This is a genomic window from Microcoleus sp. N9_A2, from assembly GCF_036701775.1.
In the GTDB taxonomy this organism is placed as follows: Bacteria; Cyanobacteriota; Cyanobacteriia; order Cyanobacteriales; family Microcoleaceae; genus Microcoleus.
Window position 1 is genome coordinate 1 of sequence record NZ_JAUBRH010000030.1, and the last position, 57671, is coordinate 57671.

Annotated in this window: 43 protein-coding genes (1 of these 43 running past the window's edge); 27 read left to right on the forward strand and 16 right to left on the reverse strand. The window is 44.9% G+C overall.

Annotation, left to right across the window (positions count from 1 at the left end; translation table 11 throughout):
- Positions 1-62 precede the first annotated feature (62 nt).
- Positions 63-806 (reverse strand): hypothetical protein, encoded by a 744-nt coding sequence (locus QUA44_RS17670; protein WP_333252867.1) that lies wholly within the window; start codon positions 804-806, stop codon positions 63-65.
- 235 nt (positions 807-1041) lie between these two features.
- Between QUA44_RS17670 and QUA44_RS17675 the strand changes: the two genes are divergently transcribed.
- From QUA44_RS17675 to QUA44_RS17690, 4 genes are all read left to right on the forward strand, one after another.
- Complete coding sequence (locus QUA44_RS17675) at positions 1042-1179, forward strand: hypothetical protein (protein ID WP_333252865.1); 138 nt, start codon at positions 1042-1044, stop codon at positions 1177-1179.
- Positions 1180-1209: 30 nt separating this feature from the next.
- Positions 1210-4170, forward strand: a complete 2961-nt coding sequence (gene uvrA, locus QUA44_RS17680) for an excinuclease ABC subunit UvrA (RefSeq protein WP_333252863.1) — start codon at positions 1210-1212, stop codon at positions 4168-4170.
- Between the two features lie 722 nt (positions 4171-4892).
- Entirely contained in the window at positions 4893-5018 is a 126-nt protein-coding gene (locus QUA44_RS17685; RefSeq protein WP_333252861.1) for a hypothetical protein, read from the forward strand.
- The gene (locus QUA44_RS17690) at positions 5006-5326 is read left to right on the forward strand and encodes a XisI protein (protein ID WP_333252859.1); all 321 of its coding nucleotides are present in this window, start codon (positions 5006-5008) and stop codon (positions 5324-5326) included. The genes QUA44_RS17685 and QUA44_RS17690 overlap by 13 nt, the downstream gene beginning before the upstream one ends.
- Before the next feature lie 206 nt (positions 5327-5532).
- Here the strand turns inward: QUA44_RS17690 and QUA44_RS17695 are convergent, their stop codons facing one another.
- The gene (locus QUA44_RS17695) at positions 5533-6027 is read right to left on the reverse strand and encodes a GAF domain-containing protein (protein WP_333252856.1); all 495 of its coding nucleotides are present in this window, start codon (positions 6025-6027) and stop codon (positions 5533-5535) included.
- Positions 6028-6359: 332 nt separating this feature from the next.
- Between QUA44_RS17695 and QUA44_RS17700 the strand changes: the two genes are divergently transcribed.
- A complete protein-coding gene (locus tag QUA44_RS17700; RefSeq protein ID WP_333252854.1) occupies positions 6360-7232 on the forward strand; it encodes an alpha/beta hydrolase in 873 nt (290 codons plus the stop codon).
- A gap of 95 nt (positions 7233-7327) precedes the next feature.
- On the opposite strand, the gene QUA44_RS17705 is transcribed toward QUA44_RS17700, so the two are convergent.
- On the reverse strand, positions 7328-7777 hold the full coding sequence (locus QUA44_RS17705) for a pyridoxamine 5'-phosphate oxidase family protein (protein ID WP_333252852.1): 450 nt from the start codon (positions 7775-7777) through the stop codon (positions 7328-7330).
- A 776-nt stretch (positions 7778-8553) separates the two neighbouring features.
- Here QUA44_RS17705 and QUA44_RS17710 point away from each other — a divergent pair.
- The 6 genes from QUA44_RS17710 to QUA44_RS17735 all read left to right on the forward strand — a co-directional run bounded on the left by QUA44_RS17710 (position 8554) and on the right by QUA44_RS17735 (position 18813).
- On the forward strand, positions 8554-9690 hold the full coding sequence (locus QUA44_RS17710; RefSeq protein WP_333252850.1) for a glycosyltransferase family 39 protein: 1137 nt from the start codon (positions 8554-8556) through the stop codon (positions 9688-9690).
- Positions 9691-9846: a hypothetical protein gene (locus QUA44_RS17715; protein ID WP_333252848.1), complete on the forward strand. Its 156-nt coding sequence runs from the start codon at positions 9691-9693 to the stop codon at positions 9844-9846.
- A 101-nt stretch (positions 9847-9947) separates the two neighbouring features.
- Positions 9948-10892 carry a hypothetical protein gene (locus QUA44_RS17720; protein ID WP_333252846.1) on the forward strand — a complete coding sequence of 315 codons (945 nt, stop codon included), beginning with the start codon at positions 9948-9950 and terminating at the stop codon, positions 10890-10892.
- Positions 10893-10945: 53 nt separating this feature from the next.
- Entirely contained in the window at positions 10946-11410 is a 465-nt protein-coding gene (locus QUA44_RS17725) for a hypothetical protein (protein ID WP_333309819.1), read from the forward strand.
- 567 nt (positions 11411-11977) lie between these two features.
- A complete protein-coding gene (locus tag QUA44_RS17730) occupies positions 11978-13321 on the forward strand; it encodes an RNA-guided endonuclease TnpB family protein (protein ID WP_333252842.1) in 1344 nt (447 codons plus the stop codon).
- Positions 13321-18813, forward strand: a complete 5493-nt coding sequence (locus QUA44_RS17735) for a response regulator (protein ID WP_333252840.1) — start codon at positions 13321-13323, stop codon at positions 18811-18813. The genes QUA44_RS17730 and QUA44_RS17735 overlap by 1 nt, the downstream gene beginning before the upstream one ends.
- A 190-nt stretch (positions 18814-19003) precedes the next feature.
- Here QUA44_RS17735 and QUA44_RS17740 read toward each other — a convergent pair whose 3' ends face one another.
- Positions 19004-19711 (reverse strand): ABC transporter ATP-binding protein, encoded by a 708-nt coding sequence (locus QUA44_RS17740; RefSeq protein ID WP_333252838.1) that lies wholly within the window; start codon positions 19709-19711, stop codon positions 19004-19006.
- Positions 19712-20113: 402 nt separating this feature from the next.
- Between QUA44_RS17740 and QUA44_RS17745 the strand changes: the two genes are divergently transcribed.
- Both QUA44_RS17745 and QUA44_RS17750 read left to right on the forward strand, forming a co-directional pair.
- Entirely contained in the window at positions 20114-20425 is a 312-nt protein-coding gene (locus tag QUA44_RS17745) for a hypothetical protein (RefSeq protein WP_333252836.1), read from the forward strand.
- Positions 20426-20930: 505 nt separating this feature from the next.
- Positions 20931-21497: a hypothetical protein gene (locus tag QUA44_RS17750; protein ID WP_333252834.1), complete on the forward strand. Its 567-nt coding sequence runs from the start codon at positions 20931-20933 to the stop codon at positions 21495-21497.
- 476 nt (positions 21498-21973) lie between these two features.
- Here the strand turns inward: QUA44_RS17750 and QUA44_RS17755 are convergent, their stop codons facing one another.
- Complete coding sequence (locus QUA44_RS17755; RefSeq protein WP_333252832.1) at positions 21974-23401, reverse strand: tyrosine-type recombinase/integrase; 1428 nt, start codon at positions 23399-23401, stop codon at positions 21974-21976.
- A 484-nt stretch (positions 23402-23885) separates the two neighbouring features.
- Here QUA44_RS17755 and QUA44_RS17760 point away from each other — a divergent pair, with 484 nt between their 5' ends.
- On the forward strand, positions 23886-24749 hold the full coding sequence (locus tag QUA44_RS17760) for a PEP-CTERM sorting domain-containing protein (RefSeq protein ID WP_333252830.1): 864 nt from the start codon (positions 23886-23888) through the stop codon (positions 24747-24749).
- Between the two features lie 199 nt (positions 24750-24948).
- Here the strand turns inward: QUA44_RS17760 and QUA44_RS17765 are convergent, their stop codons facing one another.
- The gene (locus tag QUA44_RS17765; RefSeq protein WP_333252828.1) at positions 24949-25728 is read right to left on the reverse strand and encodes an ABC transporter ATP-binding protein; all 780 of its coding nucleotides are present in this window, start codon (positions 25726-25728) and stop codon (positions 24949-24951) included.
- 293 nt (positions 25729-26021) lie between these two features.
- Here QUA44_RS17765 and dpdE point away from each other — a divergent pair, with 293 nt between their 5' ends.
- From dpdE to QUA44_RS17790, 5 genes are read left to right on the forward strand one after another with little or no spacing between them, the layout of a single operon-like run.
- Positions 26022-29390, forward strand: coding sequence for a protein DpdE (gene dpdE / locus QUA44_RS17770; protein WP_333252826.1), 3369 nt, complete (start codon positions 26022-26024; stop codon positions 29388-29390).
- Positions 29390-31936 (forward strand): protein DpdF, encoded by a 2547-nt coding sequence (gene dpdF, locus QUA44_RS17775; RefSeq protein WP_333252823.1) that lies wholly within the window; start codon positions 29390-29392, stop codon positions 31934-31936. The genes dpdE and dpdF overlap by 1 nt, the downstream gene beginning before the upstream one ends.
- Entirely contained in the window at positions 31933-32817 is an 885-nt protein-coding gene (gene dpdG / locus QUA44_RS17780) for a protein DpdG (protein ID WP_333252821.1), read from the forward strand. Before dpdF ends, dpdG begins: the two co-directional genes overlap by 4 nt.
- On the forward strand, positions 32817-35918 hold the full coding sequence (gene dpdH, locus QUA44_RS17785) for a protein DpdH (RefSeq protein ID WP_333252818.1): 3102 nt from the start codon (positions 32817-32819) through the stop codon (positions 35916-35918). The genes dpdG and dpdH overlap by 1 nt, the downstream gene beginning before the upstream one ends.
- Positions 35919-35923: 5 nt before the next feature.
- Entirely contained in the window at positions 35924-36634 is a 711-nt protein-coding gene (locus QUA44_RS17790) for a hypothetical protein (protein ID WP_333252816.1), read from the forward strand.
- Between the two features lie 122 nt (positions 36635-36756).
- Here QUA44_RS17790 and QUA44_RS17795 read toward each other — a convergent pair whose 3' ends face one another.
- From QUA44_RS17795 to QUA44_RS17810, 4 genes are all read right to left on the reverse strand, one after another.
- A complete protein-coding gene (locus QUA44_RS17795; RefSeq protein WP_333252814.1) occupies positions 36757-37593 on the reverse strand; it encodes a class I SAM-dependent methyltransferase in 837 nt (278 codons plus the stop codon).
- 19 nt (positions 37594-37612) lie between these two features.
- On the reverse strand, positions 37613-39178 hold the full coding sequence (locus QUA44_RS17800) for an ABC transporter permease subunit (RefSeq protein ID WP_333252813.1): 1566 nt from the start codon (positions 39176-39178) through the stop codon (positions 37613-37615).
- Positions 39179-39250: 72 nt separating this feature from the next.
- Entirely contained in the window at positions 39251-40327 is a 1077-nt protein-coding gene (locus QUA44_RS17805) for a branched-chain amino acid ABC transporter permease (protein ID WP_333252811.1), read from the reverse strand.
- 215 nt (positions 40328-40542) lie between these two features.
- Positions 40543-41892, reverse strand: a complete 1350-nt coding sequence (locus tag QUA44_RS17810) for a branched-chain amino acid ABC transporter substrate-binding protein (RefSeq protein WP_333252810.1) — start codon at positions 41890-41892, stop codon at positions 40543-40545.
- A 375-nt stretch (positions 41893-42267) separates the two neighbouring features.
- Here QUA44_RS17810 and QUA44_RS17815 point away from each other — a divergent pair, with 375 nt between their 5' ends.
- The 4 genes from QUA44_RS17815 to QUA44_RS17830 all read left to right on the forward strand — a co-directional run bounded on the left by QUA44_RS17815 (position 42268) and on the right by QUA44_RS17830 (position 44280).
- Entirely contained in the window at positions 42268-42702 is a 435-nt protein-coding gene (locus QUA44_RS17815) for a GMC oxidoreductase (protein ID WP_333252808.1), read from the forward strand.
- 119 nt (positions 42703-42821) lie between these two features.
- Complete coding sequence (locus QUA44_RS17820) at positions 42822-43304, forward strand: transposase (RefSeq protein ID WP_333252806.1); 483 nt, start codon at positions 42822-42824, stop codon at positions 43302-43304.
- A 227-nt stretch (positions 43305-43531) separates the two neighbouring features.
- Entirely contained in the window at positions 43532-43825 is a 294-nt protein-coding gene (locus QUA44_RS17825) for a nucleotidyltransferase domain-containing protein (RefSeq protein WP_333252804.1), read from the forward strand.
- Positions 43826-43887: 62 nt separating this feature from the next.
- Positions 43888-44280 carry a hypothetical protein gene (locus QUA44_RS17830; protein ID WP_333252802.1) on the forward strand — a complete coding sequence of 131 codons (393 nt, stop codon included), beginning with the start codon at positions 43888-43890 and terminating at the stop codon, positions 44278-44280.
- Positions 44281-44440: 160 nt separating this feature from the next.
- Here the strand turns inward: QUA44_RS17830 and QUA44_RS17835 are convergent, their stop codons facing one another.
- The 4 genes from QUA44_RS17835 to QUA44_RS17850 all read right to left on the reverse strand — a co-directional run bounded on the left by QUA44_RS17835 (position 44441) and on the right by QUA44_RS17850 (position 48750).
- Positions 44441-45451, reverse strand: coding sequence for an AAA family ATPase (locus QUA44_RS17835; protein WP_333252800.1), 1011 nt, complete (start codon positions 45449-45451; stop codon positions 44441-44443).
- Positions 45448-46119 carry a nicotinamide riboside transporter PnuC gene (gene pnuC / locus QUA44_RS17840; RefSeq protein WP_333252798.1) on the reverse strand — a complete coding sequence of 224 codons (672 nt, stop codon included), beginning with the start codon at positions 46117-46119 and terminating at the stop codon, positions 45448-45450. The genes QUA44_RS17835 and pnuC overlap by 4 nt, the downstream gene beginning before the upstream one ends.
- 21 nt (positions 46120-46140) lie before the next feature.
- A complete protein-coding gene (locus tag QUA44_RS17845; protein ID WP_333252795.1) occupies positions 46141-47592 on the reverse strand; it encodes an NAD(P)/FAD-dependent oxidoreductase in 1452 nt (483 codons plus the stop codon).
- Between the two features lie 87 nt (positions 47593-47679).
- Entirely contained in the window at positions 47680-48750 is a 1071-nt protein-coding gene (locus tag QUA44_RS17850; RefSeq protein ID WP_333252869.1) for a glycosyltransferase family A protein, read from the reverse strand.
- Between the two features lie 606 nt (positions 48751-49356).
- Here QUA44_RS17850 and QUA44_RS17855 point away from each other — a divergent pair.
- A complete protein-coding gene (locus tag QUA44_RS17855; RefSeq protein ID WP_333252793.1) occupies positions 49357-50463 on the forward strand; it encodes a glycosyltransferase family 2 protein in 1107 nt (368 codons plus the stop codon).
- Between the two features lie 122 nt (positions 50464-50585).
- On the opposite strand, the gene QUA44_RS17860 is transcribed toward QUA44_RS17855, so the two are convergent.
- Positions 50586-51125, reverse strand: a complete 540-nt coding sequence (locus QUA44_RS17860; protein ID WP_333252791.1) for a Dps family protein — start codon at positions 51123-51125, stop codon at positions 50586-50588.
- Positions 51126-51904: 779 nt separating this feature from the next.
- A complete protein-coding gene (locus tag QUA44_RS17865) occupies positions 51905-53158 on the reverse strand; it encodes a transposase (protein ID WP_333309822.1) in 1254 nt (417 codons plus the stop codon).
- An 804-nt stretch (positions 53159-53962) separates the two neighbouring features.
- Here QUA44_RS17865 and hetZ point away from each other — a divergent pair.
- The 3 genes from hetZ to QUA44_RS17880 all read left to right on the forward strand — a co-directional run.
- Complete coding sequence (gene hetZ / locus QUA44_RS17870) at positions 53963-55144, forward strand: heterocyst differentiation protein HetZ (protein WP_333252784.1); 1182 nt, start codon at positions 53963-53965, stop codon at positions 55142-55144.
- The gene (locus QUA44_RS17875) at positions 55137-56195 is read left to right on the forward strand and encodes a hypothetical protein (protein ID WP_333252781.1); all 1059 of its coding nucleotides are present in this window, start codon (positions 55137-55139) and stop codon (positions 56193-56195) included. Before hetZ ends, QUA44_RS17875 begins: the two co-directional genes overlap by 8 nt.
- A gap of 216 nt (positions 56196-56411) precedes the next feature.
- Positions 56412-57671, forward strand: the 5' portion of a protein-coding gene (locus QUA44_RS17880; RefSeq protein WP_333252778.1) for a transglutaminaseTgpA domain-containing protein. It continues 1104 nt past the right edge of the window; 1260 of the gene's 2364 nt are visible here — the first part of the coding sequence; it begins with the start codon at positions 56412-56414; its stop codon lies off the right edge, out of view.

Genomic DNA, 57671 nt, shown 5'->3' on the forward strand with positions numbered 1-57671 from the left:
CGAAAAATCTTCTCTTCATCCCTTGGGTTTGTCTTGGCAATTAGAATAACTCCTTCCCCTACTTATTGAGCCGATACGGTGATTTCATAACTTTCAAAACCATATTCTTCTACGTCATCCCAATCATCAACGCAGCCTGCGGTAATGGCTTCTAAAATTACTAAAGCGTTTTTGCCATCTCCTTGTTCGCTGAATTCCTGGGCTTGCTGAATCAATTCTAAAATTTCTTCTGTAATCGGGTCTTCTTCATCATAACCATATTCATACTCGGAATAATTCTCAGCTTGTCGGAAAATGTCTCGTACTTGTCGCCGAAAAGGAGCAGGATCGATCGCACTTTGGCGATGTATTTTCGTCAGTTGGCTTGTCGGAGCAGACACAGCGTTAGAATTAACGTATAGTTTGATCGCACTTATCAGCGACGGTTCGTTGTCCACTAAATGCTCTACTAACTCATAGATTTGGGCGTCGTTGAGGCGAGAAAGCAAGTCTTCCAGCCTCTCGCCCTGTTCAATTTTTTCGGGTTCTCGCAGACACAAAAACAGCGTAGCGATAATGTGTTTGCACCATCCATCGCCATCGTAAGGACAAGTGCATAATACTCCAGATGTTAATCCCGCAGGATTGAACGGCAGGCTAACGCTGTAGGCTTGAGATTGAGAACCGTATACTGTTGCTTGCACCATATTGCCACGGAGAACTGCGTTAGTAACATTTCCACCTAAATAGTAATCTTCGGCTCGGTTGAGCGATCGCTCAGAACTCTTATTCTTGATGATCGTTTCACTAAGTTTGGGAATAGGCATCACACCAGACCTCAGCAATTAAAGGATTAGACTCGATTTTACCCGAAAAATGTCGATTTGTAATGAGGACTAAACTCCTCGGATTTAATTAGGACTAAAGTCCGAACGATCAAATTATGCTGGGAATTGAAGTGGATTTGAAGCCTCAAAGTTTGAATGTTTTGCGCGACGGGCCGACGGAAACCTATCTTTACTATTCTTTAAGGTTAATCTTAATTGAGGAGAAGTAAACATTATGCAATCTACTGTGCAAACAGCAGCGGGCATTAAAACCGAACCCTCAACTGTCAACTGTCAACTGTCAACTGTCAACTGTTTAAGATTCTTTGATATTCTTGAGTTTGGATGCCAGCAATTCGATCGGCAGCGCTAAGATGGTTAAGCACTGTTTTGCACTACTCTCATGTCCCAACGCGCCGAAACCTCAAACAGCCAGCCAAGTGCATCCCGCAACGGGCATAATGTGACGAATTCTCACTCTAACAACCAAAATACGATTCGGGTTCGCGGTGCGAGACAGCACAACCTGAAAAATATCGATCTGGAACTGCCGCGCGATCGCCTGATCGTGTTTACTGGTGTCTCCGGTTCCGGTAAGTCTTCCCTGGCTTTCGATACAATTTTTGCGGAGGGACAGCGCCGCTACGTTGAGTCTCTCAGCGCCTACGCGCGCCAGTTTTTGGGACAGTTGGACAAACCGGATGTGGACGCGATCGAGGGGTTGAGTCCGGCTATTTCGATCGACCAAAAGTCAACTTCTCACAATCCGCGATCGACTGTTGGCACTGTTACAGAAATTTACGATTATCTCAGATTGCTCTACGGCAGAGCTGGCGAACCGCACTGTCCGATTTGCGATCGCTGCATTGCGCCCCAGACAATTGATGAAATGTGCGATCGAGTCATGGCCCTTCCCGACGGCACTCGCTTTCACCTTCTGGCGCCCGTGGTGCGCGGAAAAAAAGGCACTCACCGCAAATTACTGTCTAGTTTAGCTTCCGAAGGATTTATTCGAGTCAAAGTTAACGGAGAAATTTTAGAACTGTCAGAAAATATCGAATTAGATAAAAATCATACGCACAACATCGAGATAGTTGTTGACAGGCTAATTAAAAAACCCGGTTTAGAAGAACGTTTAGTTGATTCTCTGGCTACTTGTTTGCGCCATTCTGAGGGAATTGCGATCGTTGAAGAGTTACCGACTGATGAAAATTCCGAACCACAGGGGCCGATCGTATTTTCCGAAAACTTTGCTTGTCCCGAACACGGCGCGGTAATGGAGGAACTTTCACCCCGGTTATTTTCGTTTAATTCGCCCTACGGCGCGTGCCAAAACTGCCACGGTTTGGGGAGTTTGCGGACTTTTGCGCCGGAGTTGGTAATTCCCGACGCGAAAGCGCCTCTTTATTGTGCGATCGCGCCTTGGTCAGACAAAGACAATTCCTATTATCTCTCTTTGCTTTGCAGTATTGCTGATACTTGTGGGTTTGATATCGACACTCCTTGGTATCGATTAAGGCCCGAACACCAGCGGGTTATTTTGTACGGCAATGAGCAAAAGCGCACCGCAGAAAGTAAAAAGCGCGACGGCACCACCGATTTGAGGAGAGATTTTAATGGCGTAATTTCCATGTTGCAGCGCCAGTACGACGATACTGGTTCCGATCTGATCAAGCAGAAGTTGGAACAGTATCGGGTCGATCGCTCTTGCGAGGTTTGTCACGGCAAACGCTTGAAACCCGAGGCGCTTTCGGTGCGGTTGGGACAGTACGGAATTGTGGATTTAACCAGTATTTCGATTCGCGAATGCCGCGAACGAGTAAATAATTTGGGATTGAGCGATCGGCAATTCCAAATATCCGATTTAGCCCTGAGAGAAATCAAAGCAAGGCTACAATTTTTGCTCGATGTCGGGTTAGATTACCTGACTTTAGACCGCGCAGCAATGACGCTTTCTGGCGGAGAAGCCCAGCGAATTCGGCTGGCGACTCAAATCGGTTCTGGTTTGACGGGTGTTCTCTACGTTTTGGACGAACCGAGCATCGGACTGCACCAAAGAGACAATTTTCGCCTGCTGCAAACCTTAACAAAATTGCGCGATTTAGGCAATACTTTGATTGTCGTAGAACACGATGAAGAAACCATGCGAGCAGCCGACCATATTGTGGATATCGGACCCGGTGCTGGCGTGCACGGCGGCAAAATTATCTCTGAAGGAAGTTTAGAAAATTTGCTGGCCGCTGAGGGATCTTTGACTGGTGCTTATTTGTCGGGAAAGCGAGTAATTGAAACGCCTAATGAAAGGAGAAAAGGCAACGGCAAAGCTCTCTCCATCATAAATGCGACGCGCAACAATTTAAAAAATATCGATGTAGAAATTCCCCTGGGAAAACTCGTCTGCGTGACGGGCGTTTCCGGTTCGGGAAAATCAACTTTAATCAATGAATTGCTGTACCCGTCGCTGCAACATTATATCACCAAAAAAGTGCCTTTACCGCCAGATATGGACGCCCTCAAAACTAAAGGCGAACGCTCTCTAGAGGATGTGGTGGATAAGGTAATTGTCATCGATCAATCTCCCATCGGCCGCACTCCGCGTTCTAATCCCGCTACTTACACGGGAGTCTTTGACGTGATTCGGGATTTGTTTTCCGAAAGCATTGAAGCGAAGGCCAGAGGTTACAAAGCAGGGCAGTTTTCTTTTAACGTCAAAGGGGGAAGGTGCGAAGCTTGCGGCGGCCAAGGGGTGAACGTGATTTCGATGAATTTTCTGCCGGATGTTTACGTGCAGTGTGAGGTTTGCAAGGGTGCACGGTACAACCGGGAAACGCTGCAAGTGAAGTACAAAGGCAAATCGATTTCTGATGTTTTGAACATGACTGTAGAGGAATCTTTGGAGATGTTTAAAAATATTCCTAGGGCGGGCGCCAGACTGCAAACTTTGGTTGATGTTGGTTTGGGTTACATTCAGTTGGGACAGCCGGCGCCGACGCTTTCTGGGGGGGAAGCGCAGCGGGTAAAATTGGCAACGGAACTGTCGCGCCGCGCTACTGGGAAAACGCTTTATTTGATTGATGAACCGACGACTGGTTTGTCGTTTTATGATGTTCACCATTTGTTAAATGTGCTGCAAAGATTGGTGGATAAGGGTAATTCAATTTTGGTAATCGAACACAATTTAGATGTGATTCGGTGCTGCGATTGGGCGATCGATTTGGGCCCGGAAGGAGGAGATAAGGGCGGCGAGATTATTGTGGCGGGAACGCCGGAGGATGTGGCAGAAAATCCGAGGTCTTATACTGGAAAGTATTTGCAAGCTGTTTTGCAGCAGCATCCTTTGGGGAGTGCTGTAGCTGTTAGTTAACTAGCAGGAATTACGCAATTCTCATAATTAGTAAGGTGCGTCAGATATTTAAACCTTCAATAATCGTTTAAGAAACTCATCTGACGCACCCTACAATTAAAATACTATTACAAGTTAGTCTGCTTAGTCGTCAGAGAGTTCTGCTCTGCAATCCGATCGGCTTTGGGACAGAGGTATACTGGTACAAATTAGCCAAACTTCATCAAGGAAAACAATGGGTCAACTATATAACTTTGTATGTCCTGGTTGTGGGTACATAGCAAAAATGGTTTCTGGTGGTCTGGGCTTTGGAATGATCACTGTTGTTAGAACAATGACCTGTGAAGATTGTAAAGCAGTAGTTGACGTTGTGATTGATCGCGATGGCAAAGATGGCCCGACTGGCGATCCTAACTATCATTATCCGAGTATTTGTCGTCAATGTCGGGGATCGCGGTTCTATCCCTGGCCTAGTACACATCCTTGCCCAAAGTGTGATGCCAAGATGATTAAGAATGAAAGACCGACGCTGTGCTGGGATTAGTATTTTGTAGGGTGCGCAATGCGCACCGGCTAATCTTGTAGGGTGCGTCAAAAAGTATTAAAAAGCAAACCAGTACGTATTTCAATGGGTATCAAAGTCAACCGGTGCGCAGTGCACACCCTACAAACTACGATATTTCAAGCATTTTCGGCACTAAAAACCAAACTCAGCACACACGCCAGACAGGGCTAATCTGGCAGTGCCCACCGATACCTATCAAATGTTTCTCAGATTTGAACCCGCAAAAACTGTCATCGAACGTTATGAAATTCGACTAATTATTTACAATCCAACTCGTGAGGCGATCGACCAATGGATAGACTAAACGAATACCGCAAAATTGTTTGTGACTTTCTCGAAGACTTTTCTAAGAATGACGCAAATGCTCAGTTGATCTTCGATTTCGCCCGCGATCGATACCTCGTCATGCACAACGAATGGCGCGACGAATATCGCATCTATGGGTGTGCCATGCAGCTCGATATCATCGAAAATAAAATCTGGATTCAACACAACAGTACGGAAATCTACATCGATCGAGAACTGATTCAACGTGGCGTGTCTCCTCAAGATATCATTCTTGGGTTTCGCTCCCCCAACATCCGAAAACTCCTTGCCACCAACTATTCCTAGAGATAAAGGTTGGGAACAGTTAGATAGATATTTGGCTAGATTGGGACAAGATTCCGGTTGGTTGGTCATTTTCGATCGCCTAGAGAATGCACCCGAACTCGAAGAAGGGTTGAACACTGAGAGTCATACTACTCCAAGGGGGCGATCAATTACACTAATTAGAGGGTGAAATCCTGGTATATTATGTACTAATAGTAGATGCGATATTAACTATCTTGAATTGTGGGAGACATTGCCATATTTTGCGCTTGTTTCTGCATAAATTCAATATCGGACAGCAACCAAGTGCGGGGCCCGCTGCATTGATGAGCAATTAACAGCCCCCACAGTCCTTTGTTTGTTAAAATTGGCACAACTAAATTGGCACGAACTTTCAGGCTACGCAGAAAATCTCGGTGGCATTGGTGAATTTCTTCTACTTCAATATCTGCAATTGCTTTAACTCTGCCCGCTTCGTACAAAGCAGCGTATTCGCCGTTAAAACACTCGTCTGGCCCCGTTGAACCCAAGATTGAGAGTTCGATCGCACTTAACGTCTCGCAAGTCACTTGACCCTGCCACTTTCTGTAAAAATAATAGAGCACCGCGCGATCGCTCTGCAAAACTTCTCGAATGTCGTACAGGCATTTTTCAACTAATACGTCGCGCTTTAGACTATCTGTCAAGCGGTTAACAATGTTTTGCAGGCGATCGCCAGACATGGTATGAACTCCTTCAATTTCTAGTGTACTCGCAAACTATGAATTATTTAACTTGCATCTTCAAAAATTGTCAACTCTTTGAGGTTCTGGATTCTCGCCCGCTCGAAAATAAGTTATTTTGGGCTTGACAGTTCTCGAAACGGAAGTAACATTATACTAATATTTTGACTGAACTCGCAATCCTTTCGGGAAACTGGCCGGACACCTGTTCCACACAGGAATCACCAAATCGCGAAGGGCGATCGGTCATTTTGAAGTCTTCAATTCTTTAATCTGAAATCTCAACTTATTTAACTGCTAAAATCTATCTCTAGCTAGAGGAACTCTCAAATATGCCTGTGCTGAAAGAACCTTGGAAACACGAATTTATTGCGACAAATAACATCAAGCTTCATTATGTCACTCAAGGTTCCGGGCCGCTGATGCTGATGCTGCACGGATTTCCCGAATTTTGGTATTCTTGGCGCCATCAAATCCCGGAATTTGCGTCAGATTATCAAGTTGTCGCTGTGGATCTTAGAGGTTACAACGACAGCGACAAACCGAAGGATAAATCTGCCTACGTGATGGCAGAGTTTGTGCAAGATGTCAAGGGAATTATTCAGGGTTTGGGATACGAAAGTTGCGTTTTAGTCGGTCACGACTGGGGAGGGGCGATCGCCTGGAATTTTGCTTATGTTTATCCCGAAATGGTGGATAAATTAATTGTGATGAATCTACCGCATCCGGCAAAGTTTGCGGAAGGTTTACGCACTCCCCAACAATTGTTGAAAAGTTGGTATATCTTGTTGTTTCAGTTGCCTGTTTTGCCGGAGTTGTTAATTCAGTTAGGCGACTATCAGGCAATTTCTGCTGCTTTGGAAGGTATGGCAGTTGACAAAAGCACCTTTACCCCCTCAGATATCGAAGCTTACAAAGATGCGGCTGCCAAACGCGGCGCTCTGACTGCTACTATCAATTATTACCGCAATATTGCTGGCGGATTTCTCGATCGCCAGAATTGGAGGGTTCTGGAAGTTCCGACGCTGATGATTTGGGGAGAAAATGATGCTGCCCTCGGCAAAGAGTTAACCTATGGAACTGAAGATTACGTGCGGGATTTTCAGATTCAGTACATTCCAAATTGCAGCCACTGGGTGAACCAGGAACAGCCGCAGTTAGTGAATCGCTACATGAGAGATTTTTTGGGAAGTAAGTTCATTTAATCTCATATCCAGTTTGATCGGAATGCTACTGAGCCTGCGAGTAGGACGATCGCGATCTACTCGGAAAATTATTATTCCCATAGCAGCAGAGACATTCACCGACTGCTGATGCCCTCCGTAGTGCGCCCGCTCATTTCGCTGGGGTGAATGCGGTAGATTGCAATTACCTCCGCACGTCCCCAAGAGTCAATCCAAGTGCGATTGATGGCGGGTGAAAGTGTGGGGTTGTGTTCTTTGACCAATTGCATCACGCGATCGATGTCTGACTGTTCCGTGAGGCGTTCTGCTCGCCCGTTGACGACAACGCTGCGCCAGTGTTGGAAATCCCGGACTTCTTCCACTTGCAAGCAGACTTCTGGATTGCTGTCTATATACTTCGTTTTCATCCCGACAGTTGTGAAAATGTATATGTCCGAATCTTGGAGATAATAGTGCATTGGCACAACGTAGGGATGCCCTTCAAATACACAGCCGAGGTGTCCGTGTCCTACTTGCTGTAAAAGTTCTTGTATTTCTTTTGAACTCATTTCATCAATATCTAACATTCTTATGCTCCTTTAAAACTTACTCTAGATAAATCAATCGAGGTTTTAGGTTGCTTCACGAGTGGCGCTTTGGCTCTAATTATTGCGTTTTTGATGCGCCTGTTTTGTGGCTATCAAACAAGTATATAATTACCTTAAACATAACCTGGGTTAGTCACAAATATCATCTACCTTTAGACCGAGATATTTTTTGTTGGAAAATTTGTATGATTTTGGAAATAAACCCTCGGCAATTGCTGAGGGCTTAATGTTTTTATTAAATGGCGATCGTCTAATTAATTAATAAAAGCGTTTTTTCCTAACGCGACTTAAACAAATTTTCAGCCCAGATAAAACCCAAACTCGCTTGATCAGCAGCTTGGGCGTCCATGTTTTCTTGTTACCCGCGAACAAGATGCGATCGTCCCCTGGAATTCTCTGACACTAGATATAATCGGTGCTAAAAAAACATCGCCGCATAACCGCAGCGCCAAATTTAGGGATGGTTCACGCTGCGGTTATGCGGCAAATTCGAGCGTGATGACCCGCCCTGTCTGGCGTGACTGCCAAGCCTGGTCTATAACTCCCTCAAACGCTTGAAATCTCGTAGTTTGTGAGTGCACACTGCCCTCATAGCGTATTGGTGCGATCGTCCGCCTGCATACTCTCACATTATATAATCCCTGAGAAAAAACATCTATGCTCGAAAAAGATGGAAGCTGAAACGATATAATTTTTGACATTGCCAACCTAAGAAAATTCGCAGCGAGCCAATCAAATCTTAGCAGTCAGTTTTTATGACACCAGACATCTCCGCAACGCAGCAGCAAAGAAATCACTGCATAATTGTCTTGGCCCTAATTGGTCTGACGCTGCTGGGACTGGCATTCCGCCTTTATTTGGCGTGGCGCACCAACCAAACTCTCCCCGATACCCTCGCCCGTCTCAGAGGCGACGAACCGGGCTATGAGCGTTTCGCATACGAGTTGCTGAAGGGTCATTTTTTTGAGAGGCCAGGCCGGACACCAGTTTATCCCTTTTTTGTGGCTGGATGCTATGCAATTTTTGGTCGTTCTCCCGCATCTGTAGTCTACGTACAAGCTTTTTTGGGGGCGACAATCATACCGCTAACTTTTATCCTGGCACGGCGTTTTACTGGCGCTCCAAGTTCCTTAGTCGCCGCTGGATTAATTGCGCTGCATCCCTCCCTAATTCTTCATGTCAGGCTGCTGCAAACAGAGGTTTTATATACGCCTTTAATACTTTTAACAGTGCTGGGCTTGCTACGGGCATTAGAACAGCCGCAGTGGCAAAAGTTTTCATTAGCAGGTGCGCTGTTGGCAATTACGAATCTTTGTCGGCCGACAGCGATGTTGTTTCCATTAATTGTGCCACTATTGATGCCGCGTCAATGGTCTTTAAAGCGCAAGATTTCTTGTTTTGTTGCTTATTTGGGCGCAATTATTATCATTACTACACCTTGGACTTACCACAATTATCGAACTCACAAGACTTTTTTGATTTACAGCGTTTCTACGGCGCTGCTGTGGCAAGGAAGTCCAGAGTTTTATCATTTGGCCTACGAACAACTGCCAAAACGCCATATCGTTCAGATTTGGGAGGAAGAACTTAATCCGGATCGGAATGGGGGACACAATGCTTTTACAATTGAGGGCGATCGCTATTTTACCAAACGGGCGATCGCTTCAATCCTCCGCGAGCCTGCTGTCTATCTCTGGTATTGTTTGCAAAAGGCAGTTTTTTTCTGGTTGGGAAACCCTATAAGTGACTGGCCTTATCACGCTATGTTTAATGTGAAGGCAATGCGGCCATTCTTTTCGCCGCAACAGATTGTCGGCATTTTAGCGTCGCGAAATTTTCCTGTATTTGCTGCTTTGGGCATGATAGTTTTGCGGCATCGCTGGCGGGAGTAGTTGCCACTGTTGGCAGTCTGTGGCTATTTTACTTTGATCCATGCCCTCACTTTTACAGAAGTTCGCCACAGCGAGCCACTGCAACCGATTTTGGCGATCGTAATTGCTACGGCCGCTGGGGAACTTCAGCGTCGGTTGAAGTTAATTAGTCAGTAGGTATTAGGCAGTTTGTCATGAGTTAAGCTGTTAGTCATTTAAATTTCTTGCCTGAACCCCTTACAGTAGGGGGTATAGACCACAAATAATGCAGTTTAAATGTGGAACAGCTTATTAACCCAGTGTTCTCAAAAACAATTATTCGGAATTTTACGATCGCCTTTTTAATCGCCCTCATCCTTGAGTTGTTCAGCGGAACGACAATTTTTGCTCAAAACATCGAAACAATTAAATTCTCCGGCACTGCTGCGGGTGTCAGCAGTCGCTACATCGGTGCAGTCGAGGGCAACATCAACTTTGACCTCAAAGATTTGCAAGATTTGGGAATTAATACCTACCGGATTTACGGCGGGATGTCCCGGTGGGAACCGGAAGACGACGATGGTAAATACGGCTGGCCGGAAATCTCCCAAATTAAGACAAATCCAAATATCATTAATTGGGCGCATTGGGATAAAATTATGACCGATCCGCCCAAGGGTAGCAATTATTGGTGGTCGGGAGAACGTGACACAATTTGGCAAGGCAATGCCAGGACTATTTTCAATAGTCTCAAACAAGCAAATATTCGCCCGGTTGTCAGCATTCGCAATCTTGATAATAGCTGGCGGCCGAGTTGGGCGCTGCAACTGAACCCGCCGCGCACAGGAGAAGATTGGAACGAGTGGTGGAAACAGGTTTTTGCTACGGTTTATTGGCTGAATGTTCGCAATGATTACCGCGTTGATGATTGTGAAATTCACAACGAACCGGACAATCGGGATCAGGGTTGGGGCGGGACTAGGGCTGACTATTTTGAATTGGTTAAGGTGGCAAAAGATGCGATCGAATTTGTTTATAAAACTTATTTGCCTTCGCACACTTACCGCATCCACGGCCCGAAAACCGTAGGAGGCAGCAATTGGCCGGCTAGTGCTTTGCAGGAAATACCGAATTATTTCGATACAGTCAATGTCCACAACTACGATGCAGATATTTCTAACTACACCCGCAAAGTGCGCGGCTGGATAACGGTACTGTCCGCGCTAACTCGCAGCTTTGGGTAGGAGAATGGGGAACTTACGAAATTAGCTATGACGATTTATCTTTAGCTTTAAATTTGATTAAGAATTTGATTCGAGGTTCCCAACCGGGGGATAATTGTATTGACGGCGGTCACATATTCTGTTTGTACGACTGGGGAAAGCTGGGACTGGCGGAAGGGTTGCTAGGGGATGGGGGAAAACGGCGCGCAGGCTACTATGCTTTGCGGATGGAAATTCGGGCTTTGCAGGGCGGGAAAGCTACCTTTTTTCCTATCACTAACAGTTCGGATTTAAGGGCAGTTGCAACTCTTGATGCTAGCAAGAATGTTTACTTGCTGGTTGTCAATGACCGAGCAACATCTTACACTGTTAATGCTGATATTTCCGAGCTGATAAATACTGGTAATGGCACGGTGCGGGAGTTCAGTTCTAAAAGAATGGATGAGGTTGTTGGTAGCTTAAGACTCAAGGGCGGAAATGCGAGTTTTGCACTGGCGGGGAACAGCGCTATTCTCATCAAGTTCGATCGCCAGAATTGAAGCTCAAATCCTCTGGGCCATAATTGGGATAAGATAGAATTAGTTATGCTCAGAATTATTTATTTTCTGCCTGTTTGGCCCTGGAACCCTGGAACCATGGAACCCTCGAACCCCTTTGCACAGTTGCCATACCTAAGTCGTCCTGTTGTGATTCCCCTCCTGTCGCTGGTAAATTGGTAGCGTGCAGGTATCTTGCCTCAAACAGAATGCGAGCGAGAGTTCCGTTGAGGGGCAGAAAGTAGGGTGCAGTCTAGACAATCGCAGAAATTCTTGCTCGTAAACCCGCAGTTAGGCTAGGGGAGGAATTGCCGGCCAGCCTTCATGTCCGCCCTCTGGACCGATCACATTGGTTCTGAAAGTCAGAACCCGTCAATTGTCAGGATTGGGCACGGAATTAAGTTTAAATGCCAAGATGCAGGAAGTAGGGGTTGACAAATGCAAGCTAATATGTATACACCTCTATACATCCTTTGTCGTTTTGTATAGAGTCTCTCTTCTGCCAAGTTTCCTCAAAAAGCAGAAAAAGCTAGGGTTAATCACACAGCACAACATTGAGAGGTCGAATCAATGATTTTAAGTTTCAAAACCAGGCTAGAGCCGACTAAAAAACAAACTACCCATTTTCGGAAAGCTTGCGGGGTAGCCCGCCATGCTTACAACTGGGGGAACGAAATTGTATTAAAAGCCTTACAAGATCGAAAAACCGATCCTTCGGTCAAGGTTCCCTCAGCGATAGACTTGCACAAAAAGCTTGTGGCTATTGTCAAGCCAGAGTGTCGGTGGTACTACGAAACGAATAAAAACGTTCCTCAGCAGGCTTTAGCCGAACTGAAAAAAGCTTGGGACAGGTGCTTTAAAAAAGTATCAAAGCAGCCTAGATTTAAGAAAAAAGGGCATCGCGATTCGTTTTACTTGGAGTCGGGTACTCAAGCCAAACCGATGATTAGAAACGACAGCAAGCGGGTTAGACTGCCTTCAATTGGCTGGGTAAGATTGTCTGAAGCTTTGCCCGTAGAAGCCGTTCATAACTGCGTAATTAGCCGTCAAGCCGACGAATGGTTTATCGCTATCAAGGTGGAAGTCCAAAAGCCAGATGTCGCTGACTACCGCCCTTCTGTGGGAGTGGATATCGGCATTAAAGAGCTTGCCGTCACCAGTGATGGTAAGACGTTTGCTAACCCGCAAGCTTACCGCCGTATGAGCGGTAAAATGAAGCGGTTACAGCGTTCTCTGGGTCGAAAAGTTAAAGGCTCTGCCAATCGGACTAAGGCAGTCGGGAAGCTCGCGAAACTTCATCAGAGAATCAGCAATATTCGGAAAGACGCAATCCACAAGTTAACAACTCACTTGGCTAAGAACCACGGCACAGTAAAGATTGAAGACTTGAATATTAAAGCGTTCCTCAAGAATCACAAATTAGCGGGCGCGATCGCTGATTGCGGGATGTATGAGTTTAAGCGGCAACTGGAATACAAAACTGAGAAGTTTTCATCCCAGTTGGTGCTAGTCGAGAGGATGTTCCCAAGCTCCCAGATTTGCTCAAATTGTGGCAACCATCGGCACAAAATGCCTTTAAAGAACCGCGTTTATCAGTGCCCAGAATGCGGTTACACCGGAGACAGGGATTTAAACGCGGCTCGAAATCTTGAACGTTGGTTTGAAGGAATATATATTCCAGAGTGTTCGGATTTGGCGGTGAGTTCCACCGTCTCAGCTTGTGGAGTAGACAAACCCTCCCGTCGTCAGACCGGGGCTACTGTGAAGCAGGAAGTAAGCAGCGATCCTACTTTGGTCGAGCTTTGCTTAGACTTGAGTAGGTTTGTGCAGGTATTACGGAACGGCAAAGCCTCTCAATCAACTTGCTGCCCGCTTTTCGGATTTTTCCAACAAATATCCTCTTATGTCCCCTGATGTTTATTCCCTCCCTCAGTCAGGTCATCAACCGCAATCCCCTCACTGTCAGCCCTGAGACGCCCGTAGAAAAGGCGATCGAGCTGATGAGCAGCACAGGAGCCAGTTACGTCCTCGTGGTAGAACCACGCGGGAATTCTCTATTCGGAAATCCCACCAACGGGACTTCCCCACAATCGCGGGAACAGTCGGGTTTCTACAACGGCATACCGCCTGCGGTACACGCAGGAGGCAACGGGCTGCGTTTCAACGGCTCAAAGGCTCCCTATCCGAGCAGCCAGACAGTGTTGGGGATTTTTACAGCGCGAGATATCGTACAGCTAAATTCGATCGGCGCTGCTTTGAGGGGATTTGCGATCGAGCAAATCATGATCCGAACCGTAACTGTAGCCCGAGAATCGGAAATTCCCGACTTTTTTGCGTTAGCAAATCTGCTGGAGAAAAATCAGATCAGCCATTTGCCCGTCGTCAGCGACACTGAAGAACTTGTCGGTTTAATTAGCTCTCAAAGCTTGGTGCAAATGTTGCAAGGAATTGGGGAATCGACACCAAAAGCAATTAGCAGCGCTTCGCCACCTGCGACTTTCGCGTTCCCTCCGCCGCTGCCAATTCTGCATCAGAAATTAGAGCTACCCGCAAGTTTAATTAAACTTTATCAAATCCCTCAAATAGCAGGTTCGCGAATAATTCATGCTCCTTCTAATTCTTCGGTTCGCTATTTGGCGCAACTGATGTTTAGACACAATGTTAGCTATGTATTAATTACTGAAACCCCGGAACAAAACTCGACTGGTGCGGCTCACAATTCCAAATTTACAAATCCCAACATTCACAAACTGGTTGGGGTGGTAAGTTCGCGGGATATTGTGCAGTTGCAGGCGCTGGGAAGAGACTCTAACAAAATTAAAGCGGGAGCAATTTGCAGCAGTTCGCCGCCGCTGGTGCGATCGCACTCTACCCTCGAAGCAGCCGTCGCGCTGCTGCAAAAACACTACTGCCAGTTGCCTTTATTAGTCATCAACGAAACAAATCACCCGATCGGGATTATCAATCCTAAAACTATCCTTTTACAAGCGCTGGATTCAAAATCTCTGCATTCTGGCTTAATCGCTTTGCAGCGCCAGCTAGAATCTAGCAACGCTCAATACAAAAAACTCTCAGCAGAAATACAGCGGACAGCAGCAAATAGCCACGAGGTGGCTGAAATTTCTCACCACAGTTTCGTAGAGCGGCCAAATCTCCCCCCTGCAGTCAACAATCAGGGGATTTGGGACTGGAATCTCGAAACAGATGAGTTTTTTTATTCGGCGCGGTGGCAAGAAATGCTGGGCTACCAAGAAGGGGAAATCTCGAATCGCCGATCGGAATGGTGGAGTCGCATCCACCGAGATGATATTGACTCGGTAAAGGCAGCTTTAGAAGAACACTTCGCCCAAAAGACACCGGATTTTGCAGCAGAATATCGGATGTACTGTAAAGACGGCAGCACTGTCTGGGTGCTGAACCGAGGTCAAGTTTTACGCAGCGCTACCGGCAAACCGCTGCGGGTAGTAGGAACTCATACAGATATTACTCCAAACAAGCATTTTGCACTCAAAAACCGCGAGCATGATCGAGAACAATTCCATCTATTTGACTCTTTGAAAGCAACAGTAATTTTCCACATAGATGCGGCGGGGATTTGGAAATTTCTCAACCGTGCTTGGACGGAAATTACGAATTTTGAGGTTGCGGAAAGTTTGGAAACTAATTTTTTAGAGTGGGTGCATCCAGATGAGCGCGAGCAATGTGCAAATTTATTGGAGTCTTTGCTGTCGGGGAAGTCGGAATTTGAACGGCGAGAACTGCGATTTAAGTCCAAGTCGGTTTCGGGGAAAAACTCCTTGGGAATTCACAGTAATTCCGGCTTTGTTTCCGTGGAACTATTTGCCCAAGTCCGGCGGAATTCCCAAGGCGAAATAGCGGGAATTTTCGGGACTTTGCACGATGTCTGCAACCGCCTCGATGGAGTTGAGGAACTGCGGGAAAGCGAGCGGGCAATTCGATCGCTCTACGAGGTAATGGTGAGCTCGGAAGGCTCTTTTGACGATCGAACAATCCGGTTGCTGGCAATGGGTTGCAGTCAGTTTGGGATGGATATCGGGCTGTTGGGCAGGGTTTTGGGCGATCGCTACGAAGTGATTGCGGCTTATGTACCGGAAGATTTTCCCTTCGGATTTGCTAAAGGAGACGGTTTTGCTTTGAGCAGAACCTTTGAGCGAGAGGTTTTGCGATCGAGCGAACCTATTTCTGTCGAATCAGCCGGCACTACTCAGTGGCGCAACCACCCCGCTTACAGCGTCCGCAAGTTGGAGGCTTTTGTGGGGACGAGGGTAATGGTCCAAGGGCGAATTTTTGGCACTTTGAGCTTTACTTCTCGCACCACTAAATCTCCTTTTAAACCGCTGAATTTTGAAATTTTAAAGTTGATGGGCAATTACATCGGCGCAGAAATTGCCCGCGAAGAGCGAGAGCGAACTTTGCAACGTCAGTACCAGCGCGTTTTACTACTCAAACAAATTACTCAAAAAGTGCGATCGACCTTAGACACTCAAGAAATTTTTCAAACTACCGCCACCCAAATCGGCCGCGTATTTGGTGTCAATCGCTGTACAATTCACACCTATCTTTCCGAACCTTATCCCCACCTTCCTTGCGTCGCAGAATACTTAGAACCCGGTCACGAATCGGCTTTAGATTTAGAACTTTCTGTCACTTATAACCCCTACACAGAAAAACTCCTCGCTGAGGATATAGCCCTGGCATCTCCCGATGTGTTTGCCGATCCTTTGCTCGAATCTTCGGGGCCGATGTGCCGCCGCATCGGATTAAAATCTATGTTGGCTGTTCGCACTTCCTATCAAGGAAAACCGAATGGAATTATTACTTTGCACCAGTGCGATGCAACTCGCCAGTGGACTCCAGACGAAATTGAACTGTTAGAAGATGTGGCCGCTCAAGTCGGAATTACGTTAGCTCAAGCACAACTTTTAGAAAAGGAAGTTGAGCGACAGCGACAGTTAGCCGAGCAAAATGAAGCTTTGGATCAAGCACGACAAGCGGCGGAAGTTGCTAATAGAGCTAAGAGCGAATTTTTAGCGACTATGAGTCACGAAATCCGCACTCCGATGAATGCGGTCATCGGGATGACGGGCTTGCTGCTGGATATGGAACTAACTCCTGAACAGCGGGATTTTGTGGAGACAATTCGTACCAGCGGCGATGCTTTGCTGACTATTATTAACGATATTCTGGACTTTTCCAAGATTGAATCTGGAAAATTGGATTTGGAACGCAGCCCCTTCGAGCTGCAAAACTGTATAGAAGAATCTCTGGAATTACTGGCTCCAAGAGCCTCAGAAAAAGGTTTAGAGCTGGCTTACTTTATTGATGATTCTGTTCCGAAAAACATTTTAGGAGATGTCACGAGGCTGCGCCAAATTTTGGTAAATCTGCTGGGCAATGCAGTTAAGTTTACAGAATCTGGAGAAATTGTGGTGTGCTGTACGGCTAGGCAAATTGAACAGGTAGCTGCTAACAGTTCGCCGGAAAAAATTAATATTCTAGAGCCACAACCGCTAGCAATTAACCAGGGAGAGGTGGCACGTAGCAGACAATACGAGATTCAATTTGCTGTCCAAGATACGGGAATTGGCATTCCGCCAGACCGGATGGATCGCCTGTTTAAAGCTTTTTCGCAGGTGGATGCTTCGACAACACGACATTACGGCGGGACGGGTTTGGGACTGGCTATCAGCCAGCGTTTGAGCGATATGATGGGCGGTACAATGTGGGTTGTCAGCCAGGTTACTCCGGGAAGTTCTAAGTCTCAACCGGGAGTTTCTGCCGGACAAAGTATCGCTGGAAGGTCGCCAGAAGAATTTACTCCGCCCTTGATATCGGGTTCGGGTTCGATTTTTTATTTCACGGTGACTGCTGAAGCGAATGACATCCGGGCTGAGGAAAAAAGACCCGAATTTGCCGCTGGTAAGCGCTTGTTAATTGTTGAGCATCATGCCATTAACCGGCAAGTTTTGATCCGGCAGGCAGAGTCTTGGGGAATGATACCCGTGGCTGTAACTTCGGGTGCTGAGGCTTTGGAAATCATTAAAGGAAACTCGCCGCTCGATTTAGCTATTTTGGCGATGAATCTACCAGATATGGACGGTGTGGCTTTGGCTGTGGAGATTCGGAAATTTGAGCTGAGCAATTTGTCGGGCGACGACGGTCTAAATCCGAATGTCATCGTTAAAAACACTCGCAAAATAGCACTACCTTTGGTGCTGTTTACTTATTTAAGTAAGGCGGAAGTTTGGAAAAAACTTGAAACTACAGAAGTACATTTTTCTGCTTTTTTAACTAAGCCTTTAAAACAGTCGCAGTTTTATAATGTGTTGCTGCAAGTTTTTGGATATGTTACTGGCAGAAGCGGCAGGGGAGAAGTCTCAAATGTGGTGACTTTGACTTCGGGATTGAAGTATTTTGAAAATTCTCAAGAACAGCACCGCGTGCAGCGGACGCCTGCTGTTTTGAGGCAGGCTGCGGCGAATTCTGGCGGACAGGATGCAGCTAATTCTAGTCAGATTCGGATTTTGCTGGCTGAGGACAATGTGGTGAATCAAAAAGTCGCTACGCATTTACTCGACAGGATAGGATATCGGGCTGATATTGCGGCTAATGGGTTGGAGGTTTTGGAGGCGCTGAAGCGGCAATCTTACGATGTTGTGCTGATGGATGTGCAGATGCCGAACATGGATGGGTTGGAAGCGACGCGCCGCATTTGTCAGGAATGGCCTGCTAACAAGAAGCCGAGAATTATTGCGATGACTGCTAATGCGATGCAGGGCGATCGCGAAAAGTGTCTGGAAGCAGGTATGGACGATTATATTACTAAACCGGTGCGCCGGGAAGAGTTGGCGATCGCCTTGAGCAAGTGCTCACCTCTGATTCGGGATGAATTGGATGCGGTTACTGAGCAAAACAATCAAGATATTTCTGATAAAGTTGACAGTGATGCTGCGGCATCTTCGATCGTTCAACCGGGAGCAAATTCGCCGATCGATTTTCATGTTTTGCAAAGTCTCCGCGAGTTAGACGATGAGGAAGACCCGGATTTTTTGGGGGAGTTGATTCAGATATATTTGTTAGACGCACCGCAGCATTTAGAAACAATTAAAGAGGCTATTTTTCTCGGCGATGCTGATAGTTTGAAGCTGGCTTCTCACACGCTGAAGTCGAGCAGCGCTAATTTAGGAGCGGTGTCTTTTTCGGAAGTTTGCAAGGAGTTGGAGTATATGGGCCGCTTGGCGGTTGAGTCTGGAGGAGAACAGGTTTTTGATGCGAGGACGGCGCGCGATCGGCTGTTGGAAGCCGAAACGGAGTGGGAAAAGGTACGGATGGCGTTTGAGACCGAATTGAAAACGGGGAAGTTGCGATCGCAAATGGGGAATTAGTCATTGGTCATTGGTCATTAGTCATTAGTCATTAGTCATTGGTGATTAGTCCTTAACCAGGATGTTTAATGAATCGCGCTCAATTAGTAATTGAAAATTACCAATTACCAATTACCAATTACCCATTATTCCTAACTAATGACTAATGACAACTGACTAATGACTCTTTACCCAATTCCAAAATAGCTATTTAACTTTCACCTAAATACGCTTTCCGAACAGTTTCATTAGACTGCAAATCGCTAGCACTACCAGCGACTACAACCTCACCAGTTTGGATGACATAGCCACGGTGGGCTACACTTAAAGCCATGCGGGCGTTTTGTTCCACCAGTAAAATAGTAGTTCCGCCCGCATTAATATCGCGGACGATCGCAAAAATTTGACTGACTAACATCGGCGCCAATCCCATACTCGGCTCATCCAATAATAACAAACGGGGGCGCGACATCAAAGCGCGGGCGATCGCCAGCATTTGCTGTTCACCGCCGCTAAGAGTGCCCCCTTTTTGACTAATTCTTTCTCGCAAACGGGGAAATAAATTTAAAGCTTTTTCCATATCCGACTTGATACCCAGAGTATCATTGCGGAGATAAGCACCCATTTCCAGGTTTTCTTGCACCGTCATGCGCCCAAAAATCAGCCGCCCTTCCGGGCTTTGAGAAATACCCAAACGGACGATCGCCTCTGTAGACAGCGATTCCAAAGGCTTACCCTCAAATAATATAGTGCCGCTGCGCGGGCGCAGCAGCCCTTGAATCGTGCGGAGAGTTGTAGTTTTCCCCGCCCCATTACTGCCGATTAATGTCACAACTTCTCCCTGCGACACTGTTAGCGATATTCCTTTGAGAGCGTGGATATTTCCGTAGTAGGTGTGAATGTCTTTAATTTCTAGCATTGCATGAATAACCAATACTTTTAGCCGTTACAACCTTATTTTCTAGACATTTTCTAGCCGAACTAACGTATTTGCGTCATTTCAGACGTTGAGTTAGCTTACTTTTTCGATTGACAAAATCTAGATACTTTCTAGCCTAACTTTACCTGTACCATACCGTCCGCTATACCTAGCTCTCACCCCAACGTTTTGAAGGGTTTTGGGAGTAACTGAAAGTAGTAAATCCCTGTGTCACGGGGTTGAAAGTCTTAAACTGCTACTGTTATAGGAGTCGAAACGCCTGACACAGGCGATAAACCTTACTTAGTTATTACTATGCCTAACCCAATTGGACACATCGACTCAATTAAGAAAACTCAGTTTTCCTCACCTTGGCACTCGGGTGCTACCCGGACTATCCGAGTGCCGATCGTTTTAGCTGATGCAACTCTCGAATTTGCCCGTCAACTCGATAAAGGTATTGAACCGCCTGACACAGCGGAACAAAGTAATGGTTTAGTTGATAGTCAGATTGATACAGTATCGCTTGAAGCGCGTGACACAAATACATTGAAAGCTGAGATAGAACAGCTGAAACAGCAGCTAGCTGAATCACTGGAAGAGAATGAAGCACTGAAGGCTGGCATCACTGACAAGGCTATAGCCATCAAAAATCTATTCCCTATGACTAAAAAAGTCACTGTGAGGCAAGTAGAGGCAATATTGAAGGGGTAAGGCCCCAGTAAGGGGAAATTAGGAAGCTATGGCCCCTTAAAAGGGGACTTTACTTCGGTTCATAGTAAAACAGAGTATTTGAGAGCATTTTGAAGCGTAGCCGCCTAAGTTGGGCGGCTAGAGTGGGAAATAGACCAAATATGACTAAATTTGCGGGTTGACACCGACCGACTTCGGCTGCGATCGTCTAGTGATGAGGAAGATTTCCGCGCAGCCAGCAAGGTTTCTCACACCGAGCTAACTGCGACTTCCCCAAACGTTCTATTACAACGCTTGAGGGCAAATTTATTATGACTGTCAGAACGCCTGCGGCAACGTACAGCCACAATTCTTAACGCGCGTATCGCTTTTTACTTCACAGTGGGCGCGTATCCATACATTTGACGGCATCACCGACGATAAGGCACTTGAGATACTTTACGACGCAACGGTAGCCCGTCAAATCGAAGAGTCCCGCGAACCAATACCCAGACACCTGTGGGGCAAATATTTCGAGCTATCCGTAATGTCGGTAAATGATGTGGCGGGTTATTACGGCTTAAAAGCAAAAAAAATCAAAACTGTAATTAATGGAGTCCCCAGCTACCTAAAGGAATTATTCGAGAGCGGGTTGCTGGTATTGCGCGACAAGGCAATAGATGATGCTTGCAAGCAACTAGGTACGCCATTGACTGCGAACGAACTCATTTTGCTACCACCGCAAGCGGTTTTAAAAATGTGCCTGCTCCTACCTGCTACTCCTACCGTAGTGGCAACCGTTGATGCACTGTGGAATTATGCGGTGAGTGAAGAGTTGAGTGAAACCACATATGCTGACTGGGAGAAAACCTGCTATCGTTACCGCGCGATTCACTGCGATCGGATAAGCGATCGAGAATTAGTTGAGTGCTTGGTAAAAGCAAAAGAACTCAATTTGTATCCCTATATCCAACATTTTGGACAGCAAGACTGCCTCGAAACTTGGTCGAGCCTGTTTGCTTATGATGGGGAGTTTCCACCACCGCGAGGTAATTTTTACATAAAAAAGCACACTTGGGCTGACAGAATATCCGACGTTTGTTTACGCGAGTAATTTACGCTAGCAAGTCCTGTAAGTAATAGAAGACCTAGGTTTAGTTGCCTAGGTTTTTTTATTTGAGTATTTTTACTTTGACATCGAAATACTTTAGGTTTACACTTGCTCTCTCTAGTCTATTTTTAAGTCAAGCCGGCTACTGTAGGCGGCTACGCCAGAAAATACACACTAAAACACTTATTTATTAGGCAATTACAACATTATACTTTCGTATATTTACTTCGCGAAACCCGTAGGGTTTAGGTATATTTTCTCTTATACAAAAACGAACAAATACTACTTAGGTTATTTACCTGCATTTTTAAGTCAAGCCGCCTACGTTAGGCGGCTACAGTTGAAAATACAGGCAAAGACTAGGAGAGAACCAACATCTCTATTCACATCGTGCAGATAGTGTGAATGTAGCGATCGTCCTACCGACCCAATAGTAAGCCAATAAAAAACCGCCCTTTTTAGGGCGCGGTCGGTGGGGGTTAGACTTCTGCTATCTGAGTATTCTCGGCAGCACCCAGATAATGCCTGAGTATCACGTCAACACTGTTACCGCAAGCTGTTGCTATATAAAGTAGTGCGTTGTTGTCGTGTTTGTTGGCATTAGCCGTAAGGGTGATGTAAGTGTGACGGGTGTGATAAGGACTAAGGTAACAGCCTACTTTTCCTGACTCAACTAATTGAGTAACAACACCAGGGTAGTAGTAGGTACACTCTGTTCCATCGACTAAAGTCTTAGCTAGGATGTAACCTAGCCATATTTTGCCGATGCTCGCTTGACTATGATACTTACCGCTTTTACTAGGAAAAACTAAATTGCTTGAAGTTTCACTTTTCAACTTTACTAACATCTCTTTCAGTCGAGAATTTTCACTAAAGTAAAACAATCTTGCTTCCCCTGTTTTGGTTTCTTTAACTTTTTTGGTACAGGAACCTAGCGACTTGTTAAAGCGAATTAGGTTTCGCTCAAAGTCGATATCCTTCCAAGTAAGAGGTAGTGCCTCAGATGTACGACAACCTGTTAAAAAGTAAAACTCAATCAAAGGTGCGTAAAAAGCTTTAGATGATGACCCTTCATAAAAAGCTTTGATAATGATATCTCGCTCCTCCTTAGTGAAAGCGCGCCTGTCATTTTCAAGGTCTTTCTCATCTAGCGCTTCATACCATTCTTTCTCTTCCCCGTTCACTATTTTAGGCGCGTACTTTTGTTGAGTTGTTACAGCAGGTACGCTGAACTTGTCTGTAACAAAAGGGTTCTCAGTAGTTGGATTGACCAACATCCCTTTTGTTTTACAAAACTCGAAAGCCTGATTTAGTTCAGTGAAAAAGTACGATTTAGCGCTCAAACTTATGTTTGACAAACAAAGCTCCAATTCTTTTTCGTTACTTAAAGGAAGTCTAGATAAAGGGCTGACTTGTTGTACATAGGTTTTGGTTTTTTTACTCCAAACTTTACCGTGTATTGCATTAGTGAAGCAACCGAAAGCTTTTTTAAACGTAGTTTCTTCAACAACAGTTTTTTTCCACTCTAGATACGCTTCCCACATCTCCCCTACAGTTATTTCAGGTTCAGGCTGTTTAGCCCCTGGTAATTGGAGTACGTCGGCTAACTTGGCATATTTGCCCCCCCCTAAACCGTACTTGGCAAGGGTAGGGTCAAACAACTTTTCCCATTCAGGGTGGTCGAGGTCGGCTTCTAGTGCGATCGCTAATTGTGTTGCCCGTTTCCAGTCATCTGGGTTGTCCCTGTAACCGTACTTGCCTATTCCCAAGCACTTGGGCTTAACGAGCGATTTACCGTCCAACTGTTCCCACAGCGGATTGTGGCGCTTAGGAAAGCGCAAGGCAAGGGAACCCTTGTCAGAGTACACAGTTACATCACAAGGTTGGGGACGCTTGTCGGCTCTCATGGTTGTTTTGCTCCAAAGTATTGATTTGTCAAGGTTCAGGGTTTTCTAGACAGTTTCTAGATTATCGCTCTAGTGAGCTTTTCTTGGCGTAGCCGCCTTCTGTAGCCGCCTACGTTTGAAAATACTATGACACGGTTTACGTGAATGTTTTTAATTTCTAACATAATTACTCTTTCTGCTTTGTCCTTTGTTATATTATCCCGACTCATTATAAATTTTTATTGCATTTATTTAAAATCAACCTTTTGTAGAGTAAGTAGTATTTTTACTTAAATCAACACCCAACGAGCGATCGAATACCATGTATTTTGAAAAGTTGTGGAGACCAACTTTACAGAACTTTTAATTAAAAAAATGATTTCTTGACTGTAACTTTACAAAAATGTCTAAGTAAATAGATAGTATGAATACGTAAGGGAAACTAGCCACTACAAATCACAAAAAGAACCACACTTAAAATTCTGCAAATTTAAGGAGATTCACCATGAAATTAAATCACAGTACCAGAGCTATCCTCTTCGAGGGCTTCGCTAACGCATTTTTATTAGCAACTCCTGTAGTCACCAGCTTGACTGTAGGTATAGCGCCCAGCAGTGCTGCCACAATAGCAGCTTCTGCGGCAGAAGTAAGCATTAACAACTTCAGTCACAGACCCACAGACACAGGTAGATCTACTAATACTAATACTTCTGCGACAGCTAACAGCGGTTTCGTGATTAGCGAAGCAAATGCTGAAGCAGTTTTTATATCTAACTGTCACGAATTGCTAGCAGCAAATCTCTCAACAAGTCAAGTCATAGGTAGCCGCAGCAGCTATTATGGTTTAGCCCAAAGTCAAGCAACAGTTATCGGCGACTTCGACATTGACGCTAAAGAAACTTTTTCCTTCAATTTCCAGACAGTTTTAAATCTTTTAACATCAGTTGACAACAGCCAATCCCAACGCGCCCAAGCGAGTGGAAATATATTTTTTGGGTTGATCAACACTGTTACTAATATTCTGTTAGACTCTTTTGAAGTTGTCGGCATTTTAGACTCTTTTGGGGGAAGTTATTTCAATTTGTCCGCCAGCCAAAGCTTTCATCCCACAGCAATTAATTTTAACTTTATGGCTGAAGGAAGTGCAGCAGAAAGCCTCCTGTATACTTCTGGGGTGTATTCGCGGACATTCGACAGCGCCACTAACTTAAGATTAGTAGAAATTAAAAACAATATCGCAGAAGCAGAAGCAGAACCACAAGCAGTTCCCGAACCGAGCACTGTCTTAGGTACTGCAATATTTTTAGGTTTGTTTGCCAGAGCACGAAAACTCAAGAATCAATTGTCGGAAATCAAATCAAAAATTTAGGAAAAAGCGCCAATATCAATCCGTAGGGGGCGCAGTGCACACCTGACTTATCTGTCGGCGCACAATAAGAGACAAGATTGCCAAAGTCTTTTTAATCAAATTTTCGGAGATGCTCAGAGCAACGTCCCACAATAAAAAAAAATTGTGGGATGTTGCTCTGAGCATCGTCCAAATTATTTTTGCAATTCAGATCTAACCATTACCCATTTGCATCTTCTTCTTTTCCCAAATATGCCTCAATGACGCGAGGATTTGCGCGAACTTCTGCCGGAGTTCCCTCAGCAATTTTAGTACCGTACTCCATCACACTAACGCGATCGCTAATTCCCATCACCACTTTCATATCATGTTCAATCAGCAAAATGCTCAAATCTAACTCATCGCGAATCCGGTAAATAAAGCGAGTTAAATCAGCCGTTTCATTCGGGTTCATCCCCGCAGTCGGTTCGTCCAAAAGTAACACCTTCGGATCGGAAGCCAAAGCCCTCGCAATTTCCAATCTGCGCTGATCGCCGTAGGAAAGGTTTTTTGCCAACTCCGGCGCTTTCTTCACGCCCAAACCGACAAAATCCAGCATAGCTAGCGCTTTTATTTTAGCTTCCCGTTCCTCGATAATCGCAGTCGGAGGGCGGAGGATTGCGCCCAACAAACCTGTTTTCATTCTGCTGTGCCTGCCTACCAAAACATTATCCAGCACAGTCATATTGTTAAACAAGCGGATATTTTGAAAAGTTCTAGCAATCCCGAAACTTGTCAGGCGATCGGGTGGTAAACCGGTGATATTCTTATTTTCCAGCAGCAAGTTACCGCCACTCGGTTTGTAGATACCCGTCAGCATATTAAAAAACGTGGTTTTCCCCGCACCGTTGGGGCCGATCAAACTGGCGATCGAGCCTTTTTCCAAGGTTAAACTAACCTGGTTGACCGCCGTCAAACCGCCGAATCGCATTGTAAGTTGCTGTGCTTCTAATAATGACATTTTGGTATTTTTTCCTAATATTAGTTAAGTTGTTATAGCTCGGATTCTATATAATACCAAATCCGCTCGGTTAAAGTGCGTCAGCTTGGCTGTGGTGGGATGCTGGTTACCACACCGAAAGATTTGGGCATCGGAATGCGTTACAGAAAGTCTTGGGCTAAGCTTCATGACTGCGTTTCGGTTTAAGGTTTCCCCTTGAGTTTAAGGATAAAAAGGGTGGAAAATTAAATTACACGGGTAGTTTTTCAGGAGGATCGGCTACTCTAGTAAGGGGTAGTGTAGAGGCCGAAACTATGATGAAGCTTGGTTTGCTGGTGCGATCGCGAAGCGTCTCCGCAGAAAAATCACCAAACAACGACTTAGGAATCGGAAAAGTTACCGAGCTATCCTACTCTACAGCAACGGTTGAATACTTCTGCTCAATTGGGCAACGCCTGGAAAAAACCTTACCCTTAACTTCGCTTTATAGAGTTCAACTCCCGCCTCAGACACGATGCTACATCCAGCCAGAAAGCCAGGATACATGGATAATTGGCCGAATTTTTGACTGGGATCAAGACAAAGGTCAGTATCGGATCGATCTACCCGATAAAAAGATAGCATTAGTTGCTGAACAGGAAATTTACGTTCGTTGCAACCTACCCATCGATGACCCCATCGAAACTCTAGCGATGAAAGGTCAGGAAACGCCCTACTTTCACGATCGACGTTTAGCTTTTGTCAAGTGTCTCATCGAACAACGCGCTGTCAGTCGCGGGATGACGGGGCTGATTTCTGCCAATATTGACCTTTATCCTCATCAAGTTGAAGTTGTCCGTCGCGTACTCGAAGACCCCATTCAACGTTACCTCTTAGCTGATGAAGTTGGACTGGGAAAGACGATCGAAGCAGGCGCTATTCTTCGCCAGTATCTACTCGATGAACCGCAGGGACGTGCAGTCGTGCTTGTACCGCAATACCTGCGGGAACAGTGGCTTCAAGAATTAGAACATAAATTCTATGTCTCTGACTTGGACAATCGTGTTCAGGTACTTGCAGTTGAGGATGTCGATCAAGTCAGCCCGAATGCCGATTTGGGCTTCCTGATTTTAGATGAAGCACATCATATTGCAGCAATGGCGACCTCTTCAGATTCGATACAGCGCAGGCTTTTCCAGACTTGCAAACACCTCGCTCATAAAAGCGATCGCCTACTTCTATTATCTGCAACTCCAGTTCTCAATCACGAGCAAGATTTCCTGGCGATGCTGCACTTACTCGATCCGATCACCTACCAACTTGATGATTTAGAAGGTTTTCGTGCGAGGGTGAAAAACCGCCAACAAATTGGTCGAGTTTTACTCTCATTTAAAGAGAAAGCAAATCCGTTTGTGCTTAAAACTAACCTCAACCAACTGCGAAACCTTTTTGCTGAAGATAAATATCTGCTAAATCTCGTAGACGAATTACAAAATTGTTTGCTTTCTCCAGAAACACTCCCGGCCGATCGAGATCGAATTGTGCGATCGATTCGCACCCACATCAGCGACACCTATCGGTTACACCGTCGAATGCTCCGCAACCGTCGCGCTGCGGTGGAAGATGTAATTTTTGCCCGAAATGTGACACCAAAAGTAGAGTATGACTTAGATGAGCGATCGCCCCAAATTCACGAACTAATTGATGAATGGCGCACAGTCGCTCCTAAACAGCAACAATATCAGCAAATTTTTCTACTTTTATTCCGTGCTAGCGGGACTTGGTTAGGGATTTTAGCGCAAGTGCTGGAAACCCGTTTAAGCGCCATCTCCCATTCTGCCTTGATTCAAGAATTTGGTGCTGATAATATCCGCATTCTGACAGAAACCCCTAAATTTTCTGGGGAAGAACAGATTTTGCAATCTTTACTAAGGATTATTCAGCAACCTTCAGAAGAAGGATCTCGCCTCGAATTACTAAAGATAGTGATACTGTATCATCTTTCAGAAACTTTTAAACTTCAATCTTATCGCAGCAACCTTCATAAATTGCTCGAACAGGTGCAACAGCAAATTCGCAGACCGATATCGGGAACTCCCCTACCTAAAATTGTCATTTTCACCAGTTTTGCCCAAACAGGCGCTGAAATTTTCCGGTGCTTATCAGATACCTTTGGTCAGGCATCTGTAGCTAGCCATCAATTAGGACTGTCTCGTTCTGATGTTGAGAAAAGCCTCAACCAGTTCAAAAATGACCGAAATTGTTTTATCCTTGTTTGCGATTCCTCTGCTGAAGAAGGTCGGAACTTTCAATTTGTTGATTGGATGATTCATTTCGATCTTCCCTGGTCGCCAAATCGTTTAGAACAAAGGATTGGTAGGATCGATCGCATTGGTCGCCCTTTAAATGTTCAATTTACAGTATTCGCAGGCTCAGACTTAGAGGATAGCCCTCACGATGCTTGGTATCAATTATTAAAAGACGGTTTCGGCATCTTTCATCAATCAATTGCCAGTCTCCAGTTTTATGTAGATGAAAAACTACCAGGACTGCTAACCACTCTGTTTCAATCTGGTGCTAGTGGATTATTGGAAATGATAGGGACTATCCAACAAGAAATTGCTGAAGAACAGGTAAAAATTAGCGAACAAAACGCTTTAGATGAAATAGATGCCCAGGATGAAAACGCTACCCAATATTTTCAAACTTTAGATGATTATGATGCTCGCCATCAGGAAATTAAACGAGCAACAGAAGACTGGATATGTCAAGCACTGCACTTCAAACAAATTGACGATCCCAATTTAGAAAAAGTAGGGCGTTATCAACCTACTAGGCGCACTCTAATTCCCATCCACGATCTGCAAACTCGCTTTGCTGCTTATGCACAACCCTCTGGTACTTATAACCGGAGAATATCAACTAAATATCCTGGTGTCAACCTCTACCGTATTGGGGAAGAATTTGTGGAAGCACTAGCATCTTATATCCATTGGGATGACAGGGGTCAAGCATTTGCTCTATGGCGATGCGATGAATCTTGGGATGCTGGGGAAGGGATGGAATGGTTCGGTTTTCGCTTTAATTATATAGTCGAAGCCAATTTAGAGATAGCCCAAAAAGTTTTAACAGATTTTTCGATAGATAATAACCAATACAAGGCTCTAAAGCGACGTACAGATGCGCTACTTCCCCCAATTATAGAGACAATTTTCATGGATGCTCGCTCTGAACCAATGAGCATTGTTGAAGATGAAGCCCTTTTGAATATCCTGCAACGTCCCTATAAAGGTAAAAGCAGTCATCCATGCCGAGATTACAACTTGGCGAAAAGTCGATTGCCGATTCTGAATGAGTTTATTGATGCTAGTAATTGGCAAGAATTTTGTCATCAGGCGCGTCGGGCTTCTGAAACATTGTTGGGCGATCGCACTTCTTTCATCGAACTCTGCGAACAACAGGCCCAAATTGCCGAACAGAAACTAGGAAAAAGACTTGATCAACTGCGCCTGCGTCTTAACCGCTTAGCTCAAAGCCAACAAACTTCGCATTCATTATTAGCGCAAGAAGTAAACATAGAAACTGCTTTAAGTCAAGCTATTTTAGAAGGAATTCGCCATCCCCGAATCAAGCTTGATTCTGTAGGATTCATCATTGTTTCTGGGCGAGTTCCAGTTCAATTTCTGAAAGAGGGGGATGAGTGATGGCTGATTCATTCCAAGAGTTCAGAGACATTCTACAAACAGGTAATCTACCTGCTGATACAAGTCTGTTTTCAGAAGCTTGTCAAAGGCGTTTGCTTGATGCTTTGGCTGCTGTGGGAACTCCTGACGCGCCAGAAAAAGGGGATATTGCTGCTTTAGTGCGTCACCTACTGCGGCGGGAAGATGAGCTGCAGGGCGGAATGCCCCAAACTATAAAAGTACGTCGGACTTCTCCTTTCCCGAATCGCGAAATTTGGTTGCAAAGCGGTATCAATATTTTGCGTGAAGGTTCGGATTATTATTTAATTAGCGCTGATCCTTGGCAACCAAATTGGCTGGATTTTTCCGAACTATATCCTCCAGACAAACCCTTATTTAAAGAGGAAAATCGCCGTAACTACGAGCCTGTAGCGGGAGATCCGTTTCTGGAATTGGTGGATTTGAAGAAATATCGGAGTGTAGGGCAACGCGAAGCAATTCGTGCTGTTTTGACTGCGCCTGAGAATTCGACACTTGTGATTAATCTGCCTACGGGTTCGGGAAAAAGTCTCTGCGCTCAATTGCCAGCGCTTTTGCGATCGCAAATTGGTGGTGTTAGTGCGATCGTTGTGCCGACTACAGCACTAGCGATCGACCAAGAACGAGCTTTAAAACCTTTTATCGACCATCCAACTGCCTATTATGGCGATGAGTCTGAGGAAGGACAACAGAGACGGCAAGAAATTCGCGATCGCATTCGCAACGGCACCCAGCGCATCGTTTTTACCTCACCCGAAAGCTTGATGAGTTCCCTTGCACCTGCTATTTACGAAGCCGCAAGTTTAAAAAGATTGAGGTATTTCGTAATAGACGAAGCTCATATTGTCGAGCAGTGGGGCGATGAATTTCGCACAGAATTCCAAGAACTTCCCGGCTTGCGAAGAGACTTGTTGCGTTTAACTTCTTTTACAACTTTATTGCTGACTGCAACCTTAACCGAATCTTGTTTGGATACCCTGGAAACTTTATTCGGCAAACCCGGCCCGTTTCAAGTGATATCTGCCGTGCAGTTGCGACCAGAACCCTCTTACTGGTTTGCTTGGTGTCAAAGTGAAGAAATCAGAAAAGAGCGACTAATTGAAGCTGTTTATCATCTCCCTCGCCCTCTGATTGTTTACGCCACAAAACGCCAAGATGTGAGGCGATGGGAACAGGATTTGTTGCGTGCTGGATTCAAGCGGTGTGCCATTATGACCGGAGATTCTAGCCCAGCAGAACGCTCTCAACTGATTGAAGACTTGCGCGAGAGACGAGTTGATATAGTCGTTGCTACTTCGGCTTTCGGATTGGGCGTGGATCAGTCAGATGTTCGAGCCGTAATTCATGCCTGCATCCCAGAAACTATCGATCGTTTCTATCAAGAAGTCGGTCGAGGAGGTCGAGATGGCAAGGCAGCAATCTCGCTCACATTGCATACCACGGAAGACCTAAGAATTGCCAAGTATCTTAATGAAAATTCTGCAATTACGATCGAACGGGGTTTGCAGCGGTGGCAAAGTATGTTTTTAAATAAAACAATTCTTCCCGATGGGCGGTTTCGCGTTCCAGTCAATATTCCTCCATCTTTACAACTAGCAGATATTGACATGAACAGCCAAGAAAATCAGGCTTGGAACATCCGCACTTTAACGCTGATGAGTCGGGCCGCTTTAATCGAAATTGATTCGGAGCGACCGCCGTTAAAAATAAAATTTCAATCGAAAGACGCTTATCAAAAAGCTTGGAAACTGCACCGAGAAACCCGATTTATTCGTATTTTAGATGCCTCGCACCTGAAAGTCCAAACCTGGGTAAATAAAGTAGAACCAATTCGCCAGCAACGCCAAAACTGGAGCTATAGAAACTTGGAATTGATGCGCGAGGCTTTACGACCAGAACGCTGTATTTCGGAAATATTAGCTGAAGCTTACACAATACGCGATCGGGCAATACCAGAACCGAGAAAAATGGTTAGGATTTCTCCTGCTTGTGGTGGATGTCCTGTGTGCAGAAAAAAGGGGGAATCACGATTTTCGGGAATTATGCCCGCACCATCACCTGTATGGCAAAAGCCTAATTTTTTAGTAGGTGAAGAACTAAAAAAAATGCTAGCAGGAGATAAATTAATGCTGATTTTTTACGACTCTCTGGAAGAGAAAAGCTGGAAACTCAAAAGCCCTACATTTTTTACGTGGTTAATCCAGCAGGGAATTAATAATCTGGTGGTTTATGATGAATTTCAGAGTAGAGCGATCGCAGACCTAAATCAAAGGGCCGATGCTTTTCTATTCTTGTTTGAAAAATACCAACCCATTCTGATGCCGCGCATTCCTACCCTCATCTTTCATCCGCCCGGAAAGAGCCTCCCTGACAACTATCTGTCACCAAACAGAAATTCTGAGGCGTCGCTGATTATCGTGCTTCCCTTAGATACACGAGATCCCAGTCGCAATGACCGCAAGCTGATCGATATTTTTTCAGGTAAATACTTTATGTTTAACCACTTTTGCACGGAGGTTAATTTATGAGCGTATTAAAAACTGCTTTGGCTACTCCTAGCCGAATGCGAGGCATATTTAGATATTTGCTTCAAGCCCCCAAGCAGCGTGAAAACAGGAAAAAACTCACTCGCCTGCTTTCTCCAGAAAAATTATCAGAAGGGAGAAACAAAAGTGCCGAACATCCGATGTTTGATGCTGCACTCCGAGAAAGTATCAAGTGCGACTTATTAATCGAAGAAAACGAGGAGATTGCTATAAATGGTCATCTTCCCGAAGCATCCAGACATCCTCAAACTGGCGATAAGTTGTTACCGGATACGCTGGTACAGCTATTTTTCGCTTCTGATAACGAAGATGAAGAAGATTTAGGTCGCTTAATAGCATGGTATTTAGCCCAAGATATTTATGATGCTCCCGGTACGTGGGAAGAAGTAGAACAGCGTGTCGCAGAACAGAGAGTTGCTGAGTCTTTAGATTTGAAAATATCCAGCAATAGTCTGTTCGGTCAAGTCGCGGACTGGATGTGTTATTTAGGGTTTGCTTGGGGCCATGCTTTAGGAGGGGACAAAATAATAGTTCCTGAGCCAACTGCTTATCTCAGACGAAATTTAAAAGAGTTATTTCAAGGAGAAGTACAAGCTAAACTTTCGATCGGAGAGTTTGTCGATCGTTTAGCTAAAAAATGCCCGGTGTTTGAAAGTGGCAAATTTCGAGAACAGGTTGAAGAAAAAATCGGTTTTCGCTTACCCAATCATTTATCCACTAGCACGGCTTTTGCTTTATTTCGCCTTCAGGATGATGGCTGCATCCAGCTTATAAAAGAGTCGGATGCCGATTTATTCATCCTTCCAAGGGTAGGTAACGCAGAACGCATTTCTCATATTATCTGGACAGGAGTAGAACCATAATGTTTACAAAATTTGTTTGCTGGGAGTTAGAGCGCGTTCGTCGCGTCATGAATGTGGAGGCTACCCAAACTCCGGATCATATATTTCTGGCAACTCACCATTCGATCTCGATGTACCGCCAGGAACTTATCGAAGCACCGTCACGAATTCCCTACAGTGAAGAACTATTTCTGAAAGACTTTCTCGCTGAAAAAGATTTCGCCTTTGTACCAGTTTTAGGAAGTTCGGGAACGGGAAAATCTCACCTCATTCGCTGGTTAGCAGCCAATATAAAATCGACCGACAAGCGCCGAGTTTTGCTCATTCCCAAAATTGGAACAAATCTCAAAGATATTATCAGCTTAATATTAGAAGGGATGGAAGGATCCAGCTTTGATGAATATCGAAAACGCCTAAATCGAGCCACTAGCACCTTGACTGAAGCGCAAGCGCGGGAACAACTTCTGAATCAGCTTGCTGCTGCGGTTGGCCCTAATGGTCAGCGCGATCGCAGTAAACTTTCTGAATTGGAAGATTACCTCGTTGATACTGTTGACTCTCTACTATACGATCCATTTTTCCGAAAACACTGGCTAAAAGATGGAGGTATTATTCATAAATTAGTTGTCCATATTCTCGGAGATCGAGATACGGTAGAAATTGTTGAAGAACGGCGGCAATTTTCGCTTGTTGACTTGCCTCTAAATGTTTTAGACTTGCAAAAAGCTGGGAAGCCAGCACAGGATTTTTATAGCTTTTTAATCGCCGATGAGGATACCCAAAAGGCAACTGTAGATTGGTTAAATCGGCATTTAGATGAAGCCATCGCTCAGGTTTTGAGCCTCGGACGGGAAGACTTGCAAAGATTAATCCGAGAAGTTCGCGAAACTCTAGCAGAACAAGAAATAGAGTTAGTTTTACTGATTGAAGACTTTGCCAAATTGCAAGGAATTGACCGCGAAGTTTTAGAAGCTGTTTTAGCGCGCCCTCAACAACCCGGACGCAAACAATTATGTCCGATCCGAACTGCATTAGCCTGCACTACAGGTTATTTTCAAAGTTTAAGGGACACTGTGCGGACTCGTGTTACATTCAGTGTCAATCTAGATATCGGTACAGTGGGCGAACAATCTTTAATAACTCAGGGAGATATCCAGAAATTCGTGGCTAGATATCTAAATGCTGTTCGCTTAGAAGATAAAACAATTCGCAACTGGGCTAATTTTATCAGAACAGAGGAAGACTCAGAAAGGGAATCGCTTACAAGTGCTTGCAGTGAATGCGAACATCAACGAGATTGTCATGCAGGCTTTGGAGAAGCGGACGGTTTTGGTTTGTATCCGTTCAATCCGAAGGCATTACAACAGATGCTTGCTAGAGTAAATCCTCAAGATTTTAACCCCCGCATTTTAATTAAAGATGTTCTCAAGTGGACGCTAGAAAATTCTCGCGATGATATCGAACAAGGACGCTTTCCTTCTATTTCTCTGCGGGAACATTTTGGCAAGATGCGGCTGAGTGCAATGCTGCAAGCAGATATTAAAGCCAAAGACCCACAAAGTTATGAGCGCCGACAGATTCTCCTCGATTTGTGGACGGATAGTAACGAGCTTTGCGACTTACTTCGTCTAGAAGTTCACACTGCATTTGATATTCCTGCGCTTGGCATCAAGGTTGAGCCGACAAAAACCTCTTCATCACTTCCGCCTGCTAAAGAGTCGGGGTTTCCAATTGGTAATTATCAAGTTGAGCCACAACCACAAGCTGAAAATTTTCGGACAACAGCCGAACAAATTCCAGAAAGGCTGATTAAAAAACTAGAATTTCTTGATAGCTGGAATAATCAAGAAATTCTCTCACAAGATATCGCTGGAGAACTGCGACCGTTGATTTACTCAACTATTGTTGAGCGGATAGAATGGGATACAGAAATGCTAATTCAGGGGACTTTTGCTACTAGCGATAGCAAATACTTTAAGCAAAGAAATATTACTTTTTACAGCCCAAAAGTTACGAGAGAAACGATTTCTGGAGTTAAACTATCTCTTCCCCTTAATCCCGAGGATAAAGATGATTTTGGAGACAGCGCGATCGCCTTCCAAGGCATTTTACAATACAAGCATTACAAGCATTGGAAGTTCCCCGATGGCGATCGCTACTTTCGCACCTACGCCAAACAACTGGAAAAATGGAGCCAATATGTCCTAGAGCAAATTCGCCTGTATCCCCGCGAGTCTGGGGAACCCTGGAACCCTGTCCCTGCGGCTGTTGAGCTCCTGGCGATCGCAGCAACAATGGCCGGACATCCTACAAATTCGATGGAAGATTTGATTAATAGTTTGTTTCTCGATTTAGAGGCAAAAGATTTAGAAAATCGTTCAGCTACTTGGAAAAAGCTATTTACTAGCTTACAAAAACACCGCGAGGCTTTACTAGAAATTGTTACCAGTCGCACAGCTTGCACAAAAGGAATTTCCAAACAATTTCAGATTATTGATGTTGTACAAATCCTCGACCCATTGAAACAAGTTAGCAAATCTTGGCAACCTCAATCTGAAATTCCGACAGATGTTCGAGAAAAGTTTCCCGAAATTAATAAAGCGCGTCAAGCAGCAGACGAACTCCTAGAAAAAGCCATTCAGGAAGAGTGCGATCGCCAACTTGCTGTTTACAATTCTCTAGTAGCTGAATTAGGGGAAGACATCAAGAAAAAAGATGTTACCGATTTAGTAAAACAGGCGATCGATAGCTCGCAAGAAGCTGGTGTATTTCGAGGCAGAAAGAGTCTCGCTGAGCTAAAATCAGTATTGGAACAGTTTAAACGAGTTGGGCGTTCTAGCTATTTAGACACAATGAAGCGCGTGCAAGCTGAGAAAGATAATCCCGATAGTAAACCGGGGAAGCTGCTTAAGTATCTCAGCGAAAATCATCAAAAAGCAATGACAGAGGCTTCCGAATTTGTCGGCAGCACTAACAATTTTCTTGATGCTTCTATAACCGAGGTGAATAACCGAATTGAAGATTTAGAAGTGTCTGGTGGTGCAACAGTAGAATCTTGCCATAGGGCTATTGAAGATGGATTGGCTAAACTGCGAAATCTAATTACTGAAATTAAAGGATAGATAATATGATTTTACAAAAATCCACTCAACTGATTGAGTTATCTCAAAAGAGAATTAATCTTCAGAAATATGCAGAAAATTTGCAAGGTTTTCAATCTAGACAACAACAGATTGAGCAAGCTGTCGCTGAAACTCTACCTCTTGTTCAATCTTTGAGAGCTTTTCGCCAAAAAGGAATTACCAATTTTGATTTAACTCAAAAAGCTGAGATTCTGCTGACATTTATTGCTAATGTTGAGGCAGAATTTAAAAAAGATCCTGAATGGATTATACCACCCAATGAAAATTTCAACAAAAAGAATTTCACTTCTAGGATAGAGCAATTACAAAATTCTCTGAGATGGCAATTGGATCAATCTTGGCAGCTCTACCGAAGTCAAAAAATGCCCAGCACTAATAATGAAATCCTGAATTTATTGGATAAAGTTTCGGCATTTAAGCCAACTGTCCAACGGATTAGAAGTTTATATTTGCAAATTCAGGAATCAAACTCAATTCCCGAAAGCAGTGATGATTTTGAAAGAGTCGATCGGCTAATTGAGCAATTAAAGCAGTGCTGGGATGGCTTAAATGCTGATGAGGTTCCTGAAGCAGTGCTCTGTTTTCTGAGAGTGGCTGCTAATGAGGGTGCTACCCTGGGACTTTTAACGCCAGAGGTAAAAGATTGGTTGGCTAAACATGGTCTTATTGATTCTTTACGAATTCGCTTGACCTAATAAATGGTTTGCGATTGTTTAAGAAATCACTGACGCACCCTCCTGCATTTTATAGCGTACAGACAAAGTGCGATCGTCTTTACTCTGGTAAAATGCCTCAGCAGCAAATTGTTTTAGTTTAGTCAAATCTCTTGACTGACGCCCCCTACTACATTCTCTAATGTACAAACAAAATAAAACTTAAAAAGATTAGATTCGAGGGAACGGCGAGGGCGATATTGTGCGTGCAAATCAGCCGTTGAGAAGTTCTCAATAAGTTTGAGATTGAGTTCGTCAGCCAAAGTGGCAATTTGGTCAAACCCAGTAATCCACGGTGCATACATACTTTCGTATTTATCTATGTAATCATTGATATCTTGGTAGCCCGTCGTCCTCAAAATCACTTTTTCTGACATATAATCAAAGGACAATCGAAAACTATTCACATTGTCACGAATTTGTTTCAACGCAAATATTACATCTTTTTTGGCAAGCAAGGTAGTGTTGCCTTCCCACAAAAAATATGTCGGTATATCGAAGTCAAATTCACTCTGTTTCAACAATGAGATTAAACCGTCTTTTACGTAATCGCCGCCAAGGTAGCGGACATTGGCACTAACTTTGTTGGCGGTGAGAGTTTCTTCTTTTAATTGCAGTGTAGCGCGGTCGTCTATTTCAAAATAAGTGACTCTTTCTCCATTGATTCTCGCAGCGCGAGTATCTAAGCCCGAACCTAAAATAACTACTTGCTTGCAACCTCCTAAAACTTGATTTGATAAAACATCATCAAAGTATTTCGTCCGCAGTTTAACCATTTCTTTGGCAGCGGGAGAGTTTTGAGCTATTTCGGCAGCTATTTCTTTTGTTTCCTCATTCAGCCAGATTTTGACTACATTATCAGTGTAAAGCGGTGCACTTTCTTCATTTTCTTCTGCTCTAAATTCCGCAACGATAAAAGCAGTACCAGTTACATTGTTCATGGCTAATCTTTCACCCTTACTATTGACTTCTGGCATCTGCTAAAGATTCATTGCTCGCTTCATCATCAGAATGCAATTCAGCTTGGTGAATTTTATCGGGAATCAACCCTTCTGGCCGCACAATCATCATGACAACTAGAGTTAAACCGAATAGAAATAAGCGCATTTGAATCGGGTCTAAACTGGTGGCGAGAAAGTCGGCTAACTGGGGAATTGCTATTCTGGGAAGTACAAAAGTATTCAGGAAACCTTTGAGGACTTGGGCGAGTTGGGGAAGATAAAGCCGATCGGCAGACATGATAATGATAGCGCCTAAAATCACCCCGGTCATGTTGCCCAAACCGCCTAAAATCACCATGCACAGGATAATCACCGAGACTGAAAAATCGAAGACGCTGGGAAAAACCGCGCTGATATAGGCAGCGTAAAATGCACCTGCAAACCCCGAAAAGGTCGCTCCCATCGCAAAAGCCGAAAGTTTTGTTTTGACCAGGTTAATGCCCATTGCGCTTGCCGCTAATTCATCTTCGCGCATGGCATTCCAAGCCCGTCCCAAGCGGGAATCTCGGAGCCGCGAAATCATGAAGTAAGCGAAGACGACTAGCAGTAAAATTAGGTAGTACCAGGGAAAGTAGTTGCCGGTGCTGAATGTGCCGATGATGGGGAGAGATGGACGCGCGATCGGGTTGATGCCCGCTTCGCCGCCGGTGAGGTTAAAAGGTCGATCGCACCCAACCAGACACAGCACCAATTCCGGCTTGCCAAAAATTAAAGCGACAATCTTCGAGATTGGTTCCTCGATCCGAATGTCGGTTAAATTCCGAAATACCACCGGGATAATTTCGCCAAAACCGAGGGTAACAATTGCCAAATAATCGCCCTTGAGTCGCAGTGTGGGAATACCCAAGATAACGCCCGCAATGCCAGCTACACCGGCGGCGATCGGCAAAACGATCCAAAAATTCCAAGCAATATTTACTTGCCCGGAAGATAGCAAAGCTGTCGTGTAAGCGCCGATCGCAAAAAATGCAGCATATCCCAAATCCAACAAACCCGCAAAACCGACAGTAATATTCAAACCCAGCGCCAGCATAATAAAGATTTGAATCTGTACTACAGTAGCAATCCAGCCAGTTTGAGCTTCGAGGTCGATAAACGGAAACAAAATTAAGATAAAAGCTAATGTCACCAGAGTAGCCTGTCGCTGGCGTTCTCCTTGCAAACCCTGCAAAGCACCCATTAGTGTAGCTGTCAAAAGTGCGATCGCCAAACTGCAAATCCCGTACAGCAAAGTAGTCGGCAAAGCCACAGCAGATTGACCCGAAAAAGGTCTAACTAAAACCCCTTCTAGTACGCTAGCAACCAACAGCCAAACGCCCAAACCCAAACCTGCGAAACTACCGACGGTTGCACCCATTTTCGGGCTGTGAACCTTTTGCTCTTGACAGCTAATGAAGCCCGCAGCCGTACCCATCAGCCACCCGATGACGGTGCCGCTCCAACCGCCGAATAACACAACAGTCAAAAAGGCGATCGCGCCTAATATACCGATCGATTTAATTGCTTGGATTATCTTGTTTGACATAATTATTCAGTTGACAGTTGACAGTTGACAGCTTGCCCGAAAAGCCGATCGTTTAATTGCTAATTCCCAAAATTACACCTTCTCCTGAACATTTTCGCCCAACAAACCTCCAGGCCGAAAAGCCAAAATCACCACCAAAACCCCAAATACCCAAGCATTAGTCCAGCGACTCGACAAATACTGATCGCTCAAAGACGAAAGCACCCCAATCAAAACCCCTCCCAACATCGCCCCGACAATATTACCAATTCCACCCAAAACCGCCGCCGTAAAGGCTCTCAAGCCCGCCGTAAAACCCATCGTAAAAACAATAGTATTGTTGTACAAACCAACCAGAATCCCAGCCGAACCAGCCAAAGCTCCCCCGATCAAAAAAGTCAGAGCAATAATCTGATCGACATTAATCCCCATAATCTTAGCAGCATCGCGGCTTTGAGCAGTTGCCCGCATCGCCTTTCCCAGACGAGTGTACTGCACGAACACATGAAGCAAAACCATCAATACAACCGCCACCACCAACACAATTAAATCCTTAGTGGTAAATACAATACTGGTTTCAATTCCCAAAAATTTGAGAATATCAACTCTGGGCAACAAATCGGGAAAACTTTTCGGAGCAGCCGAATTAGAACCCATCACCGGAATAAAAGCTTTTAAACCTCCCCAAAACAGCCCCATATTTTGGAAAATGAAAGAAACCCCGATCGCCGAAATTAAAGGAGCCAAACGCGGAGCATTCCTCAAAGGCCGATAAGCGTACTTTTCCACAACAATATTCAGCCCCGCACAAAACGCCGAACATACAATTAAAGCAACTAACATCACCGGTATAGCAACAGCTAAAGGTGCGCCGTCTTGAATACCAAAAGCCCCGAACACAGTTAGGGAAGCAAAAGCTCCCAACATATACAAATCGCCGTGAGCAAAATTGATTAATTCAATAATGCCGTAAACCATCGTATAACCTAAAGCAATAATCGCAATCAGCGCGCCGTTGACAAGCCCAACTAATAATTGTTGAATCAAAACTTCAGGGTTGCTGGCTATTTCCCCAATAATTTTGGGCAAGTCAAATCCGGCGATCGGCCCTAACAACAAAACTATATAAGCTACACCTAGATATAGAAGAATACTCTGCCATTTTTTCATAATTTTGGGAAATTGAGAATTGGGGATTAGGGATTGGAAATTAGGGATTGGGGATTGGGAATTGGGAATTGGGAGTTGGGAATTGGGAATTGGGCATTTTTCGTGTTCCGACAGCTATTATTTTTTAGCGATGATTTCTCAGTTATTACCAATCACCGATGACTAATGACCGATGACTAATGACCGATGACTAATGACCAATTCCCAATTATCCATTATTCCGCCTTCAGCGCGCTGACAAAATCCCACTTGCCGCCTTTAACAACATTTCCTGACATTACAGTCAAGCTCGTGTCGCCGTTAGCGTCAAAACTCCAATTGCCGAGTACCCCATTAAAATCCTTAGTTGCCAAGACAGCATCGCGGATCGCAGCGCGGTCATTTTTGCAGACTTTATTGATTGCGGCGATCGCCACTTTAGCAGATTCATAAGCGTAAGCTGTATAAGCTTCCGGTTCAGCATTAAATTTTGCCTTGTAACTTGCGTACCACTTGGCCCCCTCACCAGTCAATTCTTTAGCAGGCAAGCCGCCAAAAGTAGCGTAAACACCTTCGCCATCTTTGCCTGCTGCGTCAATTAAAGCTTGATCTTTGATACCGTCGGGCCCCATGAACTTAACTGCATCAGCCGCCATCCCGACATTTCTCATGTCTTTAATTATTTGTCCCGTGTTGCTCTGAGTAGTGCCACCGAAGTAAATCATGTCTGGATTTAAAGCTTTGATCTTATTCATTAACGCCTTGTAGTCGCTAGCTTTAATATCAATTCCCTCCCGACCCAAGACTTGAATTCCCAACTTTTTAGCCGTTGCTTCAAAAACGTCAGCGATACCTTTCCCGTAGAGTTCTTGGTCGTCGAGAATGAAGACTTTTTGTACGCCTAAAGATTTCGCCCAATTTCCAGCAACAGAGCCTTGAAGGTCATCAGCAGGGACAACGCGGGTGAAATTGCGAGTGCCTGCAGGATAATAAACGTTGGGTTCTTTGGGTTCGCCTTTTCCTGGTTTAGTCAGTCCCGGATAGGTGTTTGCCGGACTGATCATCACGACGTTAGCTTGGTTGAGCACGGGAATGGAAAGTTTGGCTGCACCGGAGTTGTAGTGACCGATAGCGGCAACTACCGAACCGTCAGCGACTATTTTATTAGAGTTGGACGTTACCTGTGCGGGGTCCCATTTGCCGGCGGCGGCGGTGGCATCATCGAGCACTTCGTATTCGATTTTGATTTTGCCGTCGCAAGCTTTGGAGTCGGTTTCGGCGAGTGCTTGTTTGATGCCGTTGACCATTGTTTGAGATTGACCCAAGGCGCTGCCTGTCATGGGGAGCATGGAGACAATTTTGACAGTATTTGCGTCTCCGGGGGCGCTGACTGCGACGGGAGAGGCTGCTGGAGTGGCTCCGGGAGTTGTGGCGTTTGGTGCTTGAGGATTTTGACAGCTAGCGCACAGAGAGGCTATGCCAGCGGCGAGGAGTATTGTCCGCAATCGGGCCGCGCCCGGATTCTGGGTTGTGTGGGTTGTTGAGTGTGTGGCACTGTTGCCCCCTGATTTCTGGGAAAAGTTCATAGGTTGGTTTGTTTGTTGCTTGCGTCTTAGCATATTTTCACTCTGTAAGTCTGTAAGTCAAGAGTTAGCACAAGTTTAAAAAATTTGTGTCAACTCTCAAAGATACACTGCTGCCACAAGAAGGTCGGGAATTGGGTCATATCTGATTCAATTACGTGCTAAGATTTTTGAGTATTTATTGACAATGCTTGAACTGCAACGATAGAAATAGCATCATCACTAAATACTTGACATAATATTACTTGCGCCATCTGCATTTTGTCACTACGTCAATGTCGGCGATTGCCAAAATTTAGATTTGAAAAATGGCTTATTCGCCTGGGTATGCTTGGCCCAGCAGGGGGAGCGCATCTTATTGAACACTGTTCATCAGCGGTGAGTATATTTAGATGCGTTCGCTCTGACTATCTCCACAGTGAATCCGATTTGCAAAAGTTGGTTGCAGGAATTAAATTACTCCGCACATTGTTTCAGACAAGTGCCTTTGATGAGTTTCGGGGTGAGGAAGTCGCTCCCGGTGCGGATGTTAACAGCGATGAAGCCCTCGAAGCCTACATCCGGGAAACGTGCAGTACGGTGTTTCATCCTGTCGGCACCTGCAAAATGGGAACCGACTCAATGGCGGTTGTAGACCCCGAATTACGGGTACATGGAGTTGAGGGATTGCGTGTGGTAGATGCGTCAATCATGCCAACAATCACCACAGGAAATACGAATGGGCCGATAATTGCGATCGGCGAAAAAGCAGCCGATTTAATTAAAGCCACAGCTTGCGTTTCACAGCAAGTACGTTTGGCAATGGAAAATTAACAGGGAGTGCGATCGATTAAATAGCCTTGACTATTTTTTTTCAACTATGAGCTAGCTCATAGCAGTTGTTGATAAAAACTGTCAGAATAAAGGTAGTTCAAGGTTAGGAGGGGAGCGATATGACTCTCACAAAAGCAAACTTAACGGCATTAAAAGTAGAAACTCTCGCCAAACTCTATCTGGAAAGTAAGCCAGCCGAAATTTCAGATCAAACCATCGCCCAACTCTGTGATTGGCTAATGGGTGAGTTCCAGCAATTGCCTTTAAATCTACAATTTTCAGATTATATGCGTTACGAAAACGCAGAAGAAATGTTTGCAGATATCAAACAAGGGCAACTTTGGGTATCTGCTGAAAGTTACGATTCTTCGGTTTATCCCAATCCCATTTACGGGTTTATTTTTCAGGGAATGCACGATTACGACCATTACTTGACGGATAGTGAATTCAGTTTGGAAGGGGAAATCGTGGCTTACAAATTCACTGCAAAACGTGCGCCAAGTTTAGACATCCAAAAGATTCTCTATTCCGAAATTGTGCTGCGATCGGCTGCCTATCTTTATTTAGGACATATGGCTGCTCCTAAAATAGTTTTTCCCTAATTAATTATATAGGTAAAAGAGAATGCAGGAATGTCCTTGTTGTTCTGAGCCATTGTTGCGGCACATTCACAAACAAAAAATTTGCTGGTTTTGTCCCAAATGTCGGGTAATGATGCCAGCTATTTCCGAAGTAAAAGTTACTTCAAATATTAGCATCAGAATGTCAATCAGACCTGGGATGTTAAAATTAAAAGACGTTGGCTACAAGATTGGAGGTTAGCTCGCGGATGGTTGAGTTGCAATCAGATTTAGAATATGTTGTTACCGATCGCCTAAAAGTCTCTCTAGATGCGATCGCACGATTTTGCCAGCGCTGGAACATTGTCGAATTTGCCCTGTTTGGCTCGGTACTGCGGGATGATTTTCGCCCTGATAGTAATGTGGATGTATTGGTTGCTTTTGAAAACCTATCGAGTGATTTATCCAAGCGGGCGATCGGGATAGCACTTCACTTTGGGATATGGCGCAAGCAATTGGTCGGATTCAGGAGTTTAAGGCTGATATCGTTTACAGTTTCATAGGAATGATTTAACCACAGAGAGCGCAGAGGGCACAGAGGAAGAGAAGAGAGAGGAAATTCCTTATGGACAAATTTGAAGAACACGATCCTCGCTGTGGCCGCGAGACAAAGGGCCCGTGGTGGACTGAGCCACAAGACATCGCTTTAGCCCGCGCCCCTGCGTTCGCTCAACGCTTCTTCGGTGAAGTGTTCAACGAATTCCCAGCATTGGCTACGGGCGTCGTTTTTTTGCGATGGTCTGTTCAGCCAGAGGATGTCTACGCGGTGTTTAACGTGTCTAGTGGTGGGTTTCTCGTGCAGATCGATCCGTTCCTGGAGTACATCATAGTGTCGGGGGCGGGCGAGCACGGGGAGTATGGCGATTGGACGGGCGATCGCGATCGGTTAACGCAGGCGCTCGATGATGTCCGTACCTTAGTCTGGTGGTTTGAGAGTTTATCTAATGAGGTTGAGTGATGCTGTCGATTACGAACTGTTCCCCAAATATCAACTAGACTGCGCCATCAAATCGGAATCCTTTTTTTCCTTTGACCGATCGACACTAAAATCTTCATAGTACGATCGCTCGGTGTTGACATTCCACCAGTCGTTGGGAATATTGTTACAAATGTTTTCCCTAGTTTACTGGTTCGCAAAAATTTGGGTAAACTTCCTTTAACGCTTCAAACACCAACAGCGAATCGATCGCCCCAATTGCCTCCGACATTCGCAACTCGTGCCTTCCTCCGACATTAATATACCGCTTTCCTTTCTTCTGAAGAACCTCAACAAACCACTCGTGCATAGTCATCCGTAAATGTTCGCTTTCTCGCGTTCCATCCTGAACAAACCCGAAATCCGGCTGAGTCAAAATATACAAATCATAGCGGCGGCTGTCTGCAATTTGCTCGATCGTCGGATGTTCTGAACCAACGTAACGTTTGTGCCAAATAAAAGTAGCTAAAGAATCTGTATCGCAAATAACGACTTTGTGAGCGCGAGTAGCCATATGGTCTTCTATAACAGCTTGTTTCTTGGCAATTTCTACAAATTCATAGCTGTCCCAAATTTCAGGATCGGGCGAATATTGCCGGCCTTCCCAGTAACACCTGCCGTATTCGGGCACCCAAACAGTTTGGTAGTGCTGTGCGAGCGATCGTGCTAGGGTAGTCGTGCCGCTCGATTCTACACCCAGCACGCAGACTCGTTTGGCAAAATAAGCTTTGGCTGGGGGAGTCAGCATTTGCCAGTGTTCGGCTAGGTTCGATCGCAATTGCGTTCCAGAAATCGGGAATCTGAGCCGTTCGCGATCGACTGCACAGTGTTGAGCTCCCATCAGTTTTGCCCAAGCTTCACCGTAATTTTCCGAAGTAAAAGCGATGTCAGGTTTTCGCCCGGAAAGCACCTCAAGAGTTCTCTGAGCCCAAGGTTCGGGGGCTTCCGGCAAATCGTCAAGAACTTCGATAACTTCTGCGTCGGGATGCAAAAACCGAATCCAGTCGGCTCTAACGCTTCCTGCAACTGCTTGATTTGTTTTGTAACAGGCGAGAACGATTAAACGGTCAACCTTCTTTTTAGCTTCTCGAATTAAGTAGTCGTGTCCTTTGTGGAAAGGGTAAAATTTGCCGACAGTAACACCGAGTCTCATAAAGATTGCTGCTGTTTTAACTTTTCTTCCGAGTAAATTCGCTGGAAATTTTGCAGTCCGTAAATTGCCATCAACCAAAAAATCGCGTACAAAATACTCGTCAGATATAGCCCGCGCGAGGCATACAATGGAACGTAAATCGTGTCTGCAACAATCCACAAATACCAGCTTTCGAGATAGCGTTCCATCAGGTACAACTGGGCGATCGCACTTAATATGGTGGTCATGGCATCCCAAAAAGGTGCTGCGCCGCCCAAAGATATTAATACTGTTCGCAAGCCAAATACGCCAACTGTAACTAAGACGCCTGTGAAGATAAGCCAGCGTTGGGAAATTCGGCATACAGGTTTTTCTGTGCTGTTTTCGCCGCCCCGCAGCCAAATATAAATTGCTTGCAAGCTCGTGATTAAATAGAAGAATTGAATCGCAACTTCGCCGTAAAGTTTAACTTGATAAAACACTGCAGCGTAGGCGATAACTCCGATTAAGCCGACCCACCAGCCGAGGGGATTGTTTTTAGCCAGCAGCCAAACGCTCCAACCAGAAGCGATCGCGGCGATCGCTTCGATTAAGTTGAGTTGGATAGGGACAAACCGCTGCACTGAAAGCAGGAGCAAGAAGATGCTTGCTGCGAAGCCGATTAAGTTTTGCAGGTTGGCTTTTTTCATGGCAATCCCGATTTCGGCTGGCTATATGGACTGCGAAATTAAATCCGAATCCTTTTTGTCCTTGGAGCGATCGACTGAAAAATCTTCATAGTACGATCGCTCAGTATTCACATCCCACAAATCGTGCTTTTCCCCCAGAATATTTCTCGCCGCCAGCAACCCCGTCAGCATAGAATGGTCTTGATTGTTGTATCGGTGCATACCGTTTCGCCCGATCGTCTGCAAATTCTCAATACCCTTCACAAAACCTTCAAGTACCTGCAAATGTCCGCGATATTCTCCATCATAAACTGGATAAGCTTTAAGTTGCCGTATGACAACTCCATCTTCAACCTCAGCAGTTGTTGCTAAACCCAAACCAACCAACTCGCGAGTTGCTAATTCCACAAGTTCAGCGTCCGACATTTCCCAAACTTCGTCGCCTACACTACAGAAATATTCCATTCCTAAACAAGTTTTGCTGACATCGGGAACTAAAGCGGCGCTCCAATTCTTAAAGTTTTGAATTCGTCCCACTTTAACTTCGGGAGAGTGAATGTAAATCCAGTTGTCAGGAAACAAATCCTTGCGATCGACAATCAGCGCTACAATCAAAAAATCTCGATATTTGAGCGATCGCGCCGCGTGCAACACCTCTTCTGGCGGCTGCGGTTTTAGCCTCGCTATCAGCGCCGATATCGGCATACTCGTAATAAAATTATCCGCCGAATATTGGACTAATTCTCCGTTTTGCTCCGCAGTAATACTTTTAATCTTATTACCTTCGCGCTCAAAGCTAATCGCCTTAGTATCGAGATAAACTTTGCCGTCTTTATTTTCCACAGCTTCCGCGAACTTTTCCCACATCATCCCCGGCCCCAAAGCCGGATAATCAAACTCTTTGATTAATGTTTTAGTATCGTTGCTGCCAAACAAAGCATTAATAATTGCAGTCGTCAGCGACAATCCTTTAATCCGCTGCGCCGCCCAATCTGCTTGAATTTCCGAACAAGGAATGCCCCAAACTTTTTCAGTATAAGTCTTAAAAAATGTTTTGTACAAACGTTCCCCAAAACGATTGATCACCCATTGTTCAAAAGTTGTTTCTTCCGGCAACGGCCAGATTCTCACTTTCACATAGCTCAAAATAATTAGCGTACTCTCAATTATGCCCAAATTAAACAGAGTATTGAAGGCACTGATCGGATAGTTAAAAAATTTACCTCGATAAAAAATTCGCGACAATCGTGGCACTTTAATAAACTCATTTCCCAGTACCTCTTGCCACAACTCCTGCACGGCTGCAACTTTAGTATAAAAGCGGTGGCCCCCAATGTCGAAACGATAGCCTTTGTAGGTTTCGGTGCGAGCTATTCCCCCAACTTTATCTCCTTTTTCGAGCACAACAGGGATAATGCCTTGCTTGACGAGCTCGTAAGCAGCAGTCAAACCCGCTGGCCCAGCACCGACGATCGCAACCGGATAATGTTTCACTCAGCCTACCTCCAGCTTTTTTATCGAACTATACTATTATTTATAACTTCTAAAATAGATAGATGCACCCGTACATACCCTGAGAAACTATCGATCGATCTGATGTTGAAGCGCAATTGGGATTGATTTATTCAGCGGTACCGGCAAGCTAACCTTGGCAGTCAAGGGCTTTTTTTGGGACAAATGGCGAGCCGTGCCGATCGCGAATGCCAGTCCGCTGTAAAAGTAGAAAAGCCAGTGCCACGGAATTGTTTTCAGGGCAAATAGGATACCGTGTTTACGGTAAAAAAATCGGTAAAGCGGTGCATTAATTGCTACCAGTGGTATCGCCAGCAAACCAGCCACTAGCAGAAAGCTCAGCGACCAGCACGTCCCCAGAATTGCCAGCAGGACTGCATAAGTTAAAATCACGCTGATGCGGTTTGAAACTTGCAAGTTGAGGTCGTTATTCAATTTGCGATCGCGCCAAATAAGTTCCGTCCAAGGCAGCGCTCGGTAAAAAAAGTCAGCTTTCACCATCCCCATCGCTTCCCAACGCTTTAAGTGCTTCACCTGCAATGTTTTACACAGCCGAATTTGATGACCGGCTTGTTTCAAACGGTAGCCGAATTCAATATCCTCGATCGAAGCTTGGCGGTAACTCTCATTAAAGCCACCCATTTGCAAAAAAATTTCCCGGCGAATCACTCCGCAAGCGCCCCAAAAAGTCGAAGCTTCTTCGTTACCTGTCTGGTGCACGTAGTGGTGCAGCAAGTTCCTGTACTGCGACAGAAAATCGGGATCTCCAGGAGCATCATCGTAGGAGCCGATAAAAGCAGCCAAGTAGGGATTATTTTTGAACACCGAGATGGCATAGCCCACAGCTTCTGGACAAACAGCCACATCAGCATCCACAAAAAACAGAATATCTCCCTTCGCAGCTTGCGCTCCCAAATTTCTCGCTCGGGCTGGGCCGCCGCATTCAGGAATTCTAATTAATTTTGCCCCGAATTCCTTTGCAAGTCGCCAAGAACCGTCGCTTTCGCCATCTGCTACTACAATAATCTCGATCGGTCTGGGCACAGCTTGAGCCAGTTTTGACAAACAGGTGCGGAAGTAAGCGCCCCCGTTGTGGACTGGGATAATCACGGATACAGTCGGGTCAGCGGTAGAAATCATCACCTAAATAACTTAAATTACACGGGCCAAAATTTGCTGGAATTTTATTGGTGCTACTTTACGAAGGGTAAAATCAGCTCTACTTTTTTATTTATAACTCGATTTTTGTTTGTCTTCAGCTAGATTTTTTGCTGGTATTATCGATTTGATTTTCCCCATTCTTACCTCTATTTTACGCCATATTTTGCTGAGACTGACCTGATGTAGACAACAGCTTTACAAAATCTTTAAATATGTCATTGTTTGTGTAAACTTGGGAAAAAGCCCCAGCAGCATTTTTGTGCGGCTGTGTTGCAACGCACAAGACTTTGATTTTATAAGTAGGCATACCGTATAAAATAAAACATCGTTTATACGGACACCAGGCAACTGTCAGGACTTGCGCGGTACAATTTCTTTTGCAGACCTCATCCGCGAGTGACTCCTGCACCAAGTCTCGATCGCGACTGCGGACTCAATGCACATTTTATGACTTTTGGCAATATATTTTAAATATACCTCTTAAAATTTCCGACGCTGTACGATCGGGCTTTCGTAATTTGCTAACATACCCTTAGCTAGCTCCCTTTGAACCAAAACTTTTATCTAAACCATTTTTTATATTACATGAACACCTCCCAAAACACTTTAAATCAGCCATTAGTTTCAGTCATCATACCAGCTTTCAACGCTGAAAATTTTATTGCTAAAACCTTAGAGTCTGTCTTATCTCAAACTTATCAAAACATAGAAGTTTTAGTAGTTGATGACGGCTCTACAGATACAACAGCCGAAATAGTCCAATCTTTTGCTCAAAAAGATAGCCGAGTGAGCTTATTCCACCAATCAAATGCCGGTGTCGCCGTCGCCCGCAACCTAGCAATTGAAAAATCAAAAGGCGAATATATTGCTCCCATCGATGCCGACGATATTTGGTATCCCCAAAACCTAGAAAAACAAGTCGAATGCTTAATTACATCAGAACAATCTGTAGGAGTTGTCTATTCATGGTCACTTGATATCAACGAAAAAGACTTATTCACAGGTGGATTTTACAACTCCACCATCGAAGGAGAAGTATACAAAGCTTTAGTTTATAAATATTTTATGGGTAATGCGAGTTCATCTCTGATCCGCCGCATTTGTTTCGAGAGAGTCGGCGGTTACAATTGCCAATTAAAAGCAGAAAACGCCCAAGGCTGCGAAGACTTGGAACTTTTTCTCCGCATCGCTGAGCATTATCAATTTAAAGTAGTGCCAGAATTTTTAGTGGGCTACCGACAGATTTCCAGCAGTATGTCTTGCAACTATGAAGCAATGGCAAAATCTCACTCTCTAATTATGGCAGATGTCCGGGAGCGGCATCCTGAAATTCCTGCCAATATTTATCGCTGGTCTAACAGCAGTTTTTATATATACAATTTAGCCGTTAAAAGCAACCGTAACGGCAACCATCGCAGTACATTATTTTGGCTATATCGAGCTTTTCTAGAAGATTCATTGATGACTATTTTACGCCATAATTTGTACATTTTATCAATAGAAAGTATATTAAAAATTCTAGTTTCATCAGTTACTCTATCTGGGTCAGCCTTAAAATCAATATCAACATCAACATCAACAGAGACTGAAGGCACAACAATTTCCACCATCAAGAGGCGAACCATGATTCATAAAATGCTCCCATCCCAGGTTTATGAAAGAATGCGATTCAATAATTTTGCCAACCGATAACGCGAATAAACCCAAGCTCAAAAACCAGATTTCTTAAAGAAACCTGGTTTTTGAGGCAAGCTATGGAAGAGAGTTAAATCAACGGAAATAAATTTTTGCTTCTTCCTTCTACTTATATATCTCTAAGCGTGAGAAGCTGTAGCAGTTTGAGCTTTCGGCTGCTTACCGTCGGGCGCAAGGGATTCCCCTTCAATAAACGAGCGCAACATCCAAGCCATTTGTTCGTGCTGTTCCATCAAACCAGTCAAAAAGTCTGCGGTTCCATCATCCTTAAACTCTTCACCGCACTGTTCAACGTGTTTGCGGAGATTGCGAATAATCAGTTCGTGGTCGTCAACTAAACGCGATACCATTTCGGTAGCCAAAGGCAAATCGCCGATATGTTCTTTAATCGAGCCATACTTCAGAAAACCCTCAGCAGTACCAATTGGATAGCCACCTAAAGTTCTCACCCGTTCGGCCATAGCATCGATATTTAGTGTTAACGCCTGATAGTGTTCTTCCCACAACTGGTGGAGCGATCTAAACTGTGGGCCCACTACATCCCAGTGATACTTTTTGGTTTTGATTAACAGCAGATAAGCATCTGCCAGGTCGTGATTCAATAGTTCGATAACGCCTGCACGCTGCTCGTCAGATAGACCTATGTTTAACTTACGCATTGAAATTGTTCCTTCAAATCTAACTTTACATTTATTAGAACAAATTTACCTAACCACTTACATCAACCCAGAGGACGATCGAAGACGATCGAACTTTCGTAAAATATCTGCTTTTCAGGTTAAAGTAATTGCAAGATTGATACCCTTAGATAGATGCAATGAAACTTATTGTTCCTGAGCGCCTTTGTTTGGCGAACACAGCGATTGGGCCGTTGGTGAGCCCCCGCTCAATCCCCCTAGAGAAGGGGGCGGCACTCTGATTGTTAGTAAAAATCAAGGAATTTATGCCGAAGTTAACGAACATCACACACACTTAATTGTGCGGGCTGCTTAAAATGACGGCATCAGGGGCTTACAATTAAATATAACCCCAGTTATCCTAAAAGGCTAGGAAACAGAGTTTCGGACATGAGCGGTGCTGACCTCTGTGATTGGGATGCTAGAAATGATATTGAGTGCAACCGCTCAATCGACGTTTAAGGATGCTGCCAAGAAACAGACGGGCGATCGCCATCAAAACTTTATGGCCAAAGTGGCTGATGATTACTTTAATGCTTAAGCCCCGAAAGTATAAATATTTCTAGGATGGAATCCTTGATAGTGTTCAAATTGGCTTACATGAACACCGATAATTTTGGGTTTGTTAAATAGCGATAAACCCAATCAGGAAGATGTATAGCAATCCTTGCAGGAGTCGTAAACTTTTTACCCCACCCCAACCCTCCCCTTATCAAGGGGAGGGAGTAAGAAATTCAAAAATGATTTAGGATGGCTATATATCATTGCTTTTGACAACTCCCCAGCCCTTTCATAGACGGGGATTGATAAGACCATAATTTAAGTCTTACGGGTGCTGACAAATCACCCCTACCAACTCCACTGAGATCAATTCCAAGTATTGTTGCTACTTTACGACCAATATTTGCACACCCATTGCAGTCTGCATTAATTAGCCATCCATTCGCCGTCTGATATAATCCACGTTTAATTCTTGTTCCAGAAGCTTTCCACCCTTCGGGTTTCGCACCGAATTTAGGCAGTTCGTCAGCATCGAGAAACGAAGTTTTTGAGGTATAAGATTCTTCAGTTTCTATGAATTTTATTCCGTACTGTTCGCACAGTTGAGCAATTCTATCTTTTAACCTACCCGTGGGAATCTGAACAAATTTTTGATTCGTCTTTGTACCTAGGTTGAGCGAATTTTTCTGATTCTTGTTCCATCCAAATATCACTGTACCAATCTGGGACGAGACACAATGATTAATGACCTTACGAGCAGCTTTATTAACCGCATCCCGCATTGTTCTATTTCTGCTTTCGGTCAGCCGTTCCAGTCTTTTCGACCAGAATCCGTTGTCTTTTCCAGACATCAAGGTTGCCACTCGTTTGTTGTTACCTTGGTTGATAGACTTTAGATGCATTCCGTCTACGATGAATGAAGCTCCAATATTGCTAACACAAGTTATCCAGTTGTCTATCCCATGATCGAGCATCAACACAGAATCAACGTTCACATCGGATTGGACAGCTTCTTTTTGGTAAACCAATTCCAGATAGAAACATCCGTTTCTGGGTAAAATCCTGTACTCTCGAATACAAGAATGCTCTAAATTAGATGGCATGGGCAGATAGAACGCATCTATGCCTAACCAAGCTTTAACTTGCTTCCCTAAAGGAAATCGCAACATTCCATTTTTTAATTTGACCGATCTACCTGTAAATGTAACCAGTGCTAATCCGCCTTTTCTGTATCCAGGAAGTCTTGGACGTTGCGTCACCGTCCCTTCTTTGATTCCCGTCAGTAAGCCAAAATAGGACTTGAAAGACTCAGCAACGCTAGTTAATATCTGTTGTGCGGTATCTGAATAAAAAGCTTTGTCGTGGACGTTATGATTTTCTGTTCCCAATACCTTGTGTAGCTTAGCTCTATTTGGAACTTTACCTGTCTTAAAGAAGAGTTGTCGGGAATAGTAAACTCCACAATTGATTAATTTAGAGGCTTCACTACACAGAAATTCTAAGACTGCTGTCAAGTCTTTGCCTGGACTGATTAGATTTTGCTGGCATCCATACATTCTGTTTTCCTCCTTGGTTTATATTAGCATAGTATTCGCAATTCAAGGGTAAAGTATGCCTACAAAACAACCAATACAAAAAAAATATTGAAGGCGGTTGAAACCGCTACCTAGTTCCTCCCAATGTCTAAAGCCAGGAGCTTCCCTCTCGTTTTTTGGTGAGGAAGCAGGTAATCGCCGATCGTACTTGCTCAACCGTCCATACTAAATTGAGCCAAGCAAAAGTTTGTTCAACCACGGATTGTTATTTTCAGTAAAACAAAGCCTTGGGTGTTGCGATCGTACAACTACCTGAATAATCCATCCCAAGCTATCCATCATCGATTTGAGAAACCGTTGGCCACTGTCACCTCGATCGACTCTAACAAACAAATACAGCCCTGACACCCTTTGTCCCATCTAGTAGACCACCGGGAGAAGCTGTGTGTTCGCTTCACCTTCGGGAACCCTTGCTGCTGTGACCACCATAGCACTAAGCCGAAAGTATCAACGGCAGTGTGGCGTTGTCGGCCCCCCTGAAGGCTTTCTCAAACCCGACACTCTGATGAAGCATCGTTGCAGTGGCAACTGTTTAAACCTAGTTTTTGGCGGATGGCGCCTCCAGGACAGATAAAAAAAGCAGTCCTCTGTGTTTGCGCGAAGGAGGAGAAAGAGGGCATTGCAGTTTGTCCTATCTGGGGAATACGGGGTAAAGTAGCGGTAGGAAATATTTATCCATACTTTTACTAACTGTGCTACTTTCATTGTTAGCTGTAAACCATCATGCGGGAAATCTGCCAGAGCGTGGAAACCATATTTCAACTGCTGTTAGACGAACTAAAAAAGTCCACTCGCGCGTCTGAGCAGAACTGCCAAGATGTAGCAGGGCGACTCGCAGCAGAAGTCACTAGGATATGCACCGAAAGCCTGCGGATTCAAGCATCCGGAGACATAGAAGGTTCAGCCATGAGCCTGGCTCAGCACCGCTTGCAACAATGCCTCCACTATTACAATTTAGGCTCCGGGCCCGGGCGAGTAGAATTGCACAGTACCCTCAGCGCGATCGTCTATCGCTACATCACCCCTCCGCAGGTGCAGTCTAGCTATCAGGCGCGAGTAGAACTGATCAAAGATTTTTTGCAAGGATTTTATCTCGAAGCTTTAAAGGCATTCCGGCGCGAAACCCAATTGCCACCTACCTACAGTCCCCGCACTCGCTTAGAACTAGCAGAGTACATGGCCTTTGTAGAGCGCTTCGGCAAGCGGCGCATTCCATTACCTCGGAACCGCAGCCAGCAACTAATTATTTTACGGGCCCAAACCTTTTCCCAGCAGCAGCCCAAAGAAACCTCTGTAGATATGGAACAAGCCGCCGACGGAGGGGCTTCAGATTCCGACCAAACTTGGAACGACACCTCGGTACACTCCGTGCGGGAAGCGATGGCCGGACAGGGTTCATCTGCAATTCGCCCCCAAGCCGACGAGTCAGAATCTCTGCGGCAAAACGTGATTGACGAATTAGTCGCCTACTTGAAAGAGCGCAACCAAGAAGAATGCGCCGATTACTTCGTGCTGCGCTTGCAAGACTTGCCGACTAATGAAATAGAGTCGATCCTGGGCATAACTCCCCGCCAAAGAGACTATTTGCAGCAGCGCTTCAAGTACCACTTGCTCAGGTTCGCCATGTCGCACCGCTGGGAACTCGTTCACCAGTGGCTGGAAGCAGACTTAGACAAAAATTTAGGTTTGCTGCCTTCTCAGTGGCAGGCGTTTGGCGAGCAAATTGGTCCAGAGGGACAGCGTTTGCTAAAGTTGAAGCAACAGGGTCTGTCAGAGTCAGCGATCGCCCAAACCCTGGGCAGCACGGTAGCCCAGGTACAGAAGCGGTGGTTTAAATTGCTGGAACTTGCGTGGGAATTGCGAAATCGTTCAGATTCCGGAGAAGGGGCATCTAGTGATGAATAACGAAACGAACAGGGATGCAGAGGCTTTCGATCGCCATTTTTTAGACTGGATATTGCAGGCGCCGATCGCGAATGCCTCTAGCCAAGATGAGGAAAACTTCAATCCGTCCCCTGGCTCACAAGAGTGGGACGACACAGAAGAGAATTCCGGGGTGGAATACTGGGAATGGGACGAACCAGACCCGCTGGACTATCAAGTGGGGGCGCACAGCAATGCACCCGCACAACCGCAGACAATTGGAGAAATACCGACCGTGCAAGACCGTTTTCAGACCTTGTTAAAAGAAAGGCTTAGAGCCGAAATTGAATCTAATCCGCCGCTGTTCCCCTGGGAAACAGAATTCAAAAGCTACGACCACGATTACCCAGACGATGTAGCCCCGCAATGGGTTCCCCCCCTACACCTCTGGACTCCCCAACTACAAAATATCAGGTGGGGCCGCCTGCCAATTCCGATCGCCCAAGGGGTTTTTGCTCAACTGCTAGAACCTTGTCAGGAACTGGTAATGTCGTCGCTGCGGGAAGGCTCGAAGTTAGTTCGCGCTGTAGATGGCTTGTTTCCCGGCCAGTCTCAGGAACTTAACAAATTAGCTGGTTTCGTACTCATGGGTGCTGCCAGAGGAATTACAGCTTCAGAAGTAGAAGATTTACCGAATTACTCCGAGGCAACTACCGATCAACAAATGCTCATGTCGCTGTTGGCCGCCCGAGAAATCATTGAGTCTCTAACTTTGAATTGTCCTGTAAATCAGCCCCCGGTTTCGCGGGAGTGGCTGACTGCTTTGGGTTCGCTGACTCTCTCAGCTCAATACCTGTCGAACCGCAACACAGAACCACCAAGGCCGTGTTTAAGAGTTGAGTGCGAATTTCCAGGGGGAGGAAGTTTGGAACTCAAGGGAGGAGATGCCGAAGCAACTGCACAGCGTCCGAATTCCGGGCATTTAAGTGTGGAGTTGTTTGACCCGCAACCTGACAAGACTTATGCCCTAGAAGTTAAATTCCAAAACTTCGATACCAGACCTCTGATGTTTGCTATTCGTCCAACTTTGTAAAGACAAAATAGCAAATAGAAAAGTCAAATTAGAGTAAATAATTTAGGTTTTTACTCTGTGGTTTGACCTCACACAAAAACAAATGCAATTCCTCGACTTCTGTCATGGAAAGCCAAAAATTTTAGATATTAGTTAAAGCCCTCCCAGATTCAATGCGAGAGTCAATCTAAAATCTAAAATCTAAAATCTACTGCTCGTTGACTTGGATGGGTGCACATGACAACTGATAACCTGCGAAATATACCTGTTTTGGGTAAGCTGTGGGAGCAGATTGAGGCCATGCCTCCGCCGGTGATTGAGGATTCTTTACTGCTGCGAATCCTAGTTCAGTTGTTGGTAATTGTGGGAATTGTGGCAACTGACGTTGCTGCTGAAGAAGCCCTGAACCTGTGGGCTGTGCCTGTTAGTATTGTGGGAGCAACTTGGAGTTGGTACCGCCGCCGCGATCGCAATGTAGCTGCTAAGTTCTGCATAGCTATTGGAATGCTGGTGGCGCTGTTCGCTTTTTTTAGCCGCTTGGTGGGAGAATTGAATGATACGCGGTTAGTTTTGGCGCAACTGTTAATCCAACTTCAAGTGCTGCACAGTTTCGATTTGCCTCGCCGCAAGGATTTAGGCTACTCGATGGTAATCGGGCTAATTTTGTTAGGGGTAGCAGCGACTCTCAGCCAAACCTTGACTTTTGGGCCGCTGTTGTTGTTGTTTTTGGCTTTAGCGCTGCCGACTTTGGTGTTGGATTATCGATCGCGCTTGGGATTTTTGAAGCCAGAAGCCATTGGCGAAAAAGCACAAGGTAAAGGGAAAAATGAAAGCCTGTCGCTATTTGCTGCTACTTTATCCCCAAAGTATTTTGCTTGGCTGCTGCTGATAACTGTCGGGTTGGGGCTGACTATTTTTGCGTTTTTGCCACGCCTCCCTGGCTATCAGTTGCGGACTTTTCCGGTGAGTGCTCCTATTGAATATCAGGGCGAGTTTGACTCGCGCAGCATTACCAATCCGGGGTATGTCAGAGGGGGAAACCAAAAAGGGACTGGCGGAGGAAGGGGGAGAAACCCAGACAAAGGGCCAGGAGAGGTAGACTCTACTTTTTATTACGGTTTCAACCAGCGAATTAATCAAAATTTGCGGGGGGAAATGAAACCTCAAGTGGTGATGCGGGTGCGATCGCAGGCTGCGGGTTTTTGGCGAGTGTTAGGCTTTGACAAATACACCGGTCAAGGTTGGGAAATTTCTCGCAACGATGACGCTTTTAAGGTGAATCGACCTCGCTGGTCTTATCAATTTTATCTGAATCCATTTCCCAATGCGCCCCGCTTTCAAGAGGTGATTCAAAGTTATACTATTGTTGCTCAGTTGCCGAATTTGATTCCGGCTTTAAACAAGCCGAAGGAACTTTATTTTCCGACGACAGAGGTGGCGATTGATGCGGAGGGGGGTTTGCGATCGCCTGTGGAATTGGCGGATGGTTTGACTTAT

What these genes read in the sequence shown, in the direction of transcription:
- QUA44_RS17795 (WP_333252814.1), bottom strand. Translation starts at nt 37,593, where the DNA reads ATGAACAATGTAACTGGTACTGCTTTTATCGTTGCGGAATTTAGAGCA.
- QUA44_RS17805 (WP_333252811.1), bottom strand. Translation starts at nt 40,327, where the DNA reads ATGAAAAAATGGCAGAGTATTCTTCTATATCTAGGTGTAGCTTATATA.
- QUA44_RS17705 (WP_333252852.1), bottom strand. Translation starts at nt 7,777, where the DNA reads ATGTTAGATATTGATGAAATGAGTTCAAAAGAAATACAAGAACTTTTA.
- QUA44_RS17820 (WP_333252806.1), top strand. Translation starts at nt 42,822, where the DNA reads ATGACTCTCACAAAAGCAAACTTAACGGCATTAAAAGTAGAAACTCTC.
- QUA44_RS17765 (WP_333252828.1), bottom strand. Translation starts at nt 25,728, where the DNA reads ATGTCATTATTAGAAGCACAGCAACTTACAATGCGATTCGGCGGTTTG.
- uvrA (WP_333252863.1), top strand. Translation starts at nt 1,210, where the DNA reads ATGTCCCAACGCGCCGAAACCTCAAACAGCCAGCCAAGTGCATCCCGC.
- dpdE (WP_333252826.1), top strand. Translation starts at nt 26,022, where the DNA reads ATGATGAAGCTTGGTTTGCTGGTGCGATCGCGAAGCGTCTCCGCAGAA.
- QUA44_RS17690 (WP_333252859.1), top strand. Translation starts at nt 5,006, where the DNA reads ATGGATAGACTAAACGAATACCGCAAAATTGTTTGTGACTTTCTCGAA.
- QUA44_RS17875 (WP_333252781.1), top strand. Translation starts at nt 55,137, where the DNA reads ATGAATAACGAAACGAACAGGGATGCAGAGGCTTTCGATCGCCATTTT.
- dpdG (WP_333252821.1), top strand. Translation starts at nt 31,933, where the DNA reads ATGAGCGTATTAAAAACTGCTTTGGCTACTCCTAGCCGAATGCGAGGC.
- pnuC (WP_333252798.1), bottom strand. Translation starts at nt 46,119, where the DNA reads ATGAAAAAAGCCAACCTGCAAAACTTAATCGGCTTCGCAGCAAGCATC.
- QUA44_RS17735 (WP_333252840.1), top strand. Translation starts at nt 13,321, where the DNA reads ATGTTTATTCCCTCCCTCAGTCAGGTCATCAACCGCAATCCCCTCACT.
- QUA44_RS17675 (WP_333252865.1), top strand. Translation starts at nt 1,042, where the DNA reads ATGCAATCTACTGTGCAAACAGCAGCGGGCATTAAAACCGAACCCTCA.
- QUA44_RS17710 (WP_333252850.1), top strand. Translation starts at nt 8,554, where the DNA reads ATGACACCAGACATCTCCGCAACGCAGCAGCAAAGAAATCACTGCATA.
- QUA44_RS17760 (WP_333252830.1), top strand. Translation starts at nt 23,886, where the DNA reads ATGAAATTAAATCACAGTACCAGAGCTATCCTCTTCGAGGGCTTCGCT.
- QUA44_RS17740 (WP_333252838.1), bottom strand. Translation starts at nt 19,711, where the DNA reads ATGCTAGAAATTAAAGACATTCACACCTACTACGGAAATATCCACGCT.
- QUA44_RS17830 (WP_333252802.1), top strand. Translation starts at nt 43,888, where the DNA reads ATGGACAAATTTGAAGAACACGATCCTCGCTGTGGCCGCGAGACAAAG.
- QUA44_RS17810 (WP_333252810.1), bottom strand. Translation starts at nt 41,892, where the DNA reads ATGAACTTTTCCCAGAAATCAGGGGGCAACAGTGCCACACACTCAACA.
- hetZ (WP_333252784.1), top strand. Translation starts at nt 53,963, where the DNA reads ATGCGGGAAATCTGCCAGAGCGTGGAAACCATATTTCAACTGCTGTTA.
- QUA44_RS17860 (WP_333252791.1), bottom strand. Translation starts at nt 51,125, where the DNA reads ATGCGTAAGTTAAACATAGGTCTATCTGACGAGCAGCGTGCAGGCGTT.
- dpdF (WP_333252823.1), top strand. Translation starts at nt 29,390, where the DNA reads ATGGCTGATTCATTCCAAGAGTTCAGAGACATTCTACAAACAGGTAAT.
- QUA44_RS17790 (WP_333252816.1), top strand. Translation starts at nt 35,924, where the DNA reads ATGATTTTACAAAAATCCACTCAACTGATTGAGTTATCTCAAAAGAGA.
- QUA44_RS17850 (WP_333252869.1), bottom strand. Translation starts at nt 48,750, where the DNA reads ATGATTTCTACCGCTGACCCGACTGTATCCGTGATTATCCCAGTCCAC.
- QUA44_RS17730 (WP_333252842.1), top strand. Translation starts at nt 11,978, where the DNA reads ATGATTTTAAGTTTCAAAACCAGGCTAGAGCCGACTAAAAAACAAACT.
- QUA44_RS17670 (WP_333252867.1), bottom strand. Translation starts at nt 806, where the DNA reads ATGCCTATTCCCAAACTTAGTGAAACGATCATCAAGAATAAGAGTTCT.
- QUA44_RS17750 (WP_333252834.1), top strand. Translation starts at nt 20,931, where the DNA reads ATGTCGGTAAATGATGTGGCGGGTTATTACGGCTTAAAAGCAAAAAAA.
- QUA44_RS17700 (WP_333252854.1), top strand. Translation starts at nt 6,360, where the DNA reads ATGCCTGTGCTGAAAGAACCTTGGAAACACGAATTTATTGCGACAAAT.
- QUA44_RS17800 (WP_333252813.1), bottom strand. Translation starts at nt 39,178, where the DNA reads ATGTCAAACAAGATAATCCAAGCAATTAAATCGATCGGTATATTAGGC.
- QUA44_RS17835 (WP_333252800.1), bottom strand. Translation starts at nt 45,451, where the DNA reads ATGAGACTCGGTGTTACTGTCGGCAAATTTTACCCTTTCCACAAAGGA.
- QUA44_RS17825 (WP_333252804.1), top strand. Translation starts at nt 43,532, where the DNA reads ATGGTTGAGTTGCAATCAGATTTAGAATATGTTGTTACCGATCGCCTA.
- QUA44_RS17855 (WP_333252793.1), top strand. Translation starts at nt 49,357, where the DNA reads ATGAACACCTCCCAAAACACTTTAAATCAGCCATTAGTTTCAGTCATC.
- dpdH (WP_333252818.1), top strand. Translation starts at nt 32,817, where the DNA reads ATGTTTACAAAATTTGTTTGCTGGGAGTTAGAGCGCGTTCGTCGCGTC.
- QUA44_RS17755 (WP_333252832.1), bottom strand. Translation starts at nt 23,401, where the DNA reads ATGAGAGCCGACAAGCGTCCCCAACCTTGTGATGTAACTGTGTACTCT.
- QUA44_RS17695 (WP_333252856.1), bottom strand. Translation starts at nt 6,027, where the DNA reads ATGTCTGGCGATCGCCTGCAAAACATTGTTAACCGCTTGACAGATAGT.